The sequence below is a fragment of the Spirosoma spitsbergense DSM 19989 genome (assembly GCF_000374085.1).
Taxonomy (GTDB): Bacteria; Bacteroidota; Bacteroidia; order Cytophagales; family Spirosomataceae; genus Spirosoma; species Spirosoma spitsbergense.
On sequence record NZ_KB893557.1, the window covers coordinates 1 to 57,671 of the forward strand.

Here is a 57,671-nt window from a genome sequence, read left to right on the forward strand (position 1 = left end):
AATAGAGCAGGTAGTCCCCCCTGTTGGTACCGACTAACCCAGTCATAAATGGTATTTTCCCGTCTTCGAACCAATAAGCCCTTATGGGCCACTTGTTTACCGGACTGGCCACCATGAATTTGGAGAATGGCACTAACTCGTTCTCGGACATAGGCTTTGGGGTGNGTTTTGAGGGCCTTTTGCAAGGCTTGTTGAGCGGACTGGTCAAGGGTGAGTTTAAGCATAGTGGTCGCCGTTTGTTAATGTACCACAGGTAAAGTCAGTTTCGGCGGTTAATTACTACAAATCAATTAGGCGAAGACTTTAGTTAAACGTTTTTCATACATGAACTTGGAAAGCCTACGATACTTTACTGAAAGTCGTCCTATATGAGTTTACAATTACCGACGCTCTTTAGTCGGCTTCAGCCGAGACCAAATCTATCGGCTTCGAGCCGATAGTAGTTTAATTACATCGGCCACTCATCGGCTCAGGGTCTTTCTGTTGAAGGTGCCGATGATCGGCCAACCCAGTCAACTACCAAAGCCCTCACCGATCTGCCCAGTCAGTCCGGCCGGTGGCGGTTTGTGTTTCTGAACAGTTGTTGCTCGCAGGCTGTTGCCAGCGCATTGTTGCAGGTTGGTGTCCTATTTGCGATAGGGACCAGTGTTGCCATTCAGGACTATCAGGCCGTACAGGTTGCAAAAAGGTTCTACACTATACTGAGTAATACATTTAATCTAACTCTATTGAAAAAGCATTCCGAGAAACGAAATACTCCTTCGATGGTAACGAGCAGAACCCGAAGCCGGTCAGAAACGGGGGGGCTTTATGACGCATGAGGAGGGCGATGCTACTACTTTTCCCTGACAGTTCTATTAGCGCGACGGCCTGACGGATACGCAGCAAGAATGACAGCTTATTCCGCCCCCGACCGTTGCCCCGCCTAATTACAAATTGGGCTTATAAAAAAAGCACTTACGCTGTAAACGTAAGTGCTTGCTAATCAATGAGCCAGTGGAGGGATTCGAACCCCCGACGCGCTTGCGCATCCTGATTACAAATCAGGCGGAATCGACCGCTATCCGACACTGGCAACTATTTCTGACCCGTTTCCGAATCGTGATGCAAAAGTAGTGGTTTTAGCACGTTTTCGCAAGTAGCCGCGTTTGCTTTTTCTATAAAAACTTTACGCCTGCTCTACCCGCAGCTGCTGCCGCAGATCGTCCAGTTGTTTTTCCGAATCAGCAATCTTCTTATCAATGTCGGCGCGGAGCTGATCGGCGTTCTTCGAGCGGGCGAAGAACTCAATGTTGTTGCGGTACGTAGCAATGTCGTTTTCGATGGCTGTAATGCGTCGACGAATGTCGCTTTCCCGCTTGCTGCCGCCACTGTCACGGTCATTCCGATACGAATCACGGTCGTAGCCACCATCCTGATAGCTGCCGCCATCCTGACGCCGGTCACCACGTCCCCGTTCCCGGGAGCCTCCGGATGGACGACGATCTGACCGTGGTCCACCATCCCCACGTCCCCGATCCCGGGAACCTCCCGAACGGGTAACTTCGGCTTCGCTCTGGAGCATGATTTGCTCTTTGTCCTTAGCCGGAATTTTACCCGTGGCGCTCACCAATGCATTCACGGCGTTGATATACCGCTTCTGGATAGGATCTTTGTCTTTTTTTGGTACAAAACCAATAGTGTTCCACTCTTTCTTGAACTCGTTCAACTGCGATAGATCGGCGTTGGCGGTAGCAGCGGCTTCGATGCGTTCGATAAGCGCAATCTTCTGCGTGAGGTTACCTTCAAATTCCCGCTCGGTTTCCTGATTTCTAGAGCGTTTCTTATCGAAGAAGGCATCACAGGCCGTTTTGAACCGGTCGAAAATAGTGTTCTTCTGCTTTTCAGGTACTTGCCCTACGTTCTTCCACTGACGCTGCAACTCAATAACCGTTTGTGTCGCTTCGGGCGATTCTTCGCCAGAGGCCAGGATTGCTTCGACCTGCTCACAGAGTTGTGTTTTGGCCCGCAGGTTCTCCTCCCGCTTGCTTTCCAGTTGCCGGAAAAACTCGCCTTTGTTATGGAAGAACGTTTTCAGGGCGGCCCAGAACTTCTTGCTCAGTTCTTTGCCTTCTTCGCGGGGCATGGGGCCTTTAATGGCGTTCCAGCGGTCCTGAAGGGACATAACTTCCTTCGTCTTATCATTCCAGTCGTTGATACTGTTAGACGAGAAAGAGGTAATGGGAATGAGTTCTTCGTAAATCGCCGACTTTTCTTCGTACAGTTGCGCCGATTCTTTACGCTGCTCGTTGGTCTGTCCCCGACGTTTGTCGTATAAAACATCCAGGGCCGCTTTCATCCGCCCCCACAGTACTTCCTGCTCCGCTTTGGGAGCGGGACCAATATGTTTGTACTCTTCAAAGAGGGCGTTGGCTTCGTCGATGGTTTGCCGGGTTACGGGCGTTTCCTCCGATGCTTTCGCCATGGCTTCGACCTTCTCGATTACGTCCGTTTTCAGGGTCGTATTCCGCTTGCGGTCAAGCTCCTTTAACTCAAAATAAATATTCCGGTTGCTGTAGTAACGATCAACCAGTGCGTGGTAAGTAGCCCAGAGCGTGGCATTGTGCGGGGAGTTCATATTGCCCGCCGATTTCCAGTCGTCCTGAATTTTCTTGAATTCGTTCCAGCTTACTTTAGGGTCACCCGCGTTATTTTCATCCGTTTCAACCAGGTCGCGCAGACGGGACAATAAATCGGTCTTCGACGCGAAATTTGTGTCTTTGGCCTTATCTAAATTCTGAAAATAGGTATTCTTCTGACTCTTGATCTGTTTGTATAGTTCGTCAAACTGGCCAACGGTTTCGTCGTATTTATAGTCGAAACCTTCTTCTGATTCTGTTTCGGCCACGTACAACTGAAGGGCGGCTTCGCGCTCGGCCCGCTTCATCTGGTCGAACAGGGGCTTTACTTCTTTCAGTATTTGATCCGCCTTTTTGAAATTACCGGGGGTAACAGACGGGGTACTGATAGCGGTTAACTGCGCCTGAAGCAGATCGACAAAATCCTGTTTCGAGTACTGGCTATAATCAACTTCCTGCTGGGCGTGGTGGTCATCTTCCGTTTCCGATACGTCGGCATACTGGGCCGTAACGTCTTCGCTGGCAACCGATGATGTGTCTCCCGATTCTGATGGGGACGACTCCGGCGAAGTGGTTGGAGAAACGATGGCTACCGGCTCTTCCGTTGTAGAAGGTGTGCCCTCATCAACCGATTCAAGGGGCGTATCCGCAACCGGTTCCTGAGTAAGCGGAGCGTCAGCAACCGGCTCATCGACAGATTGTTGGGCGACCGGACTCTGTTCCGTATCGTCCTCCGTGGTAGGGCTTGCCTCAGCGACTGGTTCCGCTTCCGGGGCCGCCGATGCAGCCGTTTCGGAGTTGGCATCCACTTCGGCAGCGGGTTGAGCTGCCTCATCCGACCCTGGTTCAGCGGGTGTAGCCGATACTTCCGGTACATCAGCCGAATCTACTTCTGCAGATACAGGGTCAGCCGGTACATCAGTTAACGATTCAGCGAGTGTACCGTCAACTGCCGGGTCTTCCGGTGTTTCTGCGCCTGGAGCAGTGGAGTCTTCTGCCAGTGGAGGCATCGTCTCAGCCTCCTCGATTGTTGGTGCGGGGGAAACTACAGCCGGAGTTGTAGCTTCTTCGGGAGTATGCGCAGCCAGAGGACCTTTAGCCGGATGAGTGGTTTCGGGTTGCTGGTTTATTTCCTGTTCTTCGTTTGCCATGTTGGGAACGTACCGATTACTTTTGCAAAAGTACGATAAAATGCGAAAAGTACTGTAGTTAAGCCGTTAAACACCACCTATACGATGCCATCTGACATTCGAGACCTGCGAAATGAGTATACACTGAGTGGTTTGGACATCACCGATGTGTTGCCCGACCCGATTGCCCAGTTCCGGCAGTGGTTCGATGCGGCCCTCCAGGCCAATGTTCCGGAACCTAATGCGATGCACGTCAGTACCGTCTCGGCCGGGGGGCGGCCTGATGGGCGAATAGTGCTTCTGAAAGACGTTTCCGATGCGGGTTTCGTCTTTTATACCAATTACGAAAGCCGAAAAGGGAAGGAGTTGACCAGCCACCCGTTTGCGGCCCTTACCTTTTTCTATCCCGAACTGGAGCGGCAGATACGTATTGAAGGTACGGTCGAGAAAGTGAGTTCCGACGAATCGGACGGGTATTTTACCAGTCGCCCGCGAAGCAGCCAGCTTGGGGCCTGGGTGTCGCACCAGAGTGCGGTAATCGATGGTCGGGAGGTGCTGGAGAATCGGCAGCGGGAACTGGAAATGAGGTTTGCGGGGCAAGCTGTCCCGCGCCCGCCGTACTGGGGTGGTTTCTGCGTGGAGCCCGATGCCATCGAGTTCTGGCAGGGGCGACCCAGCCGCCTGCACGACCGGATCCGGTATCGAAAAGAAGGAGGAGCGTGGCTAATCGAACGCTTGTCGCCGTAATTAATGAGCGAATTAACAAATGAATGAATGAGTGAATAATACCCGATTTGGCGCTGTCATTCACTCATTCATTCAATGACTCATTCGCTCATTGACTGATTCACTACGGTAAAATTTGTGCGCCACGCTCTTTTGATGGCGCACATCTCTTTTCCGCTTCCTCTATGGCCGGCAATAAAGCCAACATGAAACAGGACGTTTCTACCCGTACATTGTTTAGTGTCATTTCGGCCTCATCGGTCGGAACCCTCATCGAATGGTATGATTTCTACATTTTTGGCAGTTTAGCCGCTATTCTGTCGACCCAGTTTTTTCCGCAGGATAATCCGACCGCAGCCTTGCTCTCCACGCTGGCTACGTTTGCGGCTGGCTTCATCGTTCGCCCGTTCGGTGCGCTGGTTTTTGGTCGCCTGGGCGATCTGGTAGGGCGTAAATACACGTTTCTGGTCACGCTGGTGCTCATGGGTGGTTCGACCTTTGCCATCGGATTGATTCCGGGCTACGCCACCATTGGGTTCTGGGCACCCCTGCTGGTTTTGCTCCTTCGTCTAGTACAGGGGCTGGCCCTGGGCGGGGAGTATGGCGGAGCGGCTACCTACGTGGCGGAGTATGCGCCTGAAGGCCGTCGGGGATACTACACCAGTTTTATCCAGACGACGGCTACCCTGGGGTTATTTGTATCCCTGGGGGTGATTCTGCTCACCCGCGAGTCATTGGGAACGGAAAAGTTTGCGGAATGGGGCTGGCGGGTGCCGTTTCTGTTGTCCATTTTTCTGGTGGCGGTTTCCATCGTCATTCGGATGCGGATGGCCGAATCTCCCCTGTTTTCTAAATTGAAAAGCGAGGGTAACCTCTCCAAAAATCCACTGGCGGAGAGTTTTGGTAAGAAACAAAATCTGAAAATAGTGCTGCTGGCTTTGTTTGGTGCTACAGCCGGGCAGGGCGTTATCTGGTACACGGGGCAGTTTTACGCTCTTTCGTTTATTCAGAAAGCCTGTAATGTAGAGTTTGTACAGTCGAACATTATCGTGGCGGTTGCGCTGTTGGCGGCTACGCCCTTTTTTATCATATTCGGTGGTTTATCGGACCGCATCGGGCGTAAGGGCATCATGCTGGCGGGTATGCTGCTGGGCGTGCTGACCTACCGGCCCATCTACGAAAAACTATATAGCCTAACGGATGTAGCCCAGAAACAGGAAATCACCGATGCCCGGACAATTGGCCGAAAACTGATGAAGCAGTCCAACGGCGACCTGTCAACAACCACGACAACCACGCATTTTTACCCGGATGGCCTGATTCAGAAAGACATCGAGAAAACGATTACGGCTGCTAAGTCGGGGGTAGTTAGCAAACCGGAGGTGAGTAAAGCCATGACGTTGCCCAATGCCAGTTTCTGGCTGATGGTTTTCCTGATTTTCATCCAGGTTATCTACGTCACGATGGTGTACGGTCCCATTGCGGCCTTTCTGGTCGAGTTGTTTCCGACCCGGATTCGCTACACGTCTATGTCCTTACCGTACCACATCGGCAACGGTATTTTTGGGGGGCTGACTCCGTTTATTGCTACGGCTCTGGTTGCTACGGCAACGAAAGCCAACGAACTGGTACCAGGGTCGGTCAATAAGCCTTATCTGGAAGGACTCTGGTACCCCATTCTGGTGGCCGGGGTATGTTTTTTGATTGGGTTGGTGTACCTCACAAACAAGAAGCGAGTCACTGACTAAAACCGCACCAAGGCTCTTATTCTTCTATTTTACAGTATTTTACCTGATATGGAATCCCTCAAAAAATACCTTGGCATTATCTGGATACTACTCGGCGTTTACGTCGGGTACGCCCAGATTACGGATAGCATTACCAAAATAGGCAGCGATAAACTCGAAGACCGCGTATTCGGCTGGATTATCCTGTGCGTACTGGTTCCCATTGTGGTTGGCGGACTCATTCTTTTCGGCAAATACGCGCTGGAAGGGGAATATAAAGACGGTAAATAGCGGTTATCAGGGAGTCATTTTATTGTCATTAAGTAGCCATTCGGTGGTCATTTCTTGTCATTGTTGTCGAATAGGCAACTGCCTACCCACCAATAGCAAGAAATGACCACGTAATGACAATAAAATGACTAGTTAATAGCGATGAGCCGGGTTGGCTCCTGTTTGGCGGGGGTGCCCAGTTGAAACGGAATTTCTTCTTTCTGAGTACCGGCTGTAATCTGGAACGTGTAGTTGCCATCGGGCAGTTGACTGATGTCGAACTGCTGACGACAGGCGTTTCGTTTGCTGCGCTTTCCTAATAAAATTTCCTGGTGTAACACGCCCCCATACTGGTCAAGCAGCACGAGGTTAACGGCACTTTCGGACTGATACTTCTCCAGAACTACCCAGAGTTTTGAGGCATCGACGGTAGGATAAACGGCTACACCGAAAACCTTTTTTTGCCCGTGATCATCAGTTGCCAGAACGGATGATGATAAGGCTACGGTCAAAAACAGGGCACTTACGAGTGATTTGATGGACGTTTTCATTGAGTTGACAGGATTAAAGTTTCAACGCAATGATGCGGATCGGGGCGCCTGCCGCTGTCGTTCTGGAGCAGCGGTTTCCCGAAATGATGAACGGTTCAGGCTACTCCACGAAGTCTAAATCGTTCCCGAACGTTTCTTCCGTCTGGCTGAGCGACCAGAAGCAAAGGCCATAGACGATAACACCTAAAAGACCGGCCGTTACCAGCGCTCCCACAGACGGTTTCAGCGCCTGGAAGAACAGCGTCATGGGAATGAGGGTGCCCCGTACCACGCTTGGCACTGAGGTAGTGGCTGTGTTGCGAAGATTGGTACCGTACGACTCAGCTACCATAGTCAGGTACATGGCAATATAGCCGGTACAAAAACCGATCAGCAAACAGATAGTGTATAATCCTTCGGCCGTATTAATGCCGCCGAACAGGTAAATGCCACTGAGAAACCCACTACACAGGAGTAAACCGGTAATGGCTTTTATCCGTGATCGAAGCCACTGGCTCAGTGGGCCGCTGAGCAGGTCGCCACCGGCCAGGCCTACGTAAATCAGCATAACGCACCGCCCCGGTTTTATGATGTCGGCAATACCCAGCGCCTGACCAAATTCATTGGCAAACGTAGCCAGAATGCCTACCACAAACCAGGTAGGCATCCCCAACGTAACGAAACGCAGGTACTTGAGGGCTTGTGGCCAGCTACTGACAAAATGCAGCAGATTCCCCCGACTCACCTCCCGGTGCTCGACCTTCATCCGACTGAATAATCCCGATTCGAACACACTGACACGCAGTAGTAAAAGTGCCAGGCCCAGGCCACCGCCTACCCAGAAGGCCATCCGCCAGTTGAAGTACTCGACCGTGAGGTAGGCTACCCCGGCCCCCAGGTAACCAATGCCCGCTACTACCGACGAACCGTAGCTTCGGAGCGCTTTTGGCAGGGTTTCGGCAACGAGTACCATGGCCGCACCAATCTCACCGGATAGCCCTACGCCTGCCAAAAAACGCAGGAAAGCATAGGTGTTTACGTCCTGTACAAAGCCACAGGCAATGTTGGTGAGCGAATAGGTAAGGATACTGCCAAACAGCACCGACATGCGACCCCGTTTGTCGCCCAGAATACCCCATAAAAAACCACCCAGCACCAGACCCGCCTGCTGAAAGTTCAGGATAAACGTACCCGCCTGCGAAACCTCCGCTTCGGTCATTCCCAGCGATTGCAGACTTGGCACCCGCACAATGCTGAATATCAGCATATCGTACACATCCACGAAAAAGCCCAGTGCCGACACAATAACCGGCAGGGCAAACAGGGGACGGTACGAAACGGGGTTCGGGGAAGGGGAGAGGGTTTGCATGACCGTTTGTCGGGATCGGGATTACTCCTCCAGGTAGTTCAAATCTTTGCCGTGCGTTTCAGCAATGGTCAGGATGGAGTAGAACCCGATGACAAAACTGAGCAAACCCACCACGGCTCCGGCATTGATTGGCGCCAATGATGGCTTCAGGTAGCCGTACAGACTGGTCATCAGAATAACCGTACCCCGCACCATATTCGGTATGGTGGTAGCGGCCGTAGCGCGGAGGTTGGTACCGAACTGCTCGGCCCCAATGGTAACGAACATGGCCCAGTAGCCAATACCAAACCCCAGAATCAGAGAGAGAACATAAAGAAACGTAGCACTTTGAACCCCGGCGTACAAATAAACCAGACTAAACACCAGTGAAATCAGCATGAGCAGGACAACAGCCTTTTTGCGCGATTCGAGCGCCTGGCTGATGAACCCACTGGCAAGATCGCCCACGGCCAGCCCGACGTAGCACCACATGATGGCCAGGCCCGGTTGAATTTCTTCGGTGATGCCCAGTGCCTTGCCAAACTCGTTGCTGAACGTAGCCAGAATGCCGATAACGAACCAGGTGGGTAGCCCGATGCCTATGCACCTCAGGTAACGGAAGAACCGTTCTGAATTGGTGAAAAATGAAAAGAAGTCACCCCGATTGACGTGCTTCTGAGTGGTGACATCGGTAAACATCCCCGACTCTACAACCCCTACCCGCAGGAGCAACAAGCCAAACCCCAAACCTCCCCCTACCAGAAACGCCATTTGCCAGTCGAATAACTGAACGGTGAAATAAGCGACCACAGCCCCAAAAAGACCAATACCGGCTACCAGAGAGGTGCCAATAGCCCGTTTCTCCTTCGGCAGAATTTCGCTGACAAGGGTGATACCCGCTCCCAGTTCACCCGCCAGCCCAATGCCCGCAATGAACCGCATCAGGGCGTAGTACGTCGTTGGGTCCATGAACGTGACCTGCTTGATAAATCCGCAGGCGATGTTGGCAATGGAATAGGTGATGATACTGCCAAACAAGACCGAAAGCCGCCCCCGTTTGTCGCCCAGAACGCCCCACAGGATGCCGCCCAGCAATAGGCCACCCATTTGCCAGTTGATGATGTTAGCCCCAACGGTCGAGATTTGTTCGGGTGTCAGGCCCAGGTCTTTCAGGCTGGGTACCCGAACAATACCAAACAGAAGCAGGTCGTAAATATCAACGAAATAACCCAGTGCGGCCACAATAACGGGCAGGCTGATTAAGCCAGCCGACTTGGACGTACGACTGGGGAAGGGAGCAGGTGAAACAGGCATTCGGCAATAAAAAAGATTAATAGGATTGGAATAATGTTGCAATAATACGAAATGGCCAAAGAATAGTGGGGGAAATAAATGTTGGCTTTACGGTTTAGTCCGTATTAATTTCTTCTGGATAAATACATCGGCATACCGCCGACCGAGGGTGCGGGCCGAAGCCGCATCGAAGTGGGTAGAATCTCCCTTGTCGGTTAGTTCTGACGACAGGACGCAGTAGGTATTCGGTATGTGTTGCGCGGCCTGCTGCAATGCGTCATTCACCGCTTTGGCGTCTGGATTGCGCTTCACGACAAAGTCGCCCAGCGTGCCCGCCACAAAAGGAACCGTGGAGGCATTCAACTCCTGACGAAGGCGCTGCACCAGTTCGGTTAGTTTTGCTTCGTATACGCCCGCTTTGTCCGGGCTGGAATCCGATTCGCCCTGGTGCCAGAGAATCCCCGCCAGCTGACCCTGTTCAAGCGCTTTTCTTGCCCGGCTCAGCATGTCATCATACGGGTGTGATTTTGTCGGCTCGTAATAAGCGCCCGGCTTCCAGACGTCGATGCCGGAGCCACCGACGGCGCAGGGAATCAAGCCAATGTTCATTTTGGGGTACCTGTCAGTCAGTTGTTTGGCAAACGCCAGCCCCGGCCCTACACCCACAATGGCTGGTTTATCGAAGTGCATCGGGTCTTTGGCCGCTACCCAGTTGAGGTCTTTGGTCAGCATCCAGATACGCGGATTGGTTTGCTCGTCTTCTGCTTCGGGAATGCCCCGCCCAGCCATATTCGACTGACCAATGAGCAAAAACAACCGTAGGTTGGGTGGTACATCCTGCCGGAAGGCAAATAGCGTGAATAAGCTGAAACCAACCAGAAAAGCATTGGTACTAATCTTCATACGATTTGATGGGAGTGCCCCATGGCGTTTATCCCGCTACCATAACGGCTTTACCTGTCATTTCTACCTGCTTTTTAGCGTAAAAAGACACTAATCCCAACATTCCATAACGAGCAAATCGCCGGTTTGGGCTTCTATCCGCACGAAGCCATCCTGCGCGGCTTCGTTGCTGCTGCTGGTAAAATGACCGAGGGTCAACGTTGCGTCCTGAAGGTCGTATTTTAACCCGGTTGATGAGTAGCCGGTTACGGTGCCAACGGGAATCAGCGAGAGGGGAGTGCCTGCTTCGTACCACTTCTCAAACCGCCCAACCAGTGGAAAAATCTTGGAATGATCGTCGATCATCACAATCCGAATCTGATTTTTATACCGGACAATGTTGGTCATGTTGGTCAACGTATGGTCGGCCCGGCGACCGGTGGCCCACACGATGTTGACCGCCGGGAAGCCCCGCTCAATCAGGTATTCGATGCCTTTATCGAGGTCGGTTTTATTCTGGTCGGGCGCATGAACAATGTCGAGGGGGTACTGTTGCGCCCGGATGGCATCCAGGTCAATACCCCCTCGACCAGCCGCAGCTTCATCAAAGTCGCCGAGCAGGACGTCTACTTTGATGCCTAAATCCAGCACCCGCCAGATGGCACTATCCAGCACCACCACCAGCGGATTCCACTCCAGCAACTGACCGAGCAACTCAAAGGAACAGGCTTCCCCGTTGGCTATCAGCAGGGCAGGTTCCTGTTTATCCCGGACAATATGGTGCGATGACATAATTCAGATTAGTATTTGCAGGTTGGCAATTGGGAGGGGACCACGAGTCGTTGTAGGTACACCGCCATCACCTGGATAAATCCATATCGTGGATTATTTTATCAATATCAGCTTGACTATCAACACTGGGCGTCTGGAAATTAGTAGGAACCAGTTTGATTCGATAGCCTGCTTCCAGCCACCTTAATTGCTCCAGCGACTCGGCCTGTTCGAGTGGAGAAGAGGAGAGTTGGGTTATTTGGTCGAGGATGTCGGCACGGTAGGCGTACAGGCCAACGTGCCGATGGTAGGCGTGGTGCCGATGCCATTGGTCGGGTTCAACGCCCCACAAGTAGGGTATAGCCGAACGGCTGAAATACAGGGCTTCATTTCGGGAGTTGATGGTGATCTTGGCTTCTTTGGGGTCGTGGAGCATAGCCGTCGAATCCACCGTTGCCATTTGCGTGGCCAGCTCTACCGTTCCGTCCAGAATGGCCGTTAGTTCGTCAATCTGGGCGGGGTCAATAAACGGCTCGTCGCCCTGTATGTTGATGATGTAATCCGTGTTACTGCCCGGTATTAATCCATCGGTAACCAGCCGGGCATACGCTTCCTGGCAACGGTCGGTGCCGCTGGGATGATCGGTGCGGGTCATTACAGCCATTTCTCCCAGTTTGCGAACTGCTTCAGCTATACGCTCATCATCCGTGGCAACAATAACTTTTGCCAGTGAAGTAGCCTGTTTTGCCTGTTCCAGTACCCGCTGAATCATGGATTTCCCCCCAATATCGGCCAGGGGTTTTCCGGGAAAACGGGTTGAGCCGTACCGGGCGGGAATAACACCGATTATCATGCGTGAGTAGTTTGTAGTTTGATGTTTTTTTGTAGTTCCCAAGTGCCTAAGCTTAACCGCAGAGAACGCTAAGGTAGGTTCGCAAAGGTCTCAAAGAAATTCGGTCAGCCACTTAGTGCTCTTTGCGGATTTGCCTTAGCGTTCTCTGCGGTTAGATTGAAAGGTTTAAACAGACAAAGCAACAATCCACCCAACGTTTGTACGGATGCTCCCTAACGGTCAGGATTTATTTCGGCTCCAGCCCATTTGGCCCTACTGTCCAGTACGTTGGTTCAACGGCCTGCCGCTGCTGGTAATAGTCGTTGTAAACGGGGTGATATCGGAGTCGTTCCTGCATCACGGCATCATACTGACCAAGCAGTCCCAGCAACAGTTCACAGCTTTCGCGCACGGCGAATTGACCGCTCTGGCTACCCGTCATGTAATCGACCAGGCCATTGTCCACAACGTACCGGGTAAACAGTGGATTCGCGTTCCGGCGAACCATGATGCGTACCCCCGCCACCTCCGATACGGATAAATCGAGCGCATCATCGAAGAAAAAAGCCACCTCGCCAGGTTGCAGATTATGCTGGTCGAGCAAGTGCTGGAGTACGTCAATCTTGTGTTTTGCCTGCGAATAACTGGCGTGAAAATGCTCCCGGCGCACCAGCGTTTCGGATTGGGTATTGGTAACGCCCGTAATAATAGCCGCTACGGGCAACTGCCTGTCCTGCTGTAGCCAAAGCCCAAACCGGAGCAGGTTTGTCCCCATCGAGTCGACTTCGCTGAACGAACTGCTGCCCGCTTCGGTCTTGATGCCGTCATTGAACACGCCATCCCAGTCGAACACGATAGCCCGAACGGCCCGCAACTTCTGGGTCAATGTATCAACGGGTGTAATAAACTGGCCGCCGAGGTCAGAAAAAATACGTTCAATATCAGTCATAAAAGAGGGCTGCTGCCGTAATGGTTTGCCAAAAGTAAGGAGAAGAAGGGGGTAATTTGAATCTCGTATTCCGTAAGAGGGCGATTTATTGATTTGACGTAAATAACCGCCGGATTGCGACCACCCCCAACCCCCTCCTAAAACAGGAGGGGGCTACGCTGAAGGGTTCCCTTTTTCAAGTCCCCTCCTGTTTTAGGAGGGGGTTGGGGGTGGTCAGCATGGGCGAAAAAGCGATTGTTGGTTCGGCGGTTAATTAATTCAAATCAATAAATCGCCCTCTTACGGAATACGAGATTCAAATTACCCCCTCACGGAATACGAGCTGATACGACAAACACCACCACAAACTGGTAAAGGCATGCCGTAAAATCCGTTATTTTGTGGCGGTTATCGTTCATTCAATCTGCCTGCTGTTGAAAATTCTGCTTGTTATTGCCGGCCCGACGGCCGTTGGGAAAACAGCTCTGTGCGTTCGGTTAGCCAAGACGCTGCAGACCGACGTTGTTTCTGCCGATTCCCGCCAGCTCTACCGCGAACTGACGATTGGTACGGCCAAGCCAACCCTGGAAGAGATGGAAGGGGTCCGGCATCATTTTATCAACTCCCATTCCATTACCGATCCTGTAAATGCCGGACGGTATGAACGGGAGTGCCTCGCCTTGCTGGATACGTTGTTTCAAACGAAGGACATTGTCATTCTATCCGGGGGGACAGGCCTGTATATCAATGCTGTATGTAATGGTCTGGATGATATGCCATTGGTAGACCCTGCGCTGCGGACACAGTTACTAACCCGATTGCAACAGGAGGGATTAGAGCCACTCCAGCAGGAATTGCGCCAACTGGACCCGGTTTATGCGCAATCGGCCGATTTGCAAAATCCAATCCGCGTCACGAGGGCACTGGAGGTTTGCCTGTCAACGGGACTGCCTTATTCGTCGTTTCGTCGCCAGCAAACCGTTGAGCGTTCTTTTCGGTCCATTATGGTGGCGCTCGACCGCCCACGACCGGAATTGTACGAGCGGATTGATACCCGCATGGATGCCATGCTACGGGCGGGCCTGGTGGAGGAAGCCCGTAGTCTGTTGCCTTATCGGAATCTGCCAGCCCTGCAAACCGTTGGCTATCAGGAAGTGTTTCCGTATCTGGATGCTCAGTATGATTACGAGGAAATGGTACGTCTGTTAAAGCGCAACTCCCGGCGCTACGCCAAACGGCAACTCACCTGGTTTCGAAACCAGAGTAACTACACCTGGGTGAGTCCCAATGACGAAGCAGAAATTGACAGAATGCTGGCTGACGTATGATGTACAGTCTCATGTATCATACGTCAGCCAGCATTCTACTGCGCCCGGTAGGCCAGCATGCCGCCAATGACATTGCGGACGTTGGTAAAGCCGTTCTCTTCCAGAATTTGCTGTGCCCGGGCACTGCGGGCTCCCGACCGGCAATGAACAATCACTTCTTCATCCTCCATGCCTTCCAGTTCGTCCAGGCGATAGGGTAAATCGCCCAGCGGAATCAGGGTTGCGCCAATATTGTCGTCTTCGTATTCGTTGGGTTCACGAACGTCAAACAGGTTCAGGTCCTCACCCTTATCCAGTCTTTCTTTTAATTCCTGTACGGTAATATCCATGGTCGTTTCGGTTAGTTTAGTGTTGAATAATCAGTTTTTGCACCACAGCCCGCTGGTCGGCGAAGAGCCGGATCAGGTAGAAACCGTCGGGCAGGTAACTCAGGTCCAGCGATTGCTGGCCGCGAGCCGGTATGTGTGCCAAAAGGGTTTGTCCACTGCGGTTTATCACTTCCAGACGGGTTACTTTAGGGTTATCCCAGCGAATAACCCCCGTTGTTGGATTTGGATATGCTTGCAGCGGTACTAGTGGTTCTGGCTCATCTACGGCTGTGACAACCGCTCTTTTTGCGCCCATTACCGGCCTGAGCATAAAGGCCCCCGGCACCTGTAGGGAGGACGGTGAGCCGTTTGGACCGCGTTGCAGATTCTGCTCCCAGTTAGAGCCGCCATTGTAAAAAATATTGGCTCCAAACGGGCTGTTCTTGTCAAACCCTAACCGCAGAAAGGTGGTGTCGCTACTGCTGATTTGCTGGTAACCAACGTAGAAGGTGTCTTTCACGATGATGTTTCGGGTAAACGGGTACTCGATGAACCCATTTCGGGTAGTCGGATACTTCGTCTGAAACGATTGCTGGTAGAGGGCGGCTCCCGGTTTACCGTTGGTGTTGGTGTAAACCGTCATGACGAAGGATTGCCCCGTCTGGTCTTTAGAAAAGGGTACGATACAAAGCCGGACGCTGCCAATGGTATCCGGCTTATTCAAAATAAAGCGCACGGCAATCTGTTCCCGCTGCCGGATCTGCTGGGCATATTCCCACGATCCATCGTCGTAGGCGTAATAATTGTTGAGCGTTGCCACGGCGGCAATGGTGTCATTGCGGAGCAGCGTGAGGGGGTCGCGCTGGAAAATGGGGTTTTCGTTGTCGCTGGTTTTCAGCGCGACTTCGTAGCGTAACTGAAAGCTGGTATCCGCCGTAGCTGGTAGGCGGGGTGTCGGTTTAAAAGCCAGTTGTCTTGACCCCAAGGCAGCAATCTGGGTGAACAGCGTATCATATTGCAAAACCGTTGATGCGCCGTTGTAGACCCTGAACCCAATACTAGTCCGGTTGAAATTATTAAACAGGTTATTGATGTCGGTCGTGACCGAGTCTGCCAGCTCGGCCGTTCCCTTTATTTTAAACTGGGAAAGCGGCATCGCGGTGTAGCGCTTCAACAGGGGGCTAAGCTGTCGGCGTGTAGCCAGATCTTTGATGAACCGGTCGGTGGCTGACCGACCCTGATTGAGGTAAATGTAGTCGACATGCCAGGTATCAAACGGGCCGGAACGCCGACCAAAGGAGCGAAAGCGAAAAGCGAAATTGCCGTACAGATAGGCTGCATTCGTTACGGGAACGAACACCTGGTGAAATAGACTGTCGGCCTGACCACCTACCTGCGCCCATACTGTTTTCCAGATGCCCGAAGCATCCCGAAACTGCAATGTAAGGGAGTCGCCGGGCTGTAGCGTTGGGGGAACACCCGGTAATTTGGTCAGGGTATCGCCCGGGTCGGGCAGTTCGCCGAGGCCCTTCATCTGCCAGTAAAAACTAAGATAAACGCCATTGGTAGCAGACAGCCCCGCCAGGTTGATGGGTTTCGATTCCAGGGTGTCGGTATAGCCCTGGTCAAGCGGATTGTCCCGCACGTAGGGACGGCCGTTGGCCTGCAATCCATCAAACGTAGCCACATTTTGCGTAGGCTGATTGAGGGCCATGGTATTGTTGATGTACACTCCACTGCCCGCTTGCCAGAGCTTCGGGTCGGGACGTTCGGAACCTGATCGATACACCGATGCCGTGAAATCCTCGAAAAACGGTAGTTGCAGGGCTGTCTGTGCATCGGCCATCGATGCCCGTAGAATACCCAAAATCAGCACAATGCCGCACAATAGTTGTCGGATTGGTACAATAATCGGCTGATTTAGTGATGAAATTCTCATTGGGGCGGTTGGTGCCGGAGATAGGTTAATCAGTTTGGGTCGATGGGGCCTACAATCCATAAATCCATTGTTTCGCCCACACGAATGCGTTCGCCGGACCGGGCTGCGGGTCGTTGTTTTACAACGGTGCCGACTTCTTTTTCCGGGTCTTCCACTGAAATTTTCGTGCCAACTTTCAGATTAGACCCCCGGATGGCGGCTTCTGCCTCATCGAAGGGTAATCCTACAACGTCCGGGATAGCGAACATGGTACTTCCCAGGCCATCGCCCACTTCCAGGTCAATTTGTGCGCCTTTCGGTACGGGTGTTCCGGGACTTATTTCCTTGCCATTGTACAGTTGCCGCAGCACCGCGTTTTTAGCGATGTCGGGTACGTAGATGGGTTCGCCGACAACCAGGTCCATTGATTTGAGGTTCAACTGGGCGCTGCGAAGCGTCAGGCTGACCAGGTTCGGCATCTGTACCATAGGCGCTACCCGCTTGGTAATGGTCAGGTATATTTTACGTCCCTCTTTCACCTTTGCGTTAGCTCTGGGGTATTGCTGGATAACGGTCAGCGGCTGGGCACCAGACACATAAGTGCAATCGCTGACCTCGTAGCGCAGGTTCCGGTCGTCCAGCAGATTCCGCATTTCATCCAGACTCTGGCGAGTCACGTCGGGCACTGTAATGGTTTGTCCATGATTCGTGGTGAAAGGCAGGTAGAGGAAGAAAAATGCCAGAAACAGGGCGGCTATCAGAGCCAGTATAATGCCAATATGAATCAGCAGGTCAGGAAAAGAGCGGGTGCTGATTTTTGTCATTTGAGCGTAGTGGCGGTTAGTGACATGGGTGTGCTTATGTCACAAAAGTAGTATAATCCTAAACACCTTCTCATTGGTAACTTCCAAGCATTTTTTTTATGTACTTCCCAACTATGTCGAACTCCAGATTGACCGTGTCCCCAACCCGTAAATCACCAAACGTTGTGTGGTCGTAGGTGTAGGGAATGATCGTTACCCGGAACTGGTCGGGCTGTGAATTGAAAACGGTTAAACTCACTCCATTGATACAAATCGACCCTTTTTCGACCGTCACATTGCCGGCTGCATCAGCTTCGTACTGAAAATCGAACAGCCAGCTACCATCCATGTCCTGAACGTTAATGCAGGTACCCGTCTGGTCGACATGCCCCTGTACGATGTGCCCATCGAAGCGACCATTGGCAGGCATACAACGCTCCAGGTTTACGCGGTCGCCGGGTTTAATCTGGCCCAGATTGGTTTTTTTGAGGGTTTCGTCTACCGCCGTTACGGTGTAGCTGCCATCGGCAACGCTGGTAACCGTCAGGCAAATGCCGTTGTGGCTGACGCTCTGGTCAATTTTTAATTCGGATGCCAGTGTAGACTCGATGCGAAAAATAAGGTTGGTGCCGTCTGCTTCGATGGTCGATACCCGGCCGGTTGTCTCAATAATACCTGTGAACATGGAATTCGAACGTAGTTGTAAAAGTAATAAGTAGTGTTAGTCGTAACGGGGCTGCCCGTGCGATGAGTTGAATCAACGTTTTGTTAACGCGTCAGCTATTTATGACTTTTTCGACTTATGACTTTTTTTTAACACCATCAACAAGGAACTGCCGAAGGGGGTTCGGGCGAATAGGTTTTGTTCGGTATGGGCTACCTGGTAAAGTGTTTCATTGAGCCAGGTACTGGGTAAATATACATCGGACCGGGCATTTTCGGCAGTTTGCCAGCCGAGTGCCAACCCAAGTCGCTGCCATTGCCGCATCAGTAAAATCAGGGGCGACAGCAGGAAACTCCAGTAGGTGGACTGACTAATTCGCAATCCGGCGGCAGGCATCAACGGGGTAAAATCGGCCAGAACAAAACGACGGAGAATACCGACGGCGATGTCGTGTTGCCCCCGGAAGATGCTGAATGCGTTGTTGTTGGTAATGAGTATGCCATCTGGTTTTAGTCGATTGGCCAGCGCAGCCAGTAGCGGAGGGAGTTCTGACTCAGTAAAATAGCAGAATATATCGTTACAAAGGACAGCGTCGTACCGAACTTCCGGCTCAAAATGAGCCAGGTGTTTTAAATCGACCTTCGTGACTGAGAGGCTGCGTTCGTGGCAAAACGTCACCGCATCGTCTGACCCATCAATCCCTTTTATGTCTGTGTAGCCCTGCTTCCGCAGAAAATCCAGCATGCCACCCGTGCCGCAGCCGGCATCCAGCACACGAATGTCCCGGCGATTGCCAAACTGTTGAGCTAATATTGTTTGAACGCGCTCATGTAGACTGCGATACCACCACAACCGGCCTTCCAGTTCAAACATTTTCGCGTATTCTTCCGAGCGGCCAATCATTCTTGCTGGTAATGGAGATGGGTAGTCAATGCAGTTCGTTGCTCAATACCATGACTACTTGCCCGTATTGGCCGGGGCTGTGTCAATGGCCAAACTATTCCAGGCGGGTGGGTCAACATTCAAAAGATGCTTCACGAAAAAGTCCCGGCGTTTGTGTTCGCCATATTCGCCCCCCGACGTGTGGCTCAGTCCGGGCAATACCACTAGGTCGAAGTCTTTATTGGCTTTGATGAGCGCATCGGCTACCTGCATCGTAGAGGCTGGGTCGACATTGTCGTCTACTTCGCCCACCATGAGCAGCAGATTGCCCTGTAGCTTGTGGGCATTCACCACGTTGGAACACTCGGCATACTGTGGCCCGATGGGATAACCCATCCACTGCTCATTCCACCATATTTTATCCATCCGGTTATCGTGGCAACCACAGGAAGACACCGCAACTTTGTAGAATTCCGGGTGGAACAGCAAAGCCCCGGCCGAACTCTGCCCACCCGCTGACGTGCCGTAAATGCCCACCCGGCTAAGGTCCATGAATGGATACTTCCTGGCGGCTGCCTGCATCCACAAGATTCGGTCGGGGAAGCCCGCATCCTTCAGGTTCTTCCAGCATACATCCTGAAACGCCTTCGACCGGTTCGAGGTGCCCATGCCGTCCAGCTGCACCACAATGAAGCCCAGTTCGGCCAGTTCGTGCATCGAGCGATTGGCCGTCATGAATGATTTTGGGGTGAAGGACCCATGCGGCCCGGCGTAGATGTTTTCGATGACCGGGTACTTTTTGGTCGGGTCAAAATTCGTTGGGCGAACGATGATACCCCAGATGTCGGTTTTGCCGTCGCGCCCCTTCGCCGTGAACACGTCGGGTGTTTGCCAGCCTGCTTTCTGCCATTCCGAGATGTCGGCGGTTTCCAGAGTCATCAGGACGGAGCCGTCGGTGGCACTGCGCAGTACCGTTATAGGAGGCATGTCTACCCGCGAGTAGGAATCAACAAAATACTGGTAGTTGGGCGAGAACGTAGCCACGTGGTTGGCATCTTCGGTGGTAAGGGCTGTGAGATTGGTGCCATCGAAGTTGACGCGGTAATAGTGCACGAAGTAGGGGTCCTGACCGGGCGTTTTTCCACTGGCGGCAAATACGACGGTGCGCTTGCCCTCATCCACTACGACCACATTGCGCACGACCCAGTAGCCTTTGGTAATTTGCGCTTTGATCGCCCCCGTCCGGGTATCGTAGAGGTACAGGTGATTCCAGCCGTCGCGTTCCGATGCCCAAATCATTTCTTTGCCATCACGCAAATCGTAGCGGTAGCGTTTTCCGCTGTAGTCGATGAACGTTTTGCTTTGCTCCTCGACCAGCGGCCGTACAAGCCCGGTGGCCGCACTGACTTCCAGCACCCGATAAACCTGATGCCCGCGCTGGTTGTATTCAAAGGTGAAGGCACGGCTGTCTTTGCGCCACTCCATCCGCGACAGACTGAACTGCTCACGAAACAGCGCATCATCAACCGGAAGCTGCTTCCCCTCATTTACCAGAAAAAGCTGAGGGCGTCGTATCAGCAGCGCATCGCCCGGTTTTGGGTATTCGCGGTTTTCGAGTTTCGGTTGAAGCTGATCGTCGGGCGAAGAGCGGACAAAGTAGATCAGGTGTTTGGTATTCGGCCTGATTTTATTCGTAACGATCTTTTTCGAATCGGGCGACCAGAGAATGGTACTAGCGTAATAGTCGCCTTCCGACCCATCGAAACTCAACTGCCGCTCCTGCTTCGTTTTTTCGGAACGAACGTAGAGGTTATAATTTTTGATATAAGCCGTCTGGCTGCTGTCGGGTGACGAAACTGGTTTGTCGCTCAGTTCACCGTTACTGGCTCCCCAATAGCGCCGGTCGGTTGGTTCGGTCCGAAACGGTCCTTTTTTGCTGAAAGCTACCGTACCGCTGGTATCGTTCCCCGGTCCATATTGCCAGGTGAACCCTTCGGCTACAAACTCAACGGACTTATCCTCTTTCCCAAATGTCAGCGTAGTGAATGGCAGATTGTAGGGCGTAATCTTCCTGCCGGTAGCCTGCGTCAGTTTCTGCGCCAGCTGCTCATGATTGAAGGCCAGTTGCCGGGTTTTCTGTTTTGGATCGACCACCACAAATTCTTTGCCCCGCGCCGTTTGGATGGTATACCAGCAACGGGTACCATTTTTTGTCCAGTTCACCTGTTGAGGGGCATTGTATACCTTGTCCTTCAGTTTCGTTTTCAGGGCTTCTGACCGTTGATAGTCAGCCAGACGCCCCTGCGCCATTACGCTATCCGATATGGTTAGTAAAGAGCTGATTAATAGTATGTGCCGGTAGTTTTTTGACAGTGTCATAGACAGAAGTTATTGAAAGAAATGGACGAGACTGTTTAAACTTTTCAATTTAACCGCAAAGAACGCTAAAGCAGATGCGCAAAGGTCTCAAAGAAATTCAGTCAGTCACTTATTGTTCTTTGTGGATTTGTCTTAGCGTTCTCTGCGGTTAAGCCCAAGCACCCTGGAACTATAAAAAAAAATAAGTTTAAACAGGTTCGATAACGGATGCGACGTTTCCTAAAAGCTACTTATTTTTCTACGTAGGGGGGCAACCCACTATAGGCCATAAATAGCTTGCCGAGGTATTCGCCCAGTATACCCAGAAAAAGCAGGATCAATCCTGTACTTATGTCAATGGCCCAGAGGACGAGGGCTACTCCCGTTGGAACGTATGCACCAGTTAACGTTCCGATTAGGAGTAATAGTCCGGATAGCAGGCCCAGGCCCAGAAGCAATGCCCCCAGCACAGTAAATACGCGAATGGGCCAGAGAGAATACCCGATAAAGACGTTCAGAAACAGGGATACAAGCTTCCGGAACGTGTAAGTCGAGCGACCGTCGGTGCGGGAGTTATGCGGCACGTCTACACTGCCAACGTTGCGGGTTACCCGAAAAATCAGGCCGTCGATGTAGGGGTACGGTCCCCGGTATCGGATGATTTCGTTGATCACTTCCCGCCGGATTACTTTAAAACTGGACAGATACAGGTCGCGGGGTTTATCCAGCGAATAGGTTGTTAATGTGTTGACCAGCCAACTGCCCAGATTCCGAAACCAGTGGTGCTGCTTTTGGGCGTATCGGCTATACACCACGTCAAACTGACCCGCTTCCGCTTTATCAACGAGCGTACTGATGGCTTCGGGTGGGTTCTGGAAGTCATCGTCGATAATAACTACGTACTGGCCGGTGGTGTGGTTCAACCCACAGAGCACGGCGTTGAATTCGCCAAAATTTCGGCGTAGTGATACAAACCGAACGGTACTGTAGCGGGTGGCTAACTGCTGGCAAACGGATTCTGAACGGTCTTTACTGCCATCATTGACCAGCACAATTTCAATTGTTTGTTCGGCCAGACAGACCTGTAATTGCTCCACCAACGGGCCAATCGTTCGTTCGCTGTTGTAGACCGGGATAACAATAGATAGTCGCATGGACGGAGTACGTCAGATGAATTTGTTAATCACGTCAACAATATACGCAACCTCGTCATCGGTCAGAATAGGGTTGAGCGGTAAGCTCATTACTTCCCCGTGTAGTGTGTCGGCAATTGGAAAGAACAACTGAGCTAACTCTGGATACGCTCTTTGACGATAGGGTGGAGTGGGGTAGTGAATATCCGAGCCGATACCCCGGTTGTGCAGGTAAGTTCGTAACGCATCGCGCCGGGGATGCCTGATGACGAACAAATGCCAGACATCCCGGTCAATCTGGTCGGCGGGGGGCAGGGCGACGGCTGGATTCTTCAGTCTGGTCAGATAGTACCGGGCTATTTCCCGTCGGCGGTTGTTTTCCTGGTCGAGGAAGGGGAGTTTTGCCGAGAGGATAGCCGCCTGTAGTTCGTCAAGACGGCTGTTATGGCCCCGGTAGTCATTCACGTATTTCTGCGATGAACCGTAATTTCGTAATGCCCGTAGCCGCGTGGCGAGTGTCTCGTCATTGGTGGTGATAGCGCCCGCATCGCCCAGGGCTCCCAGGTTTTTACTGGGATAGAAACTCCAGGCAGCCGCATCGCCCAGATTACCGGCCCTGCCTGATGAGTACAGTGCCCCGTGTGCCTGAGCCGCATCTTCCAGCACCTTCAGGTTGTACCGTTGCGCTATACGGTTGATTGAGCCCATCTCACAGCAGCGTCCGTACAGATGAACGGCCATAATGGCTTTGGTACGTTCGGTGATAGCCGCTTCGATACGGTTCGGGTCAATAAGATACGTTTGCGGATCAGGTTCAACCAGAACGGGATTCAGGCCCGCGTGGGTAATACTCAGTACCGAAGCGATATAGGCGTTGGAAGCCACAATGACGTCGCTGCCGGCCGGGAAATTCCAGGCTTTTAATACCAGAGTCAGTGCATCCAGCCCATTGGCAACACCGATGCCGTAGCCTGACTGGCAGTACTGAGCAAACTGATGTTCAAAAGCGTCGACCTCGCCCCCCAGAATGTACCAGCCCGATTGAATAACGCGCTCAATAGCCTGTTGAATAGCCACCTGATGTGGTTCATTAATGCGCTTCAGATCCAGAAATGGAATCATTCTGAAATAGCCATAGATGCTATGTCGAACTGCCGACTATTGGGATAGGGAACGTAGATGTAATCGTCTTTGTCATACAACTCATTCGAAACAACCAGTAAGATAGCATCGTCGGAGAATTCATCCATCACGTGCCAGTCTTCAGGTTGAAGAACCAGGCACTGCCGGGGAGTAGTTAGCTGAACTATGGTTTCTTCCTGCCCATTATGGCTATACACCCGGCAGCTACCCGTCAGGCAAACGAGTGCGTTCCATGCCCGGTGGTGACGGTGCCCGGCCCGAACGGAGTTGCCCGCTTCGTAGATGTAAAATACCCGCTGGATGGTACCGGGAATGATTCCTTCAAAAACGGTTAGGTTTCCGTTATCCGATGTTACCGTTTTTAGTTCGTAAAGTTGTGCCATTGGCCAAAAGTTACTGGTGAAGCTGGGTCGTGATTCGAGCCTTTAAAAGTATTAAAAACTGGTTAAAATGTAAAGAAGGGAATTTGTTATCAGTGTATATAAATGCATATACAAGTCCTTACGAGCGTAACCGATGTGAAAGTTACGAGGAAACAGGCTACTTTGTTCTATCTGTTCATGCGATGATGGATGATTTGACTTTTACTTTGTCGTTGGCGTTCATTGTTTGCCAATCAAAAACTAACTGTAGGAATGATAAAAAATAAATTTTTCCTAACCGGTCTCTTCCTGGTTATCCTGGTCGTACTATACTATTCTTTCTTCGACAGCAGCACTGCCACGTCTGTCGGCGGGTTGACAGGCGTGGTTAATCCCGAAACGTACCGACAACAGATGGAGGAGGAGCGGACAAAAAAAGACCAGTTCTTTCGCAGCGATGCCGAATCACCCCTTGTCGACAAAAAAAGGTTTACCCGTCTGTCCTACTTTGCGCCCGACCCTGCCTATCGGGTGGTTGCCCGGCTCGAACCTTTTGCCGATAAAACCCAGAAGCTTGTTGTGAGGATGAGCGATGGCAAAGAAGAAGTGTATGACAAGTTTGCCCACGCCGTGTTTCGTTTACAGGACGAGACCTGCCGACTGCTCATCGTAAAACTCGACAATACCTACTCCATTCTGTTTCGTGATGCCACGTCGGGCAAGACAACCTACGGCGGAGGGCGGTATCTTGAACTGGATGAAGCCGCGCTGACCGATAATCAGGCTATACTTGATTTTAATACGGCTTATAATCCCTATTGCGCGTATAATCCGGGTTATTCCTGCCCATTGCCTCCTGCCGAAAATTCCCTGCCTGTTGCAGTACGAGCCGGAGAGAAATATAGTCCGCACGAATAGAAAAATAGGCGGTGAATCGCTTTTTTGCAGTCAATTCATGGAAGGTGCCCATAGTCAATCAAGCAATTGGCTAACTTTGTGGTCCTTATTTGTATCTGTATTGCCCCCATATGGAAGTTTCGTATAACTGGTTGCAAGCGTTCATTGAGTTGACAGAATCTCCCGAAGAGGTTGGTAAACTGCTAACGTCAACGGGCCTTGAAGTAGAAGGAATTGAAAAAATTGACGCCGTACCCGGTGGTCTGGAGGGTATCGTACTCGGCGAAGTACTCACCTGCGAACGGCACCCGGATGCGGATAAACTACGCCTGACCACGGTTGATGTAGGGGCCGGCCAACCGCTGTCTATCGTATGTGGAGCCCCTAACGTAGCGGCCGGTCAACGAGTGGTGGTTGCTCTGGTGGGGGCTACGCTGCACCCCAGTTCTGGAGCATCCTTCCAGATTAAAAAAGCCAAAATTCGTGGGGCTGTCTCAGAAGGGATGATCTGTGCGGAGGACGAAATTGGTCTGGGGACCTCGCACGCCGGGATTATGGTGCTTGATCCGAACGGTCCGGCGTCCCAACTACCCAACGGAACCCCGGCCGCCCGGTATTTTAACTTGGAAGCGGACTACCAGATTGCCATTGGCCTTACCCCCAACCGGATTGATGCGGCTTCCCATTTCGGAACGGCCCGCGATTTGAAAGCAGTGCTGAATCGCCCGTTGACCCTTCCATCGGTAGACTCGTTTGCTGTCCATGATACCAGCCTTACACTCGACGTACGGGTGGAGGATACGGATGCCTGCCCACGTTACACGGGGGTGACCATCCGTGGCCTGACCGTGGGTGAATCCCCCGACTGGTTGAAAAGGCGGTTGCTAAGTATCGGTCTGAACCCAATCAATAACATTGTCGATATAACGAATTTCGTTTGTTATGATCTCGGTCAGCCGCTACACGCGTTCGACGCTGATAAAATTGCGGGCCGCCAGATTATCATCAAAACCCTGCCTGAAGGTACGCCCTTTGTAACGCTGGATGGCGTAGAGCGCAAACTGACGGCTACCGACCTCATGATTTGTGATGCCGAGAAGCCCATGTGTATCGCAGGCGTGTTTGGTGGTCAGTATTCAGGCGTATCGGCACAAACGACCAGCATTTTTCTGGAATCTGCTTATTTCTCGCCTACCTCCGTCCGTAAAACGGCGCAGTATCACGGCCTGAAAACGGATGCGTCGTTCCGGTTTGAGCGGGGCACCGATCCCAATATGCCGGTGTTTGCCCTAAAACGCGCGGCCCTGCTGATTCAGGAGGTAGCCGGTGGAACGGTAAGTTCGGAGATAACGGATCTGTATCCGAACCCGATTGGGCCGTTTCGGGTGCCCGTCCGTTATCGGAACATCGACCGGCTGATTGGGATTGCCATTGATCATGCTGAAATCCACCGCATTCTGGAAGCACTGGATATTCAGGCCGACGAACGAAACGCGGATGGGTTCGTAGCTATCGTGCCGCCTTACCGCGTGGACGTGACCCGTGAGGCTGATGTCATTGAAGAAATTCTGCGAATCTACGGGCTGGACAACGTGCCGTTATCCAAAAACCTGTCCGCCGATTCGCTCTCCGGATTTCCTAAAACTGACCCCGACCAATGGAAAAGTCGGGTGGCTCAGTTGCTGGCGGCTAATGGCTTTTACGAGATCGTTACCCTGTCATTAACCCGACCGGCTTATCATGATGCCATCCGGTCGTCGCTGCCGGGTGCCGATGTAACCTTGCTCAATCCACTAAGCGACGACTTATCGGTGATGCGGCAAACGATGTTGTTTTCAGCACTCGAAACGCTGGTGTACAACCTGAACCGTCGGCAGAAGGACTTGAAGGTGTTTGAATTAGGTAAGGTGTACAGTCAGGTAAAGGGGGAGGATGGTACTACCAAGTACCATGAGCAAAGCCGGTTGAGTATAGCCCTCATGGGTAATAAGTATCCTGAAAGCTGGCTGCACAAAAACCAGCCGGTTGCGTATCACGATCTGGCTTCGGCTGTGCAACTCGTCCTGAATCTGTTCCGTGTTAAAGCGTTTGAAACGCAACCCGCAGATCCAGCGCTGTTCCAGTATGGCCTAACCTACCTGGTGAACAAAAAGCCTTTAGTGAGTCTGGGCCTGGTTCAGCCTAAGCTGGCGAAGCTGGTGGATCTAAAACAGCCGGTTTTTTACGCTGACTTCGACTGGCAGGCTCTGCTTAAGCTGAGTACTACCAAAGCGCGTTACGAGGAAGTAGTACGCTTTCCGGACGTACGGCGCGATTTGTCACTCGTCCTCGATAAGGGAGTTACTTTCGAGCAAATCAGTCGGCTGGCCCGGCAGACGGAGCGGAAGCTATTACGGTCTGTCAATGTCTTCGATGTGTATGAAGGAGAGAAGCTCGGTGATGGTAAAAAATCCTACTCGGTCAGCTTCGTGTTACAGGATCCGACCCAAACCCTTACCGACACGACCATCGATAAAACGATGCAACGGCTCATGGCCGCTTTTGAACAGGAACTGGGTGCCGTAATCAGAAAATAATGAGCGAATGAATGGCTGGGTAACCCGTGCCGGGTACTCAGCCATTCATTCGCTCGCTCACTCATTAAAAGCTGTGGCTAGCGAACATCAAATTCTCGTATTAGTTGAACGACTGGATGATAAGATTCGGGTTCTGAGGGAGTTATATGCCGGAGCGAAAGACCAGATAAAGCAACTGGAGCGGGAAAAAGATGCGTTGCAGAGTAGCCTGAAAGCGCAGCAGGAGCGGGTCATCGAACTGCAGAAAAAAACCGACAAACCAGAAAAAAACACATCAAATTCAAAAGATAGTAGTATAATTGTAAAAGACAACTTGTCTGTTACAGATACGAATGCTGAATTAAAACACCAACTCGACGAGTATATCCGGGAATTGGAACGGTGTATTGCTCATTTGAGTAGTTTGTCATAAAACCATATTAACTCTGGGGTTCAGGCCCTTACCGAGCCGACTGCCGCAATGGAAGAGCTGCCAATTCGCGTAAACGTAAAAATTGCGGACCGGCCCTACAGGTTATCTGTAGATCCGGAATCGGAGACCGTTGTGCGCGAAGCCGCGAAGATAATTCAGGATGAACTGATTAGATATCGGGAACTGGGGCATACAGATACACAGGAGGCCCTGGCTATGATAGCCTTCGACAGCCTGGTCCAGCGGATTAGAGGAGAACGAAAAATGCAGCGATTTCAACAAACGGTATTTGACAAAATAACTCAATTGGATCATGTCGTTACGCCGGCCATTTCAACATAAATAAACGGCGGACATCCAGTTCGTACAAGTGCGGGTTTGTGTTCAGGACAGCCGTATCGCAGCAGGTTGATTAATTAATTTTTCAACCACTAACGATATAGTCCAATGGACATTTGGTTAACGATTCTTGCTGCCTTTGTAGGGGGTGGTATAGGCATATTGATTGGCCGCCAAACGATGGCGGGTATACGTGCAAAGCACGAAAAAGAGGCAGAAGAACAGGCCGCAACAATTATCAAGAATGCGGAATTGCAGGCGGAGAACATCAAGAAAGACCGGATGCTGGAAGCTAAGGAAAAGTACCTGAAGCTAAAGGCAGAGTTTGAAGAAACAACCGGTCAGAAACGAAATTTACTCCTTCAGAACGAGAACAAACTCAAGCAGCGCGAACAGCAACTAGGCCAGCAAGCCGATCAGCAGCGTACAAAGGAACAGGAGCTGAATCAGCAGCGGAACGAATTAGGACAGCAGAAAAATAGCCTTACCCAACAGGTAGATGCCCTCAACCGACGTAAGGAAGACGTAGACCGCCGGCAACAGGAAGCTGATACTATGCTGGCTGACCAGGTAGCTCAACTGGAGAAAATTGCCGGTCTATCTGCCGACGAAGCCCGTGACCAGCTCATTGAAAACCTGCGGGCAGAGGCAGAAACACGGGCCAGTTCATACATCAAAAACATTGTTGAAGAAGCAAAACTGACGGCTACTAAAGAGGCAAAGAAGGTCGTTATCGAAACCATTCAACGCACGGCTACCGAGCACGCTATCGAAAACTGCGTGTCCGTTTTTAACATCGAATCCGACGACGTTAAGGGAAAAGTGATTGGCCGCGAAGGCCGTAACATCCGTGCCCTCGAAGCCGCCACCGGCGTCGAAATTATCGTGGACGACACCCCCGAAGCCATCATTATTTCCGGGTTTGATCCGGTACGACGCGAAATTGCCCGACTGTCGTTGCACCGGCTGGTACAGGATGGCCGTATTCACCCCGCCCGCATTGAGGAGATTGTGGCCAAAACCCGAAAGAACATCGAGGACGAAATCGTGGAGATTGGCGAGCGAACCGTCATTGACCTGGGTATTCACGGCCTGCACCCCGAACTGATCAAGATGGTAGGTCGGATGCGCTTCCGGTCCAGCTATGGCCAGAATCTGCTTCAGCACTCCCGCGAGGTGGCCAAACTCTGCGCTACCATGGCTGCTGAACTGGGGCTGAACGCCAAGCTGGCCAAACGCGCCGGTCTACTCCACGACATCGGTAAAGTGTGGCCCGAAGAGGCCGAACTACCCCACGCCATTCTGGGTATGGAGCTGGCGAAAAAGTACAAAGAGAATCCGGAAGTTATCAACGCCATCGGCGCTCACCACGACGAAATTGAGATGACCAGCATGATCTCGCCCATTGTACAGGTGTGTGATGCCGTATCCGGCTCACGACCTGGTGCCCGGCGTGAGATGATGGAATCGTACATCAAGCGACTGAAAGAACTGGAAGAACTGGCTGGGAACTTCCCCGGTGTAACCAAGTGCTACGCCATTCAGGCGGGTCGCGAACTCCGTATCATGGTGGATGCGGACCACGTTTCCGACGAACGGGCGGGCGTGTTATCCTACGAAATCTCCCAGAAAATAGAGAAAGAAATGCAGTATCCCGGTCAGATTAAAGTGACTGTTATCCGGGAGATGAGAGCGGTGGCGTACGCCAAGTAAGTAAGCTGGTAATGGATAATGAATAATGGACAATGAATGAGGGGCCCTGGAGCCCGGTTCATAATCCATTATTCATTATCCATTTTACATTATCTCAATTATGGACTTTTTAACCACCGTTTTACTGCTGCTCGTTGGTGCGGGCGGGGGACTGGCCTTCGCCAACGTATTACGCAAACGCGCGGGTGAAACCGGGATTCAGCGGGATTCGGTGGTGCTGTTGGAACGTATCGAGAAGGTGTTCAAAGTGGTGATGGCTGAAGGATACTTCTCAGAGATATACAACTACCAGGACCAGAAAAAAATCCTGTATGTACTGAATGACCCGAAGAAAGCGATGGTCATTGCCAAGTCGAAAGTATTGGTGGGGTTCGACTTTGCCAAAGTCCGGTTTCGTGCTCCTGACAATGGCGAGAAAAAGCTTATTATCGAAGCGTTTCCTGAGCCGGAAATTTTGTCGATTGATACCGATTATCAGTTCTATGACATACAGGCGGGATTTCTGAATTACTTTAACAGCGAGGATTATACCCAAATTCTGGACGATGCCAAGCGGGCTATGAACGAGCGGGCCATGCAGAGCGATTTGCCTAAAATCGCCAACAACCAGATTCAGTACATGATGTATCAGTTGGCCAGTTCAATGGGCTGGAGCCTGCAACTTCCCGAAGCCGACCAGAAAAAACTGGAAGCTATCAAAGCAAAGGCCGAGGACAGTACGCAGGAATCCCCGTTATTGAACGTAGGTCGGCAAAAAGAGTAATGACCGTTTAATTAACTTATTATCACCTTACCAATTGAGTCAGCAAGAGGCTATCTGTATGAAATCGTTATACGTATTGTTCCTGCTTTTTACGTCCTCACTGGCCAATGCCCAGCTTATAAGTGAAGGGATACAGGCCTGCCAGATGGGGAAAATGCGCGCGGCTGAACGATTGGCAACCAATCCCAGGGCGCGGCTGGCCTATCCTGGCGATGCATCTATCGACGTTACGTATTACGGCCTCGACCTGCGCCTGACAACGACTCCTAACAACCTGCGGGGGGCGGCTACCATTACGCTGAAAAGCACGGTAACCAGCCTAAACTCTTTTTTTCTGGATTTGAGTACGGCTAGTTCGGCCACTGAAGGAATACGGGTCGACTCCGTGAAGGTAGGTACGCAGAAAGTTACCTTCCAGCACGCCCTGAACAAACTGACTATAACGCCACCGCAGCCGGTAGCCAATGGGCAGGCATTGACCCTGACGGTCTATTATCAGGGCGTTCCCAGTTACGAACAGGAAAGCTTTAAGTTTGATAAACATGAGAACACCGCCGACCCGGTCATCTGGAGTTTGAGCGAACCCTACGGTGCTTCAAACTGGTTTCCGTGCCGCGATACGCCCGCCGACAAAGCGGATTCGTCGTCGGTACGGATTACGGCTCCGGCGCAGTTCATATCCGTTTCTAACGGAAAACTCATCAGTACAACGACCAACACCGACGGTACCAAAACCTATTTCTGGAAAAACAGCTATCCCATTGCTCAGTACTTGATTTCGATTGCTGTTTCCAACTACGCCCAACTGGAAACTCCTTTTGCCTACGGAAGCCAGACGTTGCCCATTACGCACTACATCTATCCCGAAGACCTGCCAACCGTTCAGGCCAGCCTGGCTACTACGCCTGCCATTATGCAATTATTTACGAACCGGTTTGGTCCTTATCCGTTTTTACGGGAAAAATACGGACATGCCCAGTTTCCCCGGAACAATGGAGGAATGGAGCACCAGACGATATCGTCCATGGGTGTTTCTGCCCTGACGCCAGCGGTCATTGCGCATGAACTGGCGCACCAGTGGTTCGGTGATAAAATTACCTGTCGCGACTGGCAGAATATCTGGCTCAACGAAGGCTTTGCATCCTACGGAGAGGCTGTCTACGCCGAATTGGTTGGCGGTCAGATGGGATATCAGACCTACATGGCTAATTTCATGAATGGTGCCCGGCTGGCACGGGGTAGTATTTACGTGCAGAATATCAGCGGTCAGCAAACATTAAGCGACGTCTACAACATCTTTGATCCCAACCGAAGCTACTCAAAAGGAGCTACGGTACTTCACATGTTGCGGGGTGTGGTAGGGGATAGCACGTTCTATAAAACGTTACGGACCTACGCGGCTACTCCCGCACTTGCCTACAGTACGGCCGTGACGGAAGATTTTCAGGCCGTGGCTCAGCAGGTATCCGGACCATCCAGTCCGGGCAAAAATCTGGACTACTTTTTCAGGCAGTGGATTTACGGCGAAGGTTTCCCCAGCTACACCGCTACCATTACTGGGGGGGGGACTTCGGCTACAGTGCGGCTACAGCAAACGAATGCGCTTTCCGCCAGCCCGGCTTCATTTACCATGCCTGTGCAGATGCGGGTGTTGTCGACGGCGGGGGATACCACCATTACCGTCTTTAATGATCAGCCCGACCAGACATTTACGCTGTCAGTACGCGGAACAATCACTAATGTAGTGGTTGACCCGAATAACTGGATTTTAAAAAACCTGAAAACGACATCTACCCTAACAACCATAACGGATGTGGCAGAACCTGCTTTAACCGGTTTGCGCGTTTATCCAAACCCCACCGCCGAAACACTAACCGTTGATTTTACCCTGACAGCATCCGGTCCAGTTGCGTTAGCACTGACAAACCTGTCGGGTCAGGCCCTGGGTCAGTTGGCCGAACCGAATCTGCCATCCGGCAACTACAGTCGGGTGTTTAACCTGCGGGGCGTTTCGGCGGGGCGTTACACCATCACCGTGCAGACCAGTGCCGGAGCAGAGAGCCGGGTTGTGGTAGTGCCCTGATCTGATGACTTCAGTACTTTCTTATGGCTGCTTTGCCACCCTTCTGAGTAATAAAGCGGGTAACCAGTCGATTAATCATAATCGACTGGTTACCCGCTTTATTACCTACTTTCGTCGGATGTGCCCTCCCGTGGGCTTCAACCCGAATGGTGTACACACCGGTTACAACTCAATTCGGAAGAGGTGCATGGGGAGTACATACGGGTCCAGTTCAACGTAATTCCGTTCACCCTGCCAGGTATAGTACGCTTCGGTGAGCAGATCATGAACCGTATAGGGCTGATCGGGGCCAATACCCAGCTGCCAGATAGGTACCTGAACGATGCCAGCCCGACGGTTATAGGCGTCAGTGTTGATAATGATAAGCAGGCGATTGGAGCCGGACGTTTTCAGATAGGCCATGATGGCATCGTCATTGACCTGACAGAACGTAATATTATTGGTTGTTTGGAGAGCCGCGTTTTCGTGCCTGATCCGGTTGACAAGCTCAATCAGGTACGTTAGCTTATTTGTTTTATCCCATTCCCAAAGCCGGATTTCGTATTTCTCGGAGTTTAGATACTCCTCCTTGTTCGGAAAAGGAACGTGCTCCATTAACTCGAATGAGGGACCGTAAATGCCGTAGTTGCTGGATAGCGTAGCCGCCAGCAGAAACCTGATAATGAACTGCGGCTCGTGCCCACCCTGCAAACTATACGGGTTGATGTCGTGGGTAGTGGGCCAGAAATTAGGGCGGAAATAGTAGGCCATCGCGTCCGGACGGCCACCGGTCTGGGTCAGTTCCGTCATGTACTCTTCCAGTTCATACTTGTTGTTGCGCCAGGTGTAGTAGGTATAGGAATGAGCAAATCCGCGTTTGGCCAGTTCCTGCATCACTTTCGGTTTGGTAAAGGCTTCGGCTAGGAAAAGCATATCCGGGAACTCGTTCTTTACCTGGGCAATCAACCACTCCCAGAATACAAATGGCTTGGTGTGCGGATTATCGACCCGGATGATGCGAACACCCCAGGAAGCCCAAACCAGCATGACGCGTTTGAGTTCTTCCCACAGGTTTTGCCAGTCTTCCGTTTCAAAATAAACCGGGTAGATATCCTGGTATTTTTTTGGTGGATTTTCGGCGTATTGAATGGTACCATCGGGCCGCTTTTTGAACCACTCGGGATGGTCTTTAGCCCAGGGGTGATCGGGTGAGCACTGAATAGCCAGGTCCATCGCTATCTCCATGCCGTAATTACCAGCAATAGCAATCAGGTGTTTGAAATCATCGACCGTACCCAGTTCGGGATGAATGGCATCATGACCACCCAGTTCTGAGCCGATACCGTACGGAACCCCTGGTTCGCCGGGCTGACAAATGACCGAGTTGTTTTTTCCTTTCCGGAAAGCCGTGCCAATGGGATGGATAGGGGGTAGGTACAGCACATCGAACCCCATTTTTGAGATGCGTGGCAGCAGTGCTTCCACATCCCTGAAGGTGCCGTGGGCGGGTGCGCCCCCAGTTTCTTCCTTCCGTGATGCAGAACGGGGGAACAGGCAATACCAGGTGCTGAATCCAGCCCGTGCCCGGTCCACTTCTACCGCCAGTTCGTGTCGGTACCGGGCGGGGTTCTGCCGTTCGGGATACCGATTGGCGTAAAAGGTAAACTGATCGCTTTCTGCAGTGGATACTGCTTCATTGTACAGGTCTTCATCCGTCAGGGCCGCGCCATTCCGAAAGAGGGCGGCCATCTCGCGTAATGCTCTTACATCAGGTGACTCCTCAAAAGTCTCTTTTTTCTTTTTCCCTTTTCCTTTGGTAGCTGCTAGTTTTATACCAGCCCGTAAAAACATGCCATCCAGGTAATGTGCGCCGGCCTGGAGTTCACTGGTAACGCGCTGACCGTCGGCTACTTTAAGATGGATTTCGTGCTGCCACGAAGCCGGATGATTTACCCAGGCTTCTATCGTGTATAGGTATCGCCCCTGTTTTTCAACGATAAACGAGGCACCCCAGCGGTCGTTGACCAGTAACGCCATTGTCATTTCGGACCAGTCGGCATCGTCGATGTGTTTGTACATGAGCCTGGCAGACAGGTAATCGTGACCATCGGCAAAGATGTCGGCTTCGACGGCTATTACATCGCCGGGAATGGCTTTTATGGGAAACTGTCCTCCGTCGAGTTCGGGCGACACTCGTTCGATAGTTACGCGGACCTGGCCCGGAATAGAGGAAAGGATGAGGTTTTCTTGATGATTCATGCCGTCATTGTTTACTTATTAAATCGGGATTAGTAGGACAATGTTACAAAAAAGCCGGATTATCGAATCCGGCTTCCTGTTTACTTTTCGTTAAATTACGATGTGTAACAGGCGTTTATGCTGTGTTTTAGTCGATAATTGCTAAATCTGGATCCGCATTACTTAACCCCGTCGGCTTTGGCTCCCGTAACGGCTAATTGTCCAATAAGGGTACCCCAGGTTGCTCCGGCCTCATTGTCGAACCGGTACTGCGTTCCACTGTACAGGCCTGACAGACTGGCCTCAGTGGCCTGAGCACTCAGGCGGGTCGCTTCATCCGGAAACAGGTAGGCCAGCACTGTAGCGGCTGCTGTTGACACGGCGGCACGGTCTGCTACGTAACTCGGCGTGTTCAGCATGGTGGTGGCCGTTTTTATAGCCGGGTCAAGTTGGGCAGGGCGTGGTACAAAATAGGTGTATTGGGCGCGCCAGGTGGCCGTTGTGGCGTCCTGCATGGCCCGATTCAGCAGGGCGTAGGTTCGAGCCGTTCGTAGCTCATTCTGCCCCCCCTGCCGGATGAGGTCTTCGGCCAGAAAATTCCACAACCCCGACAGCAAGTACGTATTGGGGCCGTTTTCCCAGTAACTGGCGATTCGCCATTGCTCGCGGGTGCGGCTGTCGGATAACGCTCTTACTTCGCTCAGGGCTTTCTGGAATGCTGCTGATGTAGTGGCGGGTGGAGCCGTCGGTAAAGCCCGAAAAATAGCGGCCGAATCGTACCAGGTTTTTACGTTGCCCGCCAGGGGTAGGATGGGGGGGCGTTCGGGAATTTCGAGACTTTTCCACGTCTGGTTGTAAGGCGCTTTCACGAGGGCTGCCTGCCAGGTGTTAGCTGGGTCGGTACTGGCCGTAAACCGGTCATTTCTGGCTCGTTCAACGAGTTTGGGAGCAAGCGCGATGGCGATGTCTTCCCCCGCTTTGATATCGCTCGGCACGCTGGCCCCGGCCCACAATCTACTTTTTTTGTGCTCCGTGGCTTTGGCTTTGAGCCAGTTCACTTCGTTGGGGAAGAGATAAGCCAGCATCTGGCACGAAGCCTCTGCAATGGCCGCATCCTCCGACGGGTAAGAGGGTACATCGAGTATGGGTACTCTGGCGACCACGCCCTGTCTCTCCAGCGACGGACGATTATACTGGTACTTCGCCCGCCAGGCTACCACCAGCGCATCATATTGCGCTACGCTCAGCAGTGCATAAATCCGGGCCGCGTAGGGTGGTCCGGCGTAGGGATTAGCCGCGTCGGCGGGGGAAACCTGACCCGTTGCATAATCATAACCGGGAGGTACATTATACTTAGCGACCAACTGCCGGGCAATCTGATTCCAGCGCACTACGCCCCCCACGGCCCAGTAATTAACGGCTGTATTCTGTTCGGGTGTCGATGCCAGGATTCCATTCTTTATGGCCGTCAGTTCTGTTTTGTACGTGTCCGACGTAATGGGTAGCGGTTGCGGAACAGCAATGTCGGCTGCTGATTTCAGTACAATGGTGCGCCAGTTTCCGCCATCAGCATCGACCGATGAAGGAACGTTGAACGGCAGAATACCTTCATCAATAGTCGGTTCCGTACAGCCAGCCAGCCAAATAAGTAAACTGCTTAGTAGTATGGGCGTTAAAATCGTTTTCATTTTGTACCAATAAAGTTTTACAGGCCGAGCACCAGCCCGCCATTAACGCGTGTCGATTTGCCGGTATTGCGGCCACTGAGAATAGTACTGGCAGTGGCCGTTATGCCTACTTTACCAAATAGCTTTAACCAGGCAGTAGTACCCACCCGCGTAAAACCAACCCCATTGGTTGGAAATGGAATGCCGGGTCCGATGTTGGTGCCTTCCGTCCTGGGCGTTTGTTGCTGGCCCCAAACGTCAAGGCTTGCCCGTTTGGTGACGAGTCCCGTGCGGACAATCAGTTCAGTTACATCCGGGACGTTGACTTTCATACCGCTGTTCGGATTAAGCTGACTGGGGTCGTAGTTATTAACGACATGGTCCAGCGTGACCTGACCGCGCCGGATGTAGCCGTACTGCCCCGTTATAAAGAAAGGTCCCGCCTTATAATGCAGCATGGTGCGGCCATCCAGATTCTTCGAGCCATAGCCAAGTCTGACCATGGCATCACTTACGTACTCCTGCATCGGCATGGAGTACCCGGCGGCAAACAACCAGGAGAGCCGGGTTTTCCCCAGCTTGTAGTCGAACGCTTCCCAACGCAGCGTACCCGAAACGTCCTGCAACCCCTCCTGCTTCGGGAAGTAGCCTGCACTGGCCTCCGTCCGAATGTACGGAGCCGATATAATCAGGTCGAGGTCGTAGCCCAGTCCATAGGTACCCACAACGGTAAGCGCCTGGGTGGTAACAGTGCCGAGGTTCGGGTTTTTCGTTTCTGTCGTGTTAATGTAGTAGGTATTGTAGGTTTCCTGCGAGGCCATAATTGCGAGACTGGCTTTACGCTGGCCTTTCATAAAGCCATCCAGAATACCCGGAGCCAGGCCCTGGGCATGTGTCTGGTGGGCAAAAGTGAACAAAAGCGCAACAGTAAAATAGATAAGTAGTCGCATAAAGTCAGCGGAGGTTACGCAAAAATAGCCTTTCCCCTTCAGCATCCGGCACAGAACCACGTTTTCCGTGTGAGTGGTCAGCAAAAGAACCGGGTATCGGTTCGGTTACTGATTTTCGTCGTGCCTGGTATCAGGATGAAAACTCCGCCACGAATGCCAGAATTCCTGGTATGCTTTCGGCATAGGATTGAGCCGCCGACCCGCCAGGACTCCGGATATACACTGCCCCCGCCATGACCAGACCGATTTAGTTTCCTGATCGGTGAGTTGCCGGTTGGCATATTGAAAATTGAGCGTTTGTATACCTACTCTCCTGCTCCATGCCCCAAACGACACACTGTCGGGAGCCATGGTCAGCAATAGGGGTTCCCCACCGACTACATCATTCAGTATACGTTTTTTCTCCAGGATATTCCAGTCGTAGGCTTTGGCGAAGCCCGCTCGTTCGACGCCGATAACCCATGATTTAGGATGCCACGACGCCGAATCGCGCCGGGTGAGTTCCCCTTTCGACAGCCCCTTTTCGTAGTTTTTCATGCCCTCAAATTCGTCGGCAAAGGCAGAGTCGGCCTGTAATACACGCGTGTTGGGATGTTCTGCGGACCATTCACCCAGGGTCATCTGTCGGCCTGTCAGTTCAGACAGACTTTGCCCTTTTAACGGCCCGACGATTGCCTCCCCCGTAGCCTGCCGCCACCAGGAACCCGTACGTTTGTCTTCGAACATGGCATTGAAATGGTCCATGCCCACCAGACGGAATTCATCCGCCTGCCCCCGCACGAACGGGCTGAACACACGGCCTGTACGACAAACGGTACAGTAAGTTATCATTACGGGCTGGCCACCCACGGTGTCACGCACCTGGTGATGATAGCCAATCAGCTGCAGAGGGTAGGCAGTAGCCTGCCCCCCGGATTCAAATCCCACCACCAGTTTATTGAGCGGAATTTTGTTCTGGCCCATCGGGACTACCCGTTTCCGGATTGGCTGGAGAAACATATGGTCGGCCATCATTACCATGTTTACTTCGTACAGCACACCCCCATAAACCAGCAACAAAGCTCCGGCCAGATACCGGTGCCATATCCGCCTTGGTTGGGTAACAACCATAAACAGCGGACAGACCAGCAAAAGCCCCCCCACTACCCGCATCCAGCCAATATTTTTGTGCAGCCAGTAAGCCAGTTCAACACGGCCCCGTGCATCGGGCCCTGATTCAGCTTCACCAAGACCAATCTGACTGCCAGGAAAGGGCATGATGAAATAAACGCTCATCACCTCAATGGCAATTAGCAGCAGAATGAGCAGCGAAAAGAATAGAAAAGAACGCTTCATTGAAAAATGAATCAATTTGCTCCCGCCGGTCCTGTCGGTGAGGCTGAATCAGCTACCCTGAATTACAGTCCAGATCCATCTGCTTTACTCCGGGCAACGGCGTAAGCACCAATATTTTTACCGCACGCCAATCCGGCTGTGCAGTCGAAGCGGTAATGAATGAGCCCATACACCCGCGAGTCCGATGCCTCCTGCGCCTGCGCCCAGAATTCGTCGGTCCGGGCGGGGAAAATGCTGGATAGTACCTCAGCCGCAGCCGCCGAGAAAGTCGAGTGACCCGATGTATAGGACGGAAAATTAGGGAGTCCAACGGACGTTTTCATACCGAACTGCTGCGGACGGGGATAGTAGTAAAACATCTTCGTATCCCAGCAGCAGACTCCGGCATCCATGAGGGAAGTAGCTACCAGGGCCAGTGTGCGGGCCATGCGTACTTCACTGTATCTGGCTTCATTGGCTTCATTGGCTGCATTGGCTGCTGTACGCATCCAGTGACCGGGTGGGGTGTAGCTACCCGCGCCATCGGCCCAGTAATTGGCAATCCGGGCCTGTTCGCGGGTTTGGTTGTTGTTAATGGTCTTCAACTCATCCAGGGCTTTCGCAAATTCCGGACTATCCAGGGCTGGGGGGGGCACCGGACGCAGTTTAACTTTCGTGGCCGCATCAAAATTCCAGTTCAGTACCGCTCCGTAGTTGGGCAGCATGGGCGGGCGAACGGGTATTTCCTGGCTCTGCCACACTTCCGTTAAACCCCGGCCCTTGGCCGCTTCAACCATACCAGCCGTGAGCGTCTGGTTGTTGGCAGCGCTCATCCCATCCATTTTGGCCTTGGCCATAACTTTGGCGGCTACCTGGTTGCCTAAATCGATACCCGCTACCAGGTCACTGGCCACGTTCATGCCGGCCCAAATACGGCTATTCTGGTGCTCGGCCAGTTTCGCATCAAGAAACGGTACTTCTCCCGGAAACATGGCTTTCAGTACCGTGTACGAGGCAGCAGCAATTACCGCATCTTCGGATGGGTACGAGGGCAGGACCGACGTGGGCAGAGCAACCCGAACGGTGGCATCGACTTTGGATGGCGATGGCCGCTTGTATGTGTATTTGTAGTTCCAGGTTGCCACCAGTGCATCATACTGGGCCACACTTAGGTAAGCCAGCATGCGGGCTGTGTAGGGTGGATTGGCAAACGGGAATTTAGGATCGGCCAGGGGATTGGCGGCATCCGGCACCGGGTATTTACCATCGGCGTTCGAGGCTGATGGCGTATTATAGCGGGCGGCTAGTTCGCGGGCTATTTCGTCCCAGCGATACACCGCCCCGGCTCCCCAGTACACAACGGCCTCCTGCTGCTCCTGGCTTAAACTGGCCGATTTTGATTTAAGGTCAGTCAGTTCCGCCTGGTAGGTTGCCGATGCGGTGCTGGCTGGAGCAGCGAGGGTTACGTCATTTGGTGCCGTTAGTACGTAGGTTTTCCAGGTACCTGCTTTTTCATCCAGGCTACCGGGCGTATACCCAACACGCTGGGGTTCCGAAATACTTTTATCGCAGGAAATTAGGGCAACTGACAGGACGGCAGAAAGGATGGCAATTGTAAGAAGTTGACTATACTTTTTCATAAGGTTACGACCGCATGAGCGGGGTTGATCACTTTCTAAAATTGATTTGGTAGAGAAGGCCCAGCATATAACTGGTGCTTTGCCCCACATTCTGCCCATCGATTACGTAACCGACCCGGGCGTTCAGGCCTATATTCCGGGGCTGTACCTTTCCATACCAGCCTACCGCGGTAGCCTGCATGTTATTGGTCATAAAGGGCATATCATTTCGACGGATATTGTCGCCGTTGATGCAGGCGTTACGCTCCGCCCATACTTCGGTCTGCCAGTCCTTACGCAGAATGCCCAGCCGGACAGCGGCATCGTAGGTGTTGGTAAGCTGCACCTGATTGGTGTTGTACACCTGGTCATTAGCCTGATAAGCGTCCTGGTCAATCGTACTGTTTCCCCGCCAGCTATAACTGCCATGAGCCGTTACGTAAATACCTGTTTTCGGTTCCCGGTAATTGGCCAGTAATCGTCCTGTGGCGGTACGGGACTGAAAGCCAATGGACATCGGCAGGAAACTTGGTACGTAGTTTCCTACAGGAATGGATGCCCCCACAATGGTATGCAGCGAAAAGCCGCCCGTTTGTACGGCTTTTACTTTTAGCCAGGCTGATAAATCCTGGATACCATGCTGCCCCATCAGATTACCCGCGCTGGTACTGGTCCACACGTATGGCAGGCTCAGAATCACGTTTACCCGCTTGCTAATACCAATAGCGGGCATAATCGTAACACTCTGCATAGTGAATGTGCCGATGTTGAAGTTCTCCCGCTTCAGGGTATTTTCCCAGTATTGGTTCCAGGAACTTTGGCCGTACAGACCAGCAACACAAACCTGATTCTTACCCATATAGATCGCATCATGCGGCATCTGCGCCTGTGCGACCATAGGTATAATAAAAATACTGATTATCAGGAATTTTGCAGATAATTTCATGAAAACATCAATGTGTATGATGGATTTTTAACAAAAGTTTTGCGGGCTAAGAATGCCGCTGAAACAGAGGCATCTGTAAGAAGGTCAGGCCCGCTGTTACCAGTCTAAGTGTTACTGAAGAGTAACAAAGTTGGGCCTTACGCCCAACCTGGAGTTAACCCGGTCGGGCGTAAGGCCTCTTCTTAGAACCAGCGCGAGACGTTAATTGACACCAGATAATCCGCGAAGGCGGCATCGCCATGTTTCAGGCCCAGTGGATCCAGCCGATCGGAAAAACTGGTAATTCGATTGCGGTAAACGGCAATGGGCACCGTGGCGGCTATGGATGTTTTGTGCCGCATGTACGACAAACCGGGTTCAACGGAAACGATATAACCAGGCCGACGGAAACCCGAACTGCCACCAAACGCATCCATCGCCGGAACGCCTTCTACCCGGCCGCCCAGCATAATGGCCAGGCCGGGAAGGGCTTTGATTGACTGACTCAGGCCAACGCGGGCAGCAAACTGGTCGGCTACGGAGAAGGTACCCGTCACCAGGTCGGGTGTGGTGGATTCGGGGCTACGAACAACGCCGTTTGTTTCGCGTGGATTGAACAAGTAAAAGCCATTGGCATAGGCCGTCAGGGTTTTGGATAAGGAAGCATACCCCTGTAATTCGACGCTGGCACCTACGCCCCCATCACCAAGCTGGATAGACTGGTCAACGGGTTTATTAATGGTATAATCCTGGCCCTCTTTGGTCAGTTTATGAAAATTATCGGTGGCACCATAATTACCGGTTGGCAGTTTTACGCCCAGTCCAACAGCCAGGTTGGCTTTGGGTAATTTGACTGGATTGACCAGCCAGTAGCTGCCCGAAATCCGTACATCACCAATGCCTTTCGAAGTTGTATGGAACCGTCTTTGGTCAGGGTTTTGCGTAATGGAGTTGCCGTAATGCTCGTACAGGGAGGAACGGTCATTGGCCTGAATGGGTAGATTGACCGAGAACGACAGCCGCTGATTAACCAGGTACGTAATCCCTAAATCGAGGGCGTGGGATACGTTTATCACATTAGTCCCCTGTTCTACGCGCTGTTTCTGCTCGGCATCGCCTACAAAATGCTTGTAAGACCGAAAGAATCGGTAACCTGCTGACACCTGCCAGTGGCCGGTACGCTGTTTGAAGTAATCAGCTGAACCCACCGGGGCTGCACAACTCATGTGCCGAACGGCCACGCACCCCTGCGCCGACGTTGAAGTATTGGAAATAAGGATATAAGCCGTTGCCAGAACGACGGTAAAAATCGTTTTCATGATTGAAAGAAAGTCTGATTGGAGAAAAATAGAGACAGCCAAATCGCTCGTAAAGACCAATTATCTGCCATCAATGAATAGCAGACGATAAGCCCAAACGGGATTAGTGGCACCAAAAACAGAATCAGACTCGGGGCGGGGGCGAATGAACGGGCAGAGCGCGGGTTGCCGCTACGAACAAGTGGCCGGGTATGCGAATAGCCTCACGCCAGTTGGGAGGAAGAAAACTAAAAACAGCCCGCGACGTTGGCGAGTATTCTTTCAACAGGAATTTGAGGAATTGATTGGCCTTTTGGTGCGAATCCGTGGCACCGGCAACGTGGTTGTTCAGGAACGATAGCAGGTCGCTTTGCCAGAAGGAAGGACTTTTCATTTCCAGTCCCTCTATATGCAGCATTTCGCCCCTAATTTCAATACTGACAACGGAATAATAATGCCTGCGGTAGCTGAATCCATCCGCCGTGGTACGGGTAATGGCGTTCGCATCGAGCTTGTTCTTCAGCGGAATTTGAAACTCCACTATACTATCCACGGACCGATAGACCGAAAGACGTTCTGAAAGGTCATGCTCTGCCTGCCACCACGTACCCACAAACACCAGCACATAGGCCAGTGTATGATACACCAGTAGGGCAAAGAGACCGATGGAGACTACTTTCTTCAAAATGGCAGTGCTCAAGTTTTGATCAAAAGTACTATTAAATCATCAACAAATTATAAAGATTCGGCGATGTGTTAGTAGACTGGTACATGTGACAAGAGACAGGTTGATAAAAATACGCTTTCACGCTCCTGGATTACCCTGCTCTATGTAATTAAAAACAGTAGTTTTGTGTTAGTCCAACAGCGTATGATTTACGATAACCACAACCGTCCTATTACCTACCTCCGGCTGGCCGTAACCGACCGCTGCAACCTGCGGTGCTTTTACTGCATGCCCGAAGAAGGCATCAAGTACCTCCACAAAAGTCAGGTGCTAACCTACGAGGAAATGGAGCGACTCGTTCAGGTTCTGGCTCGTCTGGGCGTGCAAAAAGTGCGGATTACGGGCGGAGAGCCGTTTGTACGGGCGGGTCTGATGGATTTTCTGCACCGTTTGGCGGCTATTGATGGACTCAATGATATTTCCCTGACAACCAACGGCGTACTGACCGCTCCCCACGTTGCCGATTTAGCCGCGTTGGGCGTCAGGTCTGTTAATCTGAGTATGGATACCCTGGACCGCGAACGGTTCCGTACCATAACCCGGCGCGACGAACTGCCCGCCGTACTGAAAACCCTCGACGCGTTATTGGACGCTGGCATTCAGACAAAAATTAACGCGGTGGTGATGGATGGGCAGAATACGCAGGACCTGATTCCGCTGGCCGACCTGACCCGGACCATGCCCGTTGATGTACGCTTCATCGAAGAAATGCCATTCAATGGCGAGGGTAGCCATTACCCCGTACTGCACTGGACGCATAAACGTATCATCGACGAAATCAGAAGCCATTTCCCCACGCTGGAAAAGCTTCCCGACCCGCCCTTTTCTACCTCGGCCAACTATCAGATTCCGGGCCATCAGGGTACTATCGGCGTAATTGCTGCTTTCAGCCGGACGTTCTGCGGCACCTGCAACCGCATTCGCATGACGGCGCAGGGAACGCTGAAAACCTGCCTGTACGACGATGGTGTGCTGGACGTTCGGGCACTGCTCCGGTCTGGTGCATCGGACGAAGCATTGACCGCTGCTTTTTTGAAAGCCTTCTCGCACCGACCGCTCAATGGCTTTGAAGCCGAGAAAAACCGGAGCACCGTAACGGAATCCATGTCGACCATTGGGGGGTGAGGTTATACGCCGGATGTACTGTAATGAAATAAGCCCAATCAGCCTGCCTCTTAAAACGGTTCAGTCATGCGCAGTCTTACCATCCAGATTCCGCAACCCTGCCACGAACGCTGGGACGAAATGCACCCCGCCGACCGGGGCCGGTTTTGCGCCAGTTGCCAGAAAACGGTCGTTGATTACACGAATTACTCCGATCAGGAACTAGTCAGGTTGCTCAGTAAAGCGCCGGAAACGGCTTGCGGGCGTTTCCGGGATGAGCAGCTAAATCGCCCGCTTACTCGACCAAAGCCGGGTAGCCCGGTTTGGCGGCATTGGGTTGGTTTGCTAACGATGGGTTTGTTTGGCTGGCAAACGGCCAGGGGGCAATCAAGTCAGGTTGCCAAACCAGCGCAGGCGGTCTCGATGAGGCCGGTTTTCTCTGTTTCAGTGATTCCCGTTCAGAAAGCTATCAGCTTTGATGCGAAAGTAACCATCAACGGTCGTGTTATGCTGGAAGATACCAACAGGCATTTGTCCCCGATGTCGGGCTGGAATGTGTCAGTTTTTCAATCTGGAGAAACTTGGCAAGCCAGAACGGATAGCTGTGGATTTTATAGGTTGACTGTACCGGTTCGGGTGCAGCAAAATCCTATTCAGGACCCGGTAAAGTTCTCCATTAATGCATCATACCCGGGTTATCTTCGTGCTGGTTCTACAGTCAGCGTAAAGCCAACAGCGACATCGGTTTCGGTAGATGATATTATACTCCGGCAATTGCTGACGACCCCAAGAACTATCACTGGCGGTGGCATCTGTATAATTCAACCACCGTCCCGCTGGCAGAAGTTGAAGCGTAAACTGTTTCGCTAATCAGCCCCTTTTTGTTAAGTTGCGGTATGAGAATTTATAGCGCCATTTTATTTGTCTCAGCGGGATTATTATTCCTGGCTACGCTGGCAGTCTTATCATTGCCCTACGGCTACTTCACTTTTCTCAGAATCGTTGTCTGTAGTACAGCGGTCTACGCGGCTATCCGACTGAAAGATTCCACTATTCCCTTTCTGGCTTTGCTGATGGTGGCTATCCTTTTCAATCCGTTGATTCCTGTTTACCTACCGAAACTTACGTGGCGAATCATAGACCTGGCCGTAGCGGCTGCCTTTATTCGATTAGCCCTCAAATCACTGAACACGCAGGATTCGCGCTAACTAGCTCTACCCGTTAGTGATCATAAGGTTTCTCCGAATTACCAGCAGATACGCTTTACAGATATTCGTTCGTGAACAGGGTATCAGCATCAAGGTGCTGCACCATCACGCCATTGGCATCCGTGAGGAGGTGGCTACGAATAAGGAAGTTTGTAAACGACTCCCAGACTGATTGCTCCATCTTTCCCCACTGTCCGACCTCATTCAGGTAATAGCTGGATACCATTCGCTGGCTCTTTTTCACAAAGGCGTTGTCGCTCAGCGTGGGATGGTTAGCAGTGTCAATCAGCATCCGGGCGGCTTCGTCCGGGTTCTGAGCAGCAAAAGTGAATCCCTCGGCGGTGGCAGCCAGAAACTGACGCAGTGTGTCGGCGTTTTGACCGGCCCAGTCGCGGTGGGCAATCAGTACCGGGCTATAACCGTACGGAATAGCATAATCGTTCAGCAAAAACTGATTCAGTTCAATACCCTGAACTTCGGCTTCAACCCCTTCCCAGGGCAGGAAAATCCAGGTAGCATCGGCTTCTTTTGACAGCAATGCCTGCCAGATGGCCAACCGGGCGGGTTGGGAGGATACGAATTGACCGGTACCGCCGTCGTTCCGAATCATCTGCCGGATAATATCGTCTTCATACCGCGCTGCATAGGACGCATACACTTTCCCGTCTAACTGCCCGGGTCGGTCAAGACCACTGGCTTTCAGGGTAACGATAGCACTGGCATCGCGGGCCAGTACGGCCGCTACGGCTTCTACCGGAACCCTATTGGCCTGATAACTAAAAACACTTTCGGAGGGGGCAATGGCCAGGTCGGCCCCGCCTTCGGTCAGGCGTTTGGCCGGGGTAAGCTCGTAGCCATCCTCGTCGGGCAGCAGGAAGCGAACATCCAGGCCCGCCCGTTTATAGGCTCCCGTGGCTAAGGCTACGTAAAACCCGGTGTGATTCGTGTTGGGAGTCCAGTCGAGAGCCAGACGGATACTACTCTTCATGTAACAATAGGGTTATTTTATCAGCGTATACCAGCCGGTACGTTTTCCAGGTAATCGTTGGTAAATAGGGTATCGGCATCCATTTTCTGGATTAATTCGCCGTTAGCATCCGTTAGCATCCTGTTCCGTATCATCCAGTTAACGAACGATACCCAGATGTTTCGGTGCATACGGCCCCATTGTCCTTCGGGGTCCAGATAATAGCTCGAAACCATTTGCTGGCTCTGCTCCACAAAATTGCGGTTGGTGAGCATGGGATGGTTGGCCGTTTTGATAAGAATCCGGGCGGCTTCGTCGGGGTTTTTTACCGCAAACTGGAAACCGGCCGCCGTTGCTTCCAGAAACCGGCGCAGAGCATCACCATTTTCGTTGACCCAGTCGCGGTGGGCAGTTAGTACTGGGTTGTAACTGTACGGAATTTCGTACTCATCAAACAAAAACTGGTTCAGGTCAACCCCGTCGATATAGGCTTTCACGCCCTCCCAGGTCAGCCAAACCCAGGCCGCATCGACTTCGCGGGTTACCAGCGCCTTCCAGATACCCGCCCAGGCCAGCTTATGCGGTACGAAGGTTCCCCGGCCATCGTCGTTCTGAATCAACTGCCGGATAATATCCTCTTCGTAGCGGGCACCGTAGGAAGCATACACCTTACCATCCAACTGCTGTGGCCGTTCAATACCGCTTTCTTTCAGGGTAACAATGGCACTAATGTCTCGGGCAAGTACGGTGGCCACCGCTACCAGCGGAACACCATTTGTCTGGTAGCTTATAACACTTTCAGAAGGGGTTATCGCCAGGTGCGCATCGTTCTGCGAAACCCGTCGGGCAGGCATCTTCTGGTAGTCTTCTACATCGGGAGAAATAAACTGTACATCAAGACCTGCCTGCTCGTAGGCACCTTTGGCCAGAGCAACATAAAAACCAGTATGATTGGTATTTGGGGTGCGGTCGAGAGCCAGGCGAATAATTGTTTTCATACACTACAGCGCTGTTACGGCTAGTTTAACTATCCTGAACGTATATGGTTTTTGCAGACCTAAACAGCTTTGTCGGGCCATTTGGCTGGCTGCATAGCACCTGAGGTATAGTTTATAAGTAAACGAAGCGGGTGAAATACTTCCTGCACCCGTAATCCCCGTGACGAATGCTAAAAAAACTTCTAAAAATCGTATTAGGGTTTTTTGCCCTTCCGGTCGTTACTGCAGGTGGTTTCATTTTGTTCGGAGTTGAGCACGAACGGCGTTACGAACCGGTATTTTGTTGCTTCGGCTATTTGAGTTACGGAGAACGGGTATTGGCAGGGCTTGTGGAGTCAACCATCAACCAGGTTATTGGTGAACAGTTTGTGAAGCACCCGCGCCCCCGAGGCAGTAGATGCAATAGAGTAAAAGCTGTTGTTGCAGGCTTGTACTGAGTCCTGAATGAGGAGTGGGATGAGCGTTTACAAACAGGCTTTCCTGACTTTCGTCCATCCATAGTGATGCTGGTTCAGATGGCAGCTTGGCCTGCGTGTTTCATACGTTTTGATGTACCCGACCCATTCAGGTTGTCAAACTGGCTTTTACCGGAGTTGGGCTGAAGTGGTTGTCTCTGAACCTGATAAATGGCTGTTCGATATAGTAGTACATCAGCGTAGATGCCCCGATTGTGCAGGCCCAGTAAACCAGATAGGCAATAAACCGGGTACTTTGAGAAGCATCGACGGGCATTACGCGTTGAATAAGACCCAGGATGATTGACTGGTTGAGCAGGTACATTGAATACGAAACCAGGCTGATGTGCGTGATTGTTTTCGCCAATAACCGGCTGCGCGGTTGCCAGTGGCTCAGGGCCGGCAGCATCAGCATAATCCCGATACTGGTCAGGGTGAAAAAGAAAATGTTGGTCAGGGTAACTGAGTTAAAATAGTTATAGCCTCCATAAATAAACAGGAATCCACCGTAGCAAAGTGTAATACCCCCTAACAGCCATAGACCCGAACCGGCCATCCGCTTCCAGAGTGCCGGTTTGTAGTAGCTGATATAAGCCATCAGGACCCCGAAACCGATGGCATCCAGCCGCATGACGACCACCATTCGGGTCAACATCCAGCCCATCTGCACCTGATTATCGGGAATGCCGAAGCGCACGCCCACCGGTACGACCGTAAGGATCAGCACTGCCCATAAGACGGCCCTTCGGGCGGGTAGGGTCACGCGTACAAGACAAATCAATAGTAACGGGAGCAGTAAATAAAACCACTCCTCAACGGACAAACTCCAGGACTCTGGAAAGAAGTTCGAGGGTAAGTTAGCGAACAGGTTCTGGACAAAAAAGCAGTAGGTCCACAGTTTATCTACCAGTACGATTTGTTTGATCGATGCTTTAATGGTATTGTGCCGGGTTAGTTCAGCCAGGAAAATACCGACATTCAGCAGTAAGACAAACCCGTAGGCGGGCAGGGTCCGAAACCACCGCCTGAACCAGAATACGCGTAAAGCCGCTACCGTAAGTCCTTCGCTCCGCGCGACACCTTTTATCAGGATGCCACCGATCAGATAGCCACTCAGTACGAAAAACAGATCGACCCCATCCGGCAGAGGAATAAACGGAACCAAAAACAGGGCATGGCCATGGTGAAATACGACCAGCAGAATCGCCACAGCCCGCAGCAAATCCAGTCCGGCCCTGCGCTCAGGCAGTGGGTGTAGGGGGCGTAGGTTGGCTAGAGGCCTGATGGGGCGGATGGTTTGAGCAGGATGGAGCATTCAGGGGTGGCCGGGTGTGAACCGATGAGTGACGAAAAACAGCGACAATATAGAAAATAAGCGGGTAAGAAAATACGTATAACGCATGTTACTCCAACCGGCTTGCTGCTCATGGACGGTTAACGACGAATCGGCCCATCATCCAGCATACTTACTGCCGGTTTTGGGATGATACTTGGCTATAAAATCGGTTAAACCATCCACCACGAACTTGCCCGTCAAGGACTTTTCGCTGATGGTAACAAAAAACTCACGGCGGGGCCGCACGTGTGGTCGTAAACGCTTCATCGTTGTGGATGTACTGGGTTTGGTGCTGGCCCTACTAACATCGGCCAGTGTGGGGAGTGAACCGGTGCTTTATTGCTCTTCGCGGCTGTACGCCAACGGTTCACGCGGTTGAAGACCATCATCGCCGACCAGGGTTTCGATGGTATCGATTTTCTGGCCACCGTCAAAGCAACTGGCTAAATGACGGTCGATGTGGTTTGTTGTGTACTGGGCGTGAAGGACTCTCAGCCGGGCCGATTTTATGGTTCATGCAAGCACGGGCCTGGCCTTACGACCCCCTAAACCCGGTGGGCCAGTTGAGCACGAACGACGTTACCAACTGGCATTTTTCCGCTTCGGCGATCTGATCATGCCTGCTTTGAGCTTCCGCTTCGATGAGTTTCTCAATCACTTTGCGGTCATCCTCGCTGGGGGCTACAAAAATCTGGCCTGTCTCGAGCCGTTTTTTTTCAGGCCAGGGCCTGAAATTTTGCCACTCAGACGTCCGAGACGCTAATGGCTTATAAATGGCTGTGGTCGGATGAACGAGTTGCTGCGGGGTGGCAGGGGGCATGGTCAGATGCTGCACCAGGGTGGGAGGTGTCTGCCAGGGCCGAAGGTAGTTCCGGGAGCGATAGGCGTGCTTGGCGATGCCGTGCTGGCGGCCCGGTCGGGCATCAATCGGGTTGGTAATTCCCTGTTGCCAACCACGCACCTTTTGATTGGCAGCAACGATGCTAACCACAGCTGGTTATGGTTTACGGTTGGCTAACGCATAATTGCTTTCACGTTAGCCAACCATAAATCATAAAATCGTCATTTTCCGTCGAAACTCTGGTTCATGTTCCGGTAGAACGTTTTGGCGCTCCACTGACCACCCGCAATGATACGCCGGATGGTGTACAGCGGCATGGTATCGTCGCGTTTATCGGCCAGGGTGAAGGCGGCTGTATACCCACGCTTCTCAATTTCGGGAAGAACGGCATGGCTCCACAGGCCAAAAGGATAAGCGAAATACTTAACCGGCTTGCCCGTGATGGCCTCCAGCTTGGCCTTAGGCTCTTCAACCTGAATCTTCCAGTCGTCGCCCTGGTATTTCTTCACGTTGTGGTGGTCCCAGGTGTGCGCGCCAATCGTGTGCCCTTTGTCCGACAAATCTTTAATCTGCGCTTTATCCATATAAGGCTGTTTGCCGTGACGGCCAATGGCCACTGTCATGATGAAAAACGCTCCTTTGAAGCCGTGCTTATCCAGAATAGGTAAAGCCGTTTCGTACTGATCAAGATCGCCATCATCGAAGGTGAGCATCACTGGTTTTGACGGTAGTGCTGCCCCTTTGGTCAGGTAGGCATAAAGCTGATCGGGCAGAATGGTATGATACCCACTATCGGCCAGCATCTGCATCTGTTCCCGGAAAGAAGCCACAGGAATGATATAATCTTTCGCCCCTTTGGAATCACTACCCCGCCAGTCGCGTATCTGGTGATAACACAGGATAGGTACCTGAGGGCGGGCCAGGATGGTAGCCGCATTAGCAATTGGCCCCGACACGTCGTCGGCTGGTTTGACTTCCGGGTCGGGCGATGAGGGAGCCGTTTCGGTCTTTTCCGCCACTTTTTCAGAACTTGTGGTGGTTTCGCTAGTAGCCGAACCTTTAGACTGACAACCCGTGAGGCCGTTGGTCAATAAAACAGACAGACAAATTGCCGCTGCGAAAGAGATTGTTTTACAGATAAACATAATTTGTTTTATATGGTCCAAACTTACGGAAAAAGTCTATAACACTACTTCCTGATTTTTGATGTTCTTCGTTATTTTGAGAGAATTTTTTGTTCTTAGGCATCGGTTTTGTGCCAAAATCAGTGTGGTTGCCCTAGTCTTTACTTCATGAAAAAAGTTCATTATCTGTTTTATTGCCTCACTCTTTTCGCCTGTTCGGGGAATGAAAAGTCGACCCAGGGAAGCCGGATTAATTCGGTTCAGGTTGCGGATACGATCAATTCGTCAAAAGGAGGTGACGGGGTAGCCGAAGCGCCGGTTTCGAAGCCGGTTGTCAGTACCCGTTCAGTAGGCTGGCAGTACCAGAAGACCATTAATGAGGAAAGAGAAACAATCCATAAAGCATCGCTGGATTCACCTACGCTGCTTCAGTTTGGATTTCCGTACACGGGTGGCTCAACGGCCGCGCTAACCATTCGCCAGCGGCAGCAACAGCCCGCAACGGTTTATTTACAGGTATCGAACGGACAGTTTAACCGGAGTTTTCAGGGTGGGCGTGTTCGTATTCGTTTCGATGGTAAACCGGCGGTAACCTACACGTATTCAGCGGCTGAGAACGGGAGTGCGACCATCATTTTTTTCGATGAAGCCGGGGAACTCATCCGGCAACTGAAAGCGGCTAAAAGAATGGTTATCGATGTTGCCTTTTATGGACAGGGAAACCGGCAGATTGAGTTCCGTACGGCTGGCCTGGTGTGGAACCATTCGTGAAGCCTTATTTGCGTTCCCTGTCAGGCAGCAACGTGTCTGGAAACGAAAGGCGGGAGCTGTTCTTCTACAGGCCGTAGAAAGGACAGGCGTGTTTTTGCCACTGCTCCAAATGGGGAGTTCATTGCCTTACGGAGAAGAATAACAACATTTATCTTTGTCTGACTAACAGGTAATTACTCGTGTACTGTTTATTTATACTATTACTGAAAGATGGTTGTGTTACCGATTAAGTACAAATACTTATCTTTGCTAAAATTTACTCAAGTGTCTTTTAATCAGTGTCTTGTATACTGAAAGGTAAGTAATGCATCTTTATGAATTACCAGTTTATGGATCTCGAAAGTGTGGATACGGAGCAGTTATCCCTTAAAAAAACCTTAGATATTGTTTGTGGCAAGTGGCGATTATTCATTGTCTATCAAATTGGTACTGAGGCACGCCGGTATGGCGAATTAAGACGGATGATTCCGGAAGTGAGTGAAAAAGTTCTGGTTCAGGAACTAAAGTCACTCGTTGAACTGGGCATGATAGAGAAGAAGATTTACGGCGAAGTACCGCCCCGGGTTGAGTACTCGTTGACCACAAAAGCGCTGAAGGTTTTGCCAACCCTTCTTAAGCTCACCGCTATTGGTGAAATATTCCTTGAACCCTAGATAACTGACTTTTTTTGACTTCGGCTCGTTAATTGATAGCACAGAATCAAAAACGGAGTCAATGAATGTAAAGCTGTGTTGTCTTTCTATCTGTATGGCCGGGCTATTGCAATCGGCTCAGGTAAACTGGCAGCATGGGAGTATAGGGCCAACACGGCAATTGGGGCTGATACCAGTTGGCGCTGCAACGATGGATGATCAATACGATAGGGAACTTCAATTCAATATCTACCGGTTTCTGGTATCCGCTCCCGATAGTGGTCGTGTTCGAACGGTAACGATTAAAGCCTACCGGGGCGAACTGCTGCTCACCAAATTTACCGTTCGGGTGGATGGGGCGGTGAGTGGAACCGACGTGGCGGATCTGGATGGTAATCGTTTTCCTGAACTATACCTGTTCAGTACCAGCGATGGCAGTGGTTCATTTGGCCGCGTATATGCCTGGCAGTTCATGCCCGAACGCAAAGCCGATATTTCCCTTCCCCGAAACTGGCTGCCCGAACCTGTGCAGGGATACATGGGGCACGACAGTTTATGGGTCGAGAACAACCTACTTTGCCGAAGGTACCCGATTTATCAGGCTGGCGACGCTAATGCCACATCATCAGGCGGTTACCGGTTGATGCGTTATCAATTGAAACCCGCAGGAACGGGCTATGCGCTAACCGCCAAACAGGAATAACAGGGCTAGTCACTAGACGACTAACCCTGTTGAAACGAGTGGTTTCTAAAATAGTTTGTACCCAATTGAAATGGTAGCAATGCCCAGGAAACCTTTGATTCCCTTGTCTTTATATACTCCACCCACCGGTGCGGCATACCGCAAATCGACATCCAGACAAGGGATTGGTGTGTAGCCAACACCCAGTTCCAGCGCGTACGTAAAGTCTTTGACCTCCAGATTCTGCGCTTCGTACCTGTTCAATAGATTCGTGGTGCCGGTAGTGGCAGGAATGTCCGTTTGGGGAAACGCAACCGCACTGTTGGCGTTCAGGACTCCTCCTGTGTTACGGGTAGCTGTTGCTTTCTGTACAAAGATGAAGTTAGGACCGGCATAGCCGCGCAACTTTCCATCCATCCAGCGTTTGCCAAACAGAATGGGCACATCGACTGCTTCCAGAACGGATTCCGACACTACGTTCAGCGTGGCATTCAGCAAACCGGGCTGTACACTCACAGGAAGCGCATTCGCCAGCGCCGGATTCGCATTGACATCGACCGTAATGATACCTTTCTGTTTTAGCACGAAACGGTTGTACGTTACTTCCGCCTGGATAAAGAAAGTAGAAAAGTTTTTGCGAACCCACAGCCCGCCCGAATAGCCCAGGCCAATGCCGTCGCTTTTGTTTTCCAGGTCCGGTACCTGCACACTCCCTACCATCTGGCCGGGTATGGTAGTGAAGCCGTGCGTAAAGGTTGCTCCCCCCTTGACTCCCCCCTCCAGGGTTGAAAAAAAAGAGGATTGGCCTGAATTTTGAGCTACTGCCGCCGATGCGCTGAAAAGTAGCAGCGTGGCAACTAAAAAATGAGTTGGTTTCATCCGTTTGTTTTATTGTTGCAGCAACACCCGGCGGTAGTCAGCCGGATTGACCTGCGAAATGGTGGAGCCGTATTTGGCGTTGATTCCTTTAATAATTTCATTGGCCATCAGCGCGTAGCCAGCCGGCGTCAGGTGAATCCCATCCAGACTGAATACGCCCCCCTGAATGAAGCTGGATGTGTAGGTAATGCCGTTCTGGGTGAGGCCGGCAGCAGAGCCAACTTGTGTAAGCACCGTATTGGGGTCAACATAGGCTACCCCTTTGCTATCGGCCTGGGCTTTCATAATGCCGTTGAAGGCATCAATGCTGGCGGTCATGGCGGTAACTTCACCCGCGTCCAGTACTACATTATTCGGCAGGGGGTTGGTAGGGCTGAGGCCGTAAGGACCATTCTTAGTGCCTACCGTCGAATTGCCAATACTGGCGTAATTCGTGGCATTGGATAGCATCAGTAAGTCGCCCGCCTGCGTGGCCCGTACGCTGGTAGCCGTCTGGATGTACAGCGCCGTGATGGGGGTAGTTGGGTTAAGCAACAGGTTGATCTGAGCCAGCACCAATGGTATCGACAGGGTAGAAAAGTAGGGTGCGGTTGTAATGTTCGGAATACCAATGACAACGCCTTTCCGGCCACCTTCGGTCAGCTTGTTCATGATAGCCGTAAAGTTGGTAGTGAACAGGGCTGTGGTGGTTAAAGGCGTTACACCACCGGATGTAGCAAACCCGAGCGCATCGTTATTCCCCAGCCAGCAGGAGAAGAAGGTAGCATTGGTCAGATTGTTACTGACATACTGAAAGTAGGTGGTGGTGGGGTCAGCAACCAGCCGCTCAAAATACGGATTGCCTGCCGCCGAGCCGTAACCAACCGTCAGGATATCGGCTGTTCGAATCCCCGGCACACCCAGGTTCTGGTTAGCATCGGTAAACTTAGTGTACAGCACTCCTCCATTGGTGCTGGTTCCCCGTACCGCGCCGGGCGCTACCTGCCCGATGGAGGTGATTAAACTGGTAGGGTCGGCCAGAGAAGGTACCCGTATAAGTTTCAGGTAACCCGAACCGGCGGCCTGGGCTTCGGTAAAGAGCGGCTGGGTAAAACTTCCCCCGCCCGCAGCGGCAAACTGCCCCGCCAGCATGTTGGGGTAGGAGTTCCGCTGACTATCGCGGTAAAGCCCTCCATCCGCATAGCCGGACGTTAGCGAATTGCCCACCGCTACGTATTTGGTAAAATCGGCACTTCCCCTGGTGGGAATAATGGCGGCACTGTTGGCATTGGGGTCAATGTCGTTGTTTTTGCAGGCATTCAGGCCTACCAGTAGGGTTAGTACCAAGCCCCATCGAAACCGATTCTTGTTGTACATGTAGAAACGTAACGTGATTAATTGAGTAAGTAGGATTAACAGAATAATGAAAAGAACGCAAAAGTAGTGGCTTTATGCGCGTGAAAAGCTGGCTATAGGTCAGAAGTATGGGTCCGTTGAAAATAATAATAAACAAACCATAAAGTAGCCGTGTTGTTTGTCAGTAAAGAGTTGACTTAATTGCCATCCATTCACATATTGTTTCATTTTAATCATACTAAACCAATGGGTCTTTTATCATTTTTTAAGGGCGTAGGCGAGAAGATTTTTCACAAGGACGATTCCCAGCCAGCCGAAGCTGCCAAAGTTGAACCCGTTCGGGCGCAGGCATTGCTGGACCACGTAAAAAAACTTGGTCTGGCCTATAATACGTTGACGGTCAAAACAAACGGGGATACAGTTACGCTGACGGGATCGGTTAAGAAGCAGGAAGATGCCGAGAAAATTGCCCTGGCTGTAGGTAATGTAGAAGGCGTATCGGCGGTTGATAACCAGTTGAGCGTAGACGAGCCAACCCCGGAAGGCAAATACTACACCGTGAAATCCGGCGATTCACTGTCGAAGATTGCGAAGGAAGTATACGGTGATCCAATGAAATACGGCGTCATCTTTGAAGCGAACAAACCAATGCTGAAGGATCCCGATCTGATTTATCCGGATCAGGTATTGCGCATTCCGCAGCTGTAAGCAATAAAAAGTACCGATTAAAAACGGGATGAGTGTTGCCAACCGGCAAACTCATCCCGTTTTTATTTCCGAACATTTGCGCACAGTCATGGTTTTACTGGACATACCTCAACGAAAAAATCATGGCCGTTCATTTACTATCGTACCTGAAAGAACAGTTCACCCCGGCAGTAGTCGATCAACTTAGTAACGAACTGAACGAAACGCCCGCTGGCACCCTTAAAGCCATCAACGGTGTCGTGCCAACGCTGCTGGGGGGGCTTACCCGCCAGATTCAGTCGGCAGGTGGGCCATCGTCGATCATTAGCTTCTTTGACAAGCAGGAATACGAGTCGGTCCCGCTGGATATAAGCCAATCGGTAGGAGAGCACCCCGCCGATGCCGGAAACAGTCAGGCCGGGCGTTCGTTTCTGGACCATATTTTTGGTGATAATCTGACCCGTACCACCGAACTGATAAGCCTGTACAGTACCACAAAACCGCAGTCGGTTCTGGCTATACTGACGCAGGCAGGCACGGTGCTGATGGGCGTTTTGGGACGGCAGGAGCAGGAAAATGGTCTGACGGCCGAAAGCCTGAAAACGCTGCTTCTGGGGCAGGCGACGGAGTTCAGGAAGGCACTCCCCGGCGGACTGGACGGCGTGGGCAGTTTGCTGGGTTTTGATGAACTGGTAACGCCTGCCGGGCCGGAAACGGAGGTGCAGGGAATGGATAACTTCAGTGGAACGGTCATCAATCCAAATATTCCAAAAAGTGCCGAAGGAGATCGGCGGAATGAGAACAAACGGTGGTTGCGCTGGGCACTCGTTGCCATTGCCGTTCTGGTGGCTGCGTTGCTGATCCAAAAGTGCAGCGAAAATCAGAATAGCGTAGACGGCATCAGCACGGATTCTACCGCCCGGGTGGAATCGAACGCCGTGGAGGATACTTCGGCCGCAACCAAAGCGAGCATCCGGGAAGCCAACGGGCAGGTGTACGATTCAACGGCTTCGGGACCGCTCGGTATCCGCGACTCAACGGACATAAAGCGATAGAGAGTTTACGGATCGTCGTTGCCAATAAGAGCAGGAACAATGGGCCGTTCAATGGCCGGACCACAAACCGTTCTTATCTTGCGCCATAATTCAAGTCAATCCGTAACTCCTCTTTTATGTTTGTTGACGCCATTGAACGCGTT

55 protein-coding genes and 1 tRNA gene (1 of these 56 running past the window's edge) are annotated in these 57,671 nt (G+C 51.8%); 22 read left to right on the plus strand and 34 right to left on the minus strand.

Translation table 11 applies throughout. The features are described from left to right. Positions 1–991: 991 nt before the first annotated feature. Positions 992–1,075: transfer RNA gene (locus B157_RS0119350), tRNA-Thr, on the minus strand. A gap of 93 nt (positions 1,076–1,168) precedes the next feature. Next, on the minus strand, positions 1,169–3,769 hold the full coding sequence (locus tag B157_RS0119355) for a DUF349 domain-containing protein (protein WP_020604960.1): 2,601 nt from the start codon (positions 3,767–3,769) through the stop codon (positions 1,169–1,171). Between the two features lie 84 nt (positions 3,770–3,853). Here B157_RS0119355 and pdxH point away from each other — a divergent pair, with 84 nt between their 5' ends. From pdxH to B157_RS0119370, 3 genes are all read left to right on the plus strand, one after another. Next, the gene (pdxH, locus tag B157_RS0119360; protein WP_020604961.1) at positions 3,854–4,495 is read left to right on the plus strand and encodes a pyridoxamine 5'-phosphate oxidase; all 642 of its coding nucleotides are present in this window, start codon (positions 3,854–3,856) and stop codon (positions 4,493–4,495) included. A gap of 164 nt (positions 4,496–4,659) precedes the next feature. Beyond that, on the plus strand, positions 4,660–6,222 hold the full coding sequence (locus B157_RS0119365; protein WP_020604962.1) for an MFS transporter: 1,563 nt from the start codon (positions 4,660–4,662) through the stop codon (positions 6,220–6,222). A gap of 48 nt (positions 6,223–6,270) precedes the next feature. Then, a complete protein-coding gene (locus B157_RS0119370; protein ID WP_020604963.1) occupies positions 6,271–6,492 on the plus strand; it encodes a DUF6814 family protein in 222 nt (73 codons plus the stop codon). Between the two features lie 128 nt (positions 6,493–6,620). Here B157_RS0119370 and B157_RS0119375 read toward each other — a convergent pair whose 3' ends face one another. The 7 genes from B157_RS0119375 to B157_RS0119405 all read right to left on the minus strand — a co-directional run bounded on the left by B157_RS0119375 (position 6,621) and on the right by B157_RS0119405 (position 13,076). Beyond that, positions 6,621–7,022, minus strand: coding sequence for a hypothetical protein (locus B157_RS0119375; protein WP_020604964.1), 402 nt, complete (start codon positions 7,020–7,022; stop codon positions 6,621–6,623). A gap of 100 nt (positions 7,023–7,122) precedes the next feature. Further along, positions 7,123–8,370 (minus strand): MFS transporter, encoded by a 1,248-nt coding sequence (locus B157_RS0119380; protein ID WP_020604965.1) that lies wholly within the window; start codon positions 8,368–8,370, stop codon positions 7,123–7,125. A 21-nt stretch (positions 8,371–8,391) separates the two neighbouring features. Further along, entirely contained in the window at positions 8,392–9,663 is a 1,272-nt protein-coding gene (locus B157_RS0119385; protein WP_020604966.1) for an MFS transporter, read from the minus strand. Between the two features lie 87 nt (positions 9,664–9,750). Further along, positions 9,751–10,545 (minus strand): sialate O-acetylesterase, encoded by a 795-nt coding sequence (locus B157_RS0119390; protein ID WP_020604967.1) that lies wholly within the window; start codon positions 10,543–10,545, stop codon positions 9,751–9,753. Between the two features lie 90 nt (positions 10,546–10,635). Further along, positions 10,636–11,316 carry a thiamine diphosphokinase gene (locus B157_RS0119395; RefSeq protein ID WP_020604968.1) on the minus strand — a complete coding sequence of 227 codons (681 nt, stop codon included), beginning with the start codon at positions 11,314–11,316 and terminating at the stop codon, positions 10,636–10,638. A 67-nt stretch (positions 11,317–11,383) separates the two neighbouring features. Then, entirely contained in the window at positions 11,384–12,148 is a 765-nt protein-coding gene (kdsB, locus tag B157_RS0119400) for a 3-deoxy-manno-octulosonate cytidylyltransferase (protein ID WP_020604969.1), read from the minus strand. 226 nt (positions 12,149–12,374) lie between these two features. Beyond that, the gene (locus B157_RS0119405) at positions 12,375–13,076 is read right to left on the minus strand and encodes a phosphatase (protein ID WP_020604970.1); all 702 of its coding nucleotides are present in this window, start codon (positions 13,074–13,076) and stop codon (positions 12,375–12,377) included. A 410-nt stretch (positions 13,077–13,486) separates the two neighbouring features. Here B157_RS0119405 and miaA point away from each other — a divergent pair, with 410 nt between their 5' ends. Further along, positions 13,487–14,383 (plus strand): tRNA (adenosine(37)-N6)-dimethylallyltransferase MiaA, encoded by an 897-nt coding sequence (miaA, locus tag B157_RS0119410; RefSeq protein WP_157618510.1) that lies wholly within the window; start codon positions 13,487–13,489, stop codon positions 14,381–14,383. A 35-nt stretch (positions 14,384–14,418) separates the two neighbouring features. Here the strand turns inward: miaA and B157_RS0119415 are convergent, their stop codons facing one another. From B157_RS0119415 to B157_RS0119455, 9 genes are all read right to left on the minus strand, one after another. Further along, positions 14,419–14,712, minus strand: a complete 294-nt coding sequence (locus B157_RS0119415; RefSeq protein ID WP_020604972.1) for a rhodanese-like domain-containing protein — start codon at positions 14,710–14,712, stop codon at positions 14,419–14,421. A 16-nt stretch (positions 14,713–14,728) separates the two neighbouring features. Beyond that, positions 14,729–16,630, minus strand: coding sequence for a T9SS type A sorting domain-containing protein (locus B157_RS0119420; RefSeq protein WP_026308812.1), 1,902 nt, complete (start codon positions 16,628–16,630; stop codon positions 14,729–14,731). Positions 16,631–16,659: 29 nt separating this feature from the next. Continuing rightward, positions 16,660–17,433: a PASTA domain-containing protein gene (locus B157_RS0119425; RefSeq protein ID WP_020604974.1), complete on the minus strand. Its 774-nt coding sequence runs from the start codon at positions 17,431–17,433 to the stop codon at positions 16,660–16,662. Positions 17,434–17,503: 70 nt separating this feature from the next. After that, a complete protein-coding gene (locus B157_RS0119430; protein ID WP_020604975.1) occupies positions 17,504–18,097 on the minus strand; it encodes a riboflavin synthase in 594 nt (197 codons plus the stop codon). A 99-nt stretch (positions 18,098–18,196) separates the two neighbouring features. Next, positions 18,197–18,979 (minus strand): class I SAM-dependent DNA methyltransferase, encoded by a 783-nt coding sequence (locus B157_RS0119435; protein ID WP_020604976.1) that lies wholly within the window; start codon positions 18,977–18,979, stop codon positions 18,197–18,199. 54 nt (positions 18,980–19,033) lie between these two features. Then, positions 19,034–21,337, minus strand: a complete 2,304-nt coding sequence (locus tag B157_RS0119440) for a S9 family peptidase (protein WP_020604977.1) — start codon at positions 21,335–21,337, stop codon at positions 19,034–19,036. Positions 21,338–21,567: 230 nt separating this feature from the next. After that, positions 21,568–22,470: a glycosyltransferase family 2 protein gene (locus tag B157_RS0119445; protein ID WP_020604978.1), complete on the minus strand. Its 903-nt coding sequence runs from the start codon at positions 22,468–22,470 to the stop codon at positions 21,568–21,570. Positions 22,471–22,482: 12 nt separating this feature from the next. Continuing rightward, on the minus strand, positions 22,483–23,571 hold the full coding sequence (locus tag B157_RS0119450; protein WP_020604979.1) for a DegT/DnrJ/EryC1/StrS family aminotransferase: 1,089 nt from the start codon (positions 23,569–23,571) through the stop codon (positions 22,483–22,485). Next, positions 23,568–23,975: a sugar 3,4-ketoisomerase gene (locus B157_RS0119455; RefSeq protein WP_020604980.1), complete on the minus strand. Its 408-nt coding sequence runs from the start codon at positions 23,973–23,975 to the stop codon at positions 23,568–23,570. Before B157_RS0119455 ends, B157_RS0119450 begins: the two co-directional genes overlap by 4 nt. 252 nt (positions 23,976–24,227) lie before the next feature. Here B157_RS0119455 and B157_RS0119460 point away from each other — a divergent pair, with 252 nt between their 5' ends. From B157_RS0119460 to B157_RS0119490, 7 genes are all read left to right on the plus strand, one after another. After that, the gene (locus B157_RS0119460) at positions 24,228–24,872 is read left to right on the plus strand and encodes a DUF1684 domain-containing protein (protein WP_020604981.1); all 645 of its coding nucleotides are present in this window, start codon (positions 24,228–24,230) and stop codon (positions 24,870–24,872) included. Positions 24,873–24,982: 110 nt separating this feature from the next. Beyond that, the gene (gene pheT, locus B157_RS0119465; RefSeq protein WP_020604982.1) at positions 24,983–27,427 is read left to right on the plus strand and encodes a phenylalanine--tRNA ligase subunit beta; all 2,445 of its coding nucleotides are present in this window, start codon (positions 24,983–24,985) and stop codon (positions 27,425–27,427) included. 73 nt (positions 27,428–27,500) lie between these two features. Beyond that, a complete protein-coding gene (locus tag B157_RS0119470; protein WP_026308813.1) occupies positions 27,501–27,839 on the plus strand; it encodes a hypothetical protein in 339 nt (112 codons plus the stop codon). A 48-nt stretch (positions 27,840–27,887) separates the two neighbouring features. Further along, entirely contained in the window at positions 27,888–28,181 is a 294-nt protein-coding gene (locus B157_RS0119475; RefSeq protein ID WP_020604984.1) for a cell division protein ZapA, read from the plus strand. Between the two features lie 105 nt (positions 28,182–28,286). Beyond that, positions 28,287–29,891 carry a ribonuclease Y gene (gene rny, locus B157_RS0119480; RefSeq protein ID WP_020604985.1) on the plus strand — a complete coding sequence of 535 codons (1,605 nt, stop codon included), beginning with the start codon at positions 28,287–28,289 and terminating at the stop codon, positions 29,889–29,891. A 100-nt stretch (positions 29,892–29,991) separates the two neighbouring features. Beyond that, on the plus strand, positions 29,992–30,654 hold the full coding sequence (locus B157_RS0119485; protein WP_020604986.1) for a DUF4230 domain-containing protein: 663 nt from the start codon (positions 29,992–29,994) through the stop codon (positions 30,652–30,654). 58 nt (positions 30,655–30,712) lie between these two features. Further along, complete coding sequence (locus B157_RS0119490) at positions 30,713–32,737, plus strand: M1 family aminopeptidase (RefSeq protein ID WP_020604987.1); 2,025 nt, start codon at positions 30,713–30,715, stop codon at positions 32,735–32,737. Positions 32,738–32,747: 10 nt separating this feature from the next. On the opposite strand, the gene B157_RS39065 is transcribed toward B157_RS0119490, so the two are convergent. From B157_RS39065 to B157_RS0119530, 9 genes are all read right to left on the minus strand, one after another. Continuing rightward, positions 32,748–32,894: a hypothetical protein gene (locus B157_RS39065; RefSeq protein ID WP_169521761.1), complete on the minus strand. Its 147-nt coding sequence runs from the start codon at positions 32,892–32,894 to the stop codon at positions 32,748–32,750. A gap of 5 nt (positions 32,895–32,899) precedes the next feature. Next, positions 32,900–34,975, minus strand: a complete 2,076-nt coding sequence (locus B157_RS0119495) for an alpha-1,4-glucan--maltose-1-phosphate maltosyltransferase (RefSeq protein ID WP_020604988.1) — start codon at positions 34,973–34,975, stop codon at positions 32,900–32,902. 158 nt (positions 34,976–35,133) lie between these two features. Continuing rightward, on the minus strand, positions 35,134–36,642 hold the full coding sequence (locus B157_RS0119500) for a phosphatase PAP2 family protein (protein ID WP_020604989.1): 1,509 nt from the start codon (positions 36,640–36,642) through the stop codon (positions 35,134–35,136). Between the two features lie 17 nt (positions 36,643–36,659). Continuing rightward, the gene (locus B157_RS0119505) at positions 36,660–37,571 is read right to left on the minus strand and encodes a hypothetical protein (RefSeq protein WP_245565157.1); all 912 of its coding nucleotides are present in this window, start codon (positions 37,569–37,571) and stop codon (positions 36,660–36,662) included. A 105-nt stretch (positions 37,572–37,676) separates the two neighbouring features. Next, positions 37,677–38,906, minus strand: a complete 1,230-nt coding sequence (locus B157_RS0119510) for a DUF3179 domain-containing (seleno)protein (protein ID WP_020604991.1) — start codon at positions 38,904–38,906, stop codon at positions 37,677–37,679. 62 nt (positions 38,907–38,968) lie between these two features. Continuing rightward, complete coding sequence (locus B157_RS0119515) at positions 38,969–40,525, minus strand: vanadium-dependent haloperoxidase (RefSeq protein WP_020604992.1); 1,557 nt, start codon at positions 40,523–40,525, stop codon at positions 38,969–38,971. 28 nt (positions 40,526–40,553) lie between these two features. After that, positions 40,554–41,450 (minus strand): hypothetical protein, encoded by an 897-nt coding sequence (locus B157_RS0119520; protein ID WP_020604993.1) that lies wholly within the window; start codon positions 41,448–41,450, stop codon positions 40,554–40,556. Between the two features lie 182 nt (positions 41,451–41,632). Continuing rightward, complete coding sequence (locus B157_RS0119525) at positions 41,633–42,748, minus strand: hypothetical protein (protein ID WP_020604994.1); 1,116 nt, start codon at positions 42,746–42,748, stop codon at positions 41,633–41,635. A 124-nt stretch (positions 42,749–42,872) separates the two neighbouring features. Continuing rightward, positions 42,873–43,412 (minus strand): hypothetical protein, encoded by a 540-nt coding sequence (locus B157_RS0119530; RefSeq protein ID WP_026308814.1) that lies wholly within the window; start codon positions 43,410–43,412, stop codon positions 42,873–42,875. A 186-nt stretch (positions 43,413–43,598) separates the two neighbouring features. Between B157_RS0119530 and moaA the strand changes: the two genes are divergently transcribed. The 3 genes from moaA to B157_RS35780 all read left to right on the plus strand — a co-directional run bounded on the left by moaA (position 43,599) and on the right by B157_RS35780 (position 45,766). Continuing rightward, positions 43,599–44,579 carry a GTP 3',8-cyclase MoaA gene (gene moaA / locus B157_RS0119535; RefSeq protein ID WP_020604996.1) on the plus strand — a complete coding sequence of 327 codons (981 nt, stop codon included), beginning with the start codon at positions 43,599–43,601 and terminating at the stop codon, positions 44,577–44,579. A gap of 66 nt (positions 44,580–44,645) precedes the next feature. Then, positions 44,646–45,428 (plus strand): hypothetical protein, encoded by a 783-nt coding sequence (locus tag B157_RS0119540; RefSeq protein WP_020604997.1) that lies wholly within the window; start codon positions 44,646–44,648, stop codon positions 45,426–45,428. 26 nt (positions 45,429–45,454) lie between these two features. Continuing rightward, positions 45,455–45,766 carry a DUF6804 family protein gene (locus B157_RS35780; RefSeq protein WP_020604998.1) on the plus strand — a complete coding sequence of 104 codons (312 nt, stop codon included), beginning with the start codon at positions 45,455–45,457 and terminating at the stop codon, positions 45,764–45,766. Positions 45,767–45,821: 55 nt separating this feature from the next. On the opposite strand, the gene B157_RS0119550 is transcribed toward B157_RS35780, so the two are convergent. Next, positions 45,822–46,754 (minus strand): ABC transporter substrate-binding protein, encoded by a 933-nt coding sequence (locus B157_RS0119550; RefSeq protein WP_020604999.1) that lies wholly within the window; start codon positions 46,752–46,754, stop codon positions 45,822–45,824. 20 nt (positions 46,755–46,774) lie between these two features. Continuing rightward, a complete protein-coding gene (locus B157_RS0119555; protein WP_020605000.1) occupies positions 46,775–47,731 on the minus strand; it encodes an ABC transporter substrate-binding protein in 957 nt (318 codons plus the stop codon). A 167-nt stretch (positions 47,732–47,898) separates the two neighbouring features. On the opposite strand from B157_RS0119555, the gene B157_RS0119560 reads away from it, so the two are divergent. Next, positions 47,899–48,168 carry a hypothetical protein gene (locus B157_RS0119560; RefSeq protein ID WP_020605001.1) on the plus strand — a complete coding sequence of 90 codons (270 nt, stop codon included), beginning with the start codon at positions 47,899–47,901 and terminating at the stop codon, positions 48,166–48,168. 127 nt (positions 48,169–48,295) lie between these two features. On the opposite strand, the gene B157_RS0119565 is transcribed toward B157_RS0119560, so the two are convergent. Then, the gene (locus B157_RS0119565) at positions 48,296–49,501 is read right to left on the minus strand and encodes an acyltransferase family protein (protein ID WP_084761843.1); all 1,206 of its coding nucleotides are present in this window, start codon (positions 49,499–49,501) and stop codon (positions 48,296–48,298) included. 211 nt (positions 49,502–49,712) lie between these two features. On the opposite strand from B157_RS0119565, the gene B157_RS38395 reads away from it, so the two are divergent. After that, complete coding sequence (locus B157_RS38395) at positions 49,713–49,901, plus strand: hypothetical protein (protein ID WP_157618508.1); 189 nt, start codon at positions 49,713–49,715, stop codon at positions 49,899–49,901. A gap of 156 nt (positions 49,902–50,057) precedes the next feature. On the opposite strand, the gene B157_RS0119580 is transcribed toward B157_RS38395, so the two are convergent. Together B157_RS0119580 and B157_RS0119585 are read right to left on the minus strand one after the other, a co-directional pair. Beyond that, positions 50,058–50,513 (minus strand): hypothetical protein, encoded by a 456-nt coding sequence (locus B157_RS0119580; protein WP_020605005.1) that lies wholly within the window; start codon positions 50,511–50,513, stop codon positions 50,058–50,060. 71 nt (positions 50,514–50,584) lie between these two features. After that, positions 50,585–51,508: a polysaccharide deacetylase family protein gene (locus tag B157_RS0119585; RefSeq protein ID WP_020605006.1), complete on the minus strand. Its 924-nt coding sequence runs from the start codon at positions 51,506–51,508 to the stop codon at positions 50,585–50,587. A 147-nt stretch (positions 51,509–51,655) separates the two neighbouring features. Between B157_RS0119585 and B157_RS0119590 the strand changes: the two genes are divergently transcribed. From B157_RS0119590 to B157_RS0119600, 3 genes are all read left to right on the plus strand, one after another. After that, positions 51,656–52,258 (plus strand): hypothetical protein, encoded by a 603-nt coding sequence (locus tag B157_RS0119590; RefSeq protein WP_020605007.1) that lies wholly within the window; start codon positions 51,656–51,658, stop codon positions 52,256–52,258. Positions 52,259–52,572: 314 nt separating this feature from the next. Next, positions 52,573–52,911 carry a winged helix-turn-helix transcriptional regulator gene (locus tag B157_RS0119595; protein WP_020605008.1) on the plus strand — a complete coding sequence of 113 codons (339 nt, stop codon included), beginning with the start codon at positions 52,573–52,575 and terminating at the stop codon, positions 52,909–52,911. Positions 52,912–53,005: 94 nt separating this feature from the next. After that, positions 53,006–53,593 carry a hypothetical protein gene (locus B157_RS0119600; RefSeq protein WP_020605009.1) on the plus strand — a complete coding sequence of 196 codons (588 nt, stop codon included), beginning with the start codon at positions 53,006–53,008 and terminating at the stop codon, positions 53,591–53,593. Positions 53,594–53,638: 45 nt separating this feature from the next. On the opposite strand, the gene B157_RS0119605 is transcribed toward B157_RS0119600, so the two are convergent. Beyond that, a complete protein-coding gene (locus B157_RS0119605) occupies positions 53,639–54,451 on the minus strand; it encodes an outer membrane beta-barrel protein (RefSeq protein ID WP_020605010.1) in 813 nt (270 codons plus the stop codon). Between the two features lie 9 nt (positions 54,452–54,460). Next, entirely contained in the window at positions 54,461–55,807 is a 1,347-nt protein-coding gene (locus B157_RS0119610) for an SGNH/GDSL hydrolase family protein (protein ID WP_020605011.1), read from the minus strand. Positions 55,808–56,032: 225 nt separating this feature from the next. Here B157_RS0119610 and lysM point away from each other — a divergent pair, with 225 nt between their 5' ends. From lysM to B157_RS0119625, 3 genes are all read left to right on the plus strand, one after another. Beyond that, on the plus strand, positions 56,033–56,494 hold the full coding sequence (lysM, locus tag B157_RS0119615) for a peptidoglycan-binding protein LysM (RefSeq protein WP_020605012.1): 462 nt from the start codon (positions 56,033–56,035) through the stop codon (positions 56,492–56,494). 122 nt (positions 56,495–56,616) lie between these two features. Next, positions 56,617–57,528, plus strand: coding sequence for a DUF937 domain-containing protein (locus B157_RS0119620; protein ID WP_026308817.1), 912 nt, complete (start codon positions 56,617–56,619; stop codon positions 57,526–57,528). A 116-nt stretch (positions 57,529–57,644) separates the two neighbouring features. Further along, on the plus strand, positions 57,645–57,671 hold the 5' end (the start) of the coding sequence (locus B157_RS0119625) for a S1 family peptidase (protein ID WP_020605014.1). Its footprint extends 858 nt past the window's final position; only the first 27 of its 885 coding nucleotides appear in the window; its start codon is at positions 57,645–57,647; the stop codon falls past the right edge of the window.

What these genes read in the sequence shown, in the direction of transcription:
- B157_RS0119355 (WP_020604960.1), bottom strand. Translation starts at nt 3,769, where the DNA reads ATGGCAAACGAAGAACAGGAAATAAACCAGCAACCCGAAACCACTCAT.
- pdxH (WP_020604961.1), top strand. Translation starts at nt 3,854, where the DNA reads ATGCCATCTGACATTCGAGACCTGCGAAATGAGTATACACTGAGTGGT.
- B157_RS0119365 (WP_020604962.1), top strand. Translation starts at nt 4,660, where the DNA reads ATGGCCGGCAATAAAGCCAACATGAAACAGGACGTTTCTACCCGTACA.
- B157_RS0119370 (WP_020604963.1), top strand. Translation starts at nt 6,271, where the DNA reads ATGGAATCCCTCAAAAAATACCTTGGCATTATCTGGATACTACTCGGC.
- B157_RS0119375 (WP_020604964.1), bottom strand. Translation starts at nt 7,022, where the DNA reads ATGAAAACGTCCATCAAATCACTCGTAAGTGCCCTGTTTTTGACCGTA.
- B157_RS0119380 (WP_020604965.1), bottom strand. Translation starts at nt 8,370, where the DNA reads ATGCAAACCCTCTCCCCTTCCCCGAACCCCGTTTCGTACCGTCCCCTG.
- B157_RS0119385 (WP_020604966.1), bottom strand. Translation starts at nt 9,663, where the DNA reads ATGCCTGTTTCACCTGCTCCCTTCCCCAGTCGTACGTCCAAGTCGGCT.
- B157_RS0119390 (WP_020604967.1), bottom strand. Translation starts at nt 10,545, where the DNA reads ATGAAGATTAGTACCAATGCTTTTCTGGTTGGTTTCAGCTTATTCACG.
- B157_RS0119395 (WP_020604968.1), bottom strand. Translation starts at nt 11,316, where the DNA reads ATGTCATCGCACCATATTGTCCGGGATAAACAGGAACCTGCCCTGCTG.
- kdsB (WP_020604969.1), bottom strand. Translation starts at nt 12,148, where the DNA reads ATGATAATCGGTGTTATTCCCGCCCGGTACGGCTCAACCCGTTTTCCC.
- B157_RS0119405 (WP_020604970.1), bottom strand. Translation starts at nt 13,076, where the DNA reads ATGACTGATATTGAACGTATTTTTTCTGACCTCGGCGGCCAGTTTATT.
- B157_RS0119415 (WP_020604972.1), bottom strand. Translation starts at nt 14,712, where the DNA reads ATGGATATTACCGTACAGGAATTAAAAGAAAGACTGGATAAGGGTGAG.
- B157_RS0119420 (WP_026308812.1), bottom strand. Translation starts at nt 16,630, where the DNA reads ATGAGAATTTCATCACTAAATCAGCCGATTATTGTACCAATCCGACAA.
- B157_RS0119425 (WP_020604974.1), bottom strand. Translation starts at nt 17,433, where the DNA reads ATGACAAAAATCAGCACCCGCTCTTTTCCTGACCTGCTGATTCATATT.
- B157_RS0119430 (WP_020604975.1), bottom strand. Translation starts at nt 18,097, where the DNA reads ATGTTCACAGGTATTATTGAGACAACCGGCCGGGTATCGACCATCGAA.
- B157_RS0119435 (WP_020604976.1), bottom strand. Translation starts at nt 18,979, where the DNA reads ATGATTGGCCGCTCGGAAGAATACGCGAAAATGTTTGAACTGGAAGGC.
- B157_RS0119440 (WP_020604977.1), bottom strand. Translation starts at nt 21,337, where the DNA reads ATGACACTGTCAAAAAACTACCGGCACATACTATTAATCAGCTCTTTA.
- B157_RS0119445 (WP_020604978.1), bottom strand. Translation starts at nt 22,470, where the DNA reads ATGCGACTATCTATTGTTATCCCGGTCTACAACAGCGAACGAACGATT.
- B157_RS0119450 (WP_020604979.1), bottom strand. Translation starts at nt 23,571, where the DNA reads ATGATTCCATTTCTGGATCTGAAGCGCATTAATGAACCACATCAGGTG.
- B157_RS0119455 (WP_020604980.1), bottom strand. Translation starts at nt 23,975, where the DNA reads ATGGCACAACTTTACGAACTAAAAACGGTAACATCGGATAACGGAAAC.
- B157_RS0119460 (WP_020604981.1), top strand. Translation starts at nt 24,228, where the DNA reads ATGATAAAAAATAAATTTTTCCTAACCGGTCTCTTCCTGGTTATCCTG.
- pheT (WP_020604982.1), top strand. Translation starts at nt 24,983, where the DNA reads ATGGAAGTTTCGTATAACTGGTTGCAAGCGTTCATTGAGTTGACAGAA.
- B157_RS0119475 (WP_020604984.1), top strand. Translation starts at nt 27,888, where the DNA reads ATGGAAGAGCTGCCAATTCGCGTAAACGTAAAAATTGCGGACCGGCCC.
- rny (WP_020604985.1), top strand. Translation starts at nt 28,287, where the DNA reads ATGGACATTTGGTTAACGATTCTTGCTGCCTTTGTAGGGGGTGGTATA.
- B157_RS0119485 (WP_020604986.1), top strand. Translation starts at nt 29,992, where the DNA reads ATGGACTTTTTAACCACCGTTTTACTGCTGCTCGTTGGTGCGGGCGGG.
- B157_RS0119490 (WP_020604987.1), top strand. Translation starts at nt 30,713, where the DNA reads ATGAAATCGTTATACGTATTGTTCCTGCTTTTTACGTCCTCACTGGCC.
- B157_RS0119495 (WP_020604988.1), bottom strand. Translation starts at nt 34,975, where the DNA reads ATGAATCATCAAGAAAACCTCATCCTTTCCTCTATTCCGGGCCAGGTC.
- B157_RS0119500 (WP_020604989.1), bottom strand. Translation starts at nt 36,642, where the DNA reads ATGAAAACGATTTTAACGCCCATACTACTAAGCAGTTTACTTATTTGG.
- B157_RS0119505 (WP_245565157.1), bottom strand. Translation starts at nt 37,571, where the DNA reads ATGCGACTACTTATCTATTTTACTGTTGCGCTTTTGTTCACTTTTGCC.
- B157_RS0119510 (WP_020604991.1), bottom strand. Translation starts at nt 38,906, where the DNA reads ATGAAGCGTTCTTTTCTATTCTTTTCGCTGCTCATTCTGCTGCTAATT.
- B157_RS0119515 (WP_020604992.1), bottom strand. Translation starts at nt 40,525, where the DNA reads ATGAAAAAGTATAGTCAACTTCTTACAATTGCCATCCTTTCTGCCGTC.
- B157_RS0119520 (WP_020604993.1), bottom strand. Translation starts at nt 41,450, where the DNA reads ATGAAATTATCTGCAAAATTCCTGATAATCAGTATTTTTATTATACCT.
- B157_RS0119525 (WP_020604994.1), bottom strand. Translation starts at nt 42,748, where the DNA reads ATGAAAACGATTTTTACCGTCGTTCTGGCAACGGCTTATATCCTTATT.
- moaA (WP_020604996.1), top strand. Translation starts at nt 43,599, where the DNA reads ATGATTTACGATAACCACAACCGTCCTATTACCTACCTCCGGCTGGCC.
- B157_RS0119540 (WP_020604997.1), top strand. Translation starts at nt 44,646, where the DNA reads ATGCGCAGTCTTACCATCCAGATTCCGCAACCCTGCCACGAACGCTGG.
- B157_RS35780 (WP_020604998.1), top strand. Translation starts at nt 45,455, where the DNA reads ATGAGAATTTATAGCGCCATTTTATTTGTCTCAGCGGGATTATTATTC.
- B157_RS0119550 (WP_020604999.1), bottom strand. Translation starts at nt 46,754, where the DNA reads ATGAAGAGTAGTATCCGTCTGGCTCTCGACTGGACTCCCAACACGAAT.
- B157_RS0119555 (WP_020605000.1), bottom strand. Translation starts at nt 47,731, where the DNA reads ATGAAAACAATTATTCGCCTGGCTCTCGACCGCACCCCAAATACCAAT.
- B157_RS0119560 (WP_020605001.1), top strand. Translation starts at nt 47,899, where the DNA reads ATGCTAAAAAAACTTCTAAAAATCGTATTAGGGTTTTTTGCCCTTCCG.
- B157_RS0119565 (WP_084761843.1), bottom strand. Translation starts at nt 49,501, where the DNA reads ATGCTCCATCCTGCTCAAACCATCCGCCCCATCAGGCCTCTAGCCAAC.
- B157_RS0119585 (WP_020605006.1), bottom strand. Translation starts at nt 51,508, where the DNA reads ATGTTTATCTGTAAAACAATCTCTTTCGCAGCGGCAATTTGTCTGTCT.
- B157_RS0119590 (WP_020605007.1), top strand. Translation starts at nt 51,656, where the DNA reads ATGAAAAAAGTTCATTATCTGTTTTATTGCCTCACTCTTTTCGCCTGT.
- B157_RS0119595 (WP_020605008.1), top strand. Translation starts at nt 52,573, where the DNA reads ATGAATTACCAGTTTATGGATCTCGAAAGTGTGGATACGGAGCAGTTA.
- B157_RS0119600 (WP_020605009.1), top strand. Translation starts at nt 53,006, where the DNA reads ATGGCCGGGCTATTGCAATCGGCTCAGGTAAACTGGCAGCATGGGAGT.
- B157_RS0119605 (WP_020605010.1), bottom strand. Translation starts at nt 54,451, where the DNA reads ATGAAACCAACTCATTTTTTAGTTGCCACGCTGCTACTTTTCAGCGCA.
- B157_RS0119610 (WP_020605011.1), bottom strand. Translation starts at nt 55,807, where the DNA reads ATGTACAACAAGAATCGGTTTCGATGGGGCTTGGTACTAACCCTACTG.
- lysM (WP_020605012.1), top strand. Translation starts at nt 56,033, where the DNA reads ATGGGTCTTTTATCATTTTTTAAGGGCGTAGGCGAGAAGATTTTTCAC.
- B157_RS0119620 (WP_026308817.1), top strand. Translation starts at nt 56,617, where the DNA reads ATGGCCGTTCATTTACTATCGTACCTGAAAGAACAGTTCACCCCGGCA.